Source organism: Mycobacterium sp. NGS61 (assembly GCF_059812325.1).
The window spans coordinates 1-57,671 of the sequence record NZ_JCALCL010000015.1; the positions used below are offsets into that span (position 1 = coordinate 1).

The 57,671-nt window shown below is 69.1% G+C and carries 44 protein-coding genes and 1 pseudogene (1 of these 45 running past the window's edge); 28 read left to right on the plus strand and 17 right to left on the minus strand.

Annotation, left to right across the window (positions count from 1 at the left end):
* The 11 genes from AC5Y3Z_RS23005 to AC5Y3Z_RS23055 all read left to right on the plus strand — a co-directional run.
* On the plus strand, nucleotides 1-797 hold a 797-nt coding region (locus AC5Y3Z_RS23005; protein ID WP_500001861.1), incomplete at its 5' end, for an MCE family protein.
* Entirely contained in the window at nucleotides 794-1,834 is a 1,041-nt protein-coding gene (locus tag AC5Y3Z_RS23010; RefSeq protein WP_463827952.1) for a virulence factor Mce family protein, read from the plus strand. The genes AC5Y3Z_RS23005 and AC5Y3Z_RS23010, both read left to right, overlap by 4 nt.
* Nucleotides 1,831-3,393 (plus strand): virulence factor Mce family protein, encoded by a 1,563-nt coding sequence (locus tag AC5Y3Z_RS23015; protein ID WP_463827953.1) that lies wholly within the window; start codon nucleotides 1,831-1,833, stop codon nucleotides 3,391-3,393. The genes AC5Y3Z_RS23010 and AC5Y3Z_RS23015 overlap by 4 nt, the downstream gene beginning before the upstream one ends.
* Complete coding sequence (locus AC5Y3Z_RS23020; RefSeq protein WP_473138884.1) at nucleotides 3,390-5,003, plus strand: virulence factor Mce family protein; 1,614 nt, start codon at nucleotides 3,390-3,392, stop codon at nucleotides 5,001-5,003. The genes AC5Y3Z_RS23015 and AC5Y3Z_RS23020 overlap by 4 nt, the downstream gene beginning before the upstream one ends.
* Complete coding sequence (locus AC5Y3Z_RS23025; protein ID WP_473138885.1) at nucleotides 5,000-6,172, plus strand: virulence factor Mce family protein; 1,173 nt, start codon at nucleotides 5,000-5,002, stop codon at nucleotides 6,170-6,172. Before AC5Y3Z_RS23020 ends, AC5Y3Z_RS23025 begins: the two co-directional genes overlap by 4 nt.
* The gene (locus AC5Y3Z_RS23030) at nucleotides 6,166-7,725 is read left to right on the plus strand and encodes an MCE family protein (RefSeq protein WP_473138886.1); all 1,560 of its coding nucleotides are present in this window, start codon (nucleotides 6,166-6,168) and stop codon (nucleotides 7,723-7,725) included. The genes AC5Y3Z_RS23025 and AC5Y3Z_RS23030 overlap by 7 nt, the downstream gene beginning before the upstream one ends.
* On the plus strand, nucleotides 7,695-8,414 hold the full coding sequence (locus AC5Y3Z_RS23035; RefSeq protein WP_473138887.1) for an Rv1363c family protein: 720 nt from the start codon (nucleotides 7,695-7,697) through the stop codon (nucleotides 8,412-8,414). The genes AC5Y3Z_RS23030 and AC5Y3Z_RS23035 overlap by 31 nt, the downstream gene beginning before the upstream one ends.
* Nucleotides 8,411-9,388, plus strand: coding sequence for an RDD family protein (locus tag AC5Y3Z_RS23040; RefSeq protein WP_463827958.1), 978 nt, complete (start codon nucleotides 8,411-8,413; stop codon nucleotides 9,386-9,388). Before AC5Y3Z_RS23035 ends, AC5Y3Z_RS23040 begins: the two co-directional genes overlap by 4 nt.
* A complete protein-coding gene (locus tag AC5Y3Z_RS23045; protein WP_463827959.1) occupies nucleotides 9,385-9,936 on the plus strand; it encodes an Rv1363c family protein in 552 nt (183 codons plus the stop codon). The genes AC5Y3Z_RS23040 and AC5Y3Z_RS23045 overlap by 4 nt, the downstream gene beginning before the upstream one ends.
* Complete coding sequence (locus tag AC5Y3Z_RS23050; protein ID WP_463827960.1) at nucleotides 9,903-10,634, plus strand: mammalian cell entry protein; 732 nt, start codon at nucleotides 9,903-9,905, stop codon at nucleotides 10,632-10,634. Before AC5Y3Z_RS23045 ends, AC5Y3Z_RS23050 begins: the two co-directional genes overlap by 34 nt.
* A gap of 9 nt (nucleotides 10,635-10,643) precedes the next feature.
* On the plus strand, nucleotides 10,644-11,327 hold the full coding sequence (locus AC5Y3Z_RS23055) for a YoaK family protein (protein WP_473138888.1): 684 nt from the start codon (nucleotides 10,644-10,646) through the stop codon (nucleotides 11,325-11,327).
* Here AC5Y3Z_RS23055 and AC5Y3Z_RS23060 read toward each other — a convergent pair.
* From AC5Y3Z_RS23060 to AC5Y3Z_RS23080, 5 genes and pseudogenes are all read right to left on the minus strand, one after another.
* Nucleotides 11,320-12,442: pseudogene (locus tag AC5Y3Z_RS23060) on the minus strand (phosphodiester glycosidase family protein). The gene AC5Y3Z_RS23055 and the pseudogene AC5Y3Z_RS23060 overlap by 8 nt on opposite strands.
* A gap of 71 nt (nucleotides 12,443-12,513) precedes the next feature.
* Nucleotides 12,514-13,923: a YhgE/Pip domain-containing protein gene (locus AC5Y3Z_RS23065; protein ID WP_473138889.1), complete on the minus strand. Its 1,410-nt coding sequence runs from the start codon at nucleotides 13,921-13,923 to the stop codon at nucleotides 12,514-12,516.
* Nucleotides 13,924-13,968: 45 nt separating this feature from the next.
* Nucleotides 13,969-14,694: a pirin family protein gene (locus tag AC5Y3Z_RS23070; RefSeq protein ID WP_473138890.1), complete on the minus strand. Its 726-nt coding sequence runs from the start codon at nucleotides 14,692-14,694 to the stop codon at nucleotides 13,969-13,971.
* A gap of 55 nt (nucleotides 14,695-14,749) precedes the next feature.
* Complete coding sequence (locus AC5Y3Z_RS23075; protein ID WP_473138891.1) at nucleotides 14,750-16,168, minus strand: alpha/beta hydrolase domain-containing protein; 1,419 nt, start codon at nucleotides 16,166-16,168, stop codon at nucleotides 14,750-14,752.
* Nucleotides 16,165-17,154, minus strand: a complete 990-nt coding sequence (locus AC5Y3Z_RS23080; RefSeq protein ID WP_473138892.1) for a sigma-70 family RNA polymerase sigma factor — start codon at nucleotides 17,152-17,154, stop codon at nucleotides 16,165-16,167. Before AC5Y3Z_RS23080 ends, AC5Y3Z_RS23075 begins: the two co-directional genes overlap by 4 nt.
* Before the next feature lie 72 nt (nucleotides 17,155-17,226).
* Between AC5Y3Z_RS23080 and AC5Y3Z_RS23085 the strand changes: the two genes are divergently transcribed.
* The 4 genes from AC5Y3Z_RS23085 to AC5Y3Z_RS23100 are packed head-to-tail and all read left to right on the plus strand — an operon-like array spanning nucleotide 17,227 to nucleotide 21,444.
* A complete protein-coding gene (locus tag AC5Y3Z_RS23085) occupies nucleotides 17,227-18,066 on the plus strand; it encodes an alpha/beta hydrolase (RefSeq protein ID WP_473138893.1) in 840 nt (279 codons plus the stop codon).
* Between the two features lie 32 nt (nucleotides 18,067-18,098).
* A complete protein-coding gene (locus AC5Y3Z_RS23090) occupies nucleotides 18,099-18,848 on the plus strand; it encodes a DUF2786 domain-containing protein (RefSeq protein ID WP_463827967.1) in 750 nt (249 codons plus the stop codon).
* Nucleotides 18,845-19,339, plus strand: coding sequence for a TIGR04338 family metallohydrolase (locus tag AC5Y3Z_RS23095; RefSeq protein ID WP_473138894.1), 495 nt, complete (start codon nucleotides 18,845-18,847; stop codon nucleotides 19,337-19,339). The genes AC5Y3Z_RS23090 and AC5Y3Z_RS23095 overlap by 4 nt, the downstream gene beginning before the upstream one ends.
* Nucleotides 19,336-21,444 (plus strand): glycoside hydrolase family 3 protein, encoded by a 2,109-nt coding sequence (locus AC5Y3Z_RS23100; protein WP_473138895.1) that lies wholly within the window; start codon nucleotides 19,336-19,338, stop codon nucleotides 21,442-21,444. Before AC5Y3Z_RS23095 ends, AC5Y3Z_RS23100 begins: the two co-directional genes overlap by 4 nt.
* Before the next feature lie 40 nt (nucleotides 21,445-21,484).
* Here AC5Y3Z_RS23100 and AC5Y3Z_RS23105 read toward each other — a convergent pair whose 3' ends face one another.
* Nucleotides 21,485-24,730: a PE family protein gene (locus AC5Y3Z_RS23105; RefSeq protein WP_473138896.1), complete on the minus strand. Its 3,246-nt coding sequence runs from the start codon at nucleotides 24,728-24,730 to the stop codon at nucleotides 21,485-21,487.
* Nucleotides 24,731-25,050: 320 nt separating this feature from the next.
* On the opposite strand from AC5Y3Z_RS23105, the gene AC5Y3Z_RS23110 reads away from it, so the two are divergent.
* A complete protein-coding gene (locus AC5Y3Z_RS23110; protein ID WP_473138897.1) occupies nucleotides 25,051-27,528 on the plus strand; it encodes a PE family protein in 2,478 nt (825 codons plus the stop codon).
* Between the two features lie 15 nt (nucleotides 27,529-27,543).
* Here AC5Y3Z_RS23110 and AC5Y3Z_RS23115 read toward each other — a convergent pair whose 3' ends face one another.
* The gene (locus tag AC5Y3Z_RS23115) at nucleotides 27,544-28,686 is read right to left on the minus strand and encodes an AI-2E family transporter (protein ID WP_473138898.1); all 1,143 of its coding nucleotides are present in this window, start codon (nucleotides 28,684-28,686) and stop codon (nucleotides 27,544-27,546) included.
* A gap of 47 nt (nucleotides 28,687-28,733) precedes the next feature.
* Nucleotides 28,734-29,711, minus strand: a complete 978-nt coding sequence (locus AC5Y3Z_RS23120) for a YihY/virulence factor BrkB family protein (protein ID WP_473138899.1) — start codon at nucleotides 29,709-29,711, stop codon at nucleotides 28,734-28,736.
* Nucleotides 29,712-29,944: 233 nt separating this feature from the next.
* Between AC5Y3Z_RS23120 and AC5Y3Z_RS23125 the strand changes: the two genes are divergently transcribed.
* On the plus strand, nucleotides 29,945-31,147 hold the full coding sequence (locus AC5Y3Z_RS23125; protein ID WP_473138900.1) for a lysylphosphatidylglycerol synthase transmembrane domain-containing protein: 1,203 nt from the start codon (nucleotides 29,945-29,947) through the stop codon (nucleotides 31,145-31,147).
* Here the strand turns inward: AC5Y3Z_RS23125 and AC5Y3Z_RS23130 are convergent, their stop codons facing one another.
* The gene (locus AC5Y3Z_RS23130) at nucleotides 31,148-31,651 is read right to left on the minus strand and encodes a hemophore (RefSeq protein ID WP_473138901.1); all 504 of its coding nucleotides are present in this window, start codon (nucleotides 31,649-31,651) and stop codon (nucleotides 31,148-31,150) included.
* Nucleotides 31,652-32,032: 381 nt separating this feature from the next.
* Here AC5Y3Z_RS23130 and AC5Y3Z_RS23135 point away from each other — a divergent pair, with 381 nt between their 5' ends.
* Nucleotides 32,033-35,008, plus strand: a complete 2,976-nt coding sequence (locus AC5Y3Z_RS23135) for an MMPL family transporter (protein ID WP_473138902.1) — start codon at nucleotides 32,033-32,035, stop codon at nucleotides 35,006-35,008.
* Entirely contained in the window at nucleotides 35,005-35,523 is a 519-nt protein-coding gene (locus tag AC5Y3Z_RS23140) for an XRE family transcriptional regulator (protein WP_500001863.1), read from the plus strand. The genes AC5Y3Z_RS23135 and AC5Y3Z_RS23140 overlap by 4 nt, the downstream gene beginning before the upstream one ends.
* Here the strand turns inward: AC5Y3Z_RS23140 and AC5Y3Z_RS23145 are convergent.
* Nucleotides 35,520-36,209, minus strand: coding sequence for a hypothetical protein (locus AC5Y3Z_RS23145; RefSeq protein WP_463827978.1), 690 nt, complete (start codon nucleotides 36,207-36,209; stop codon nucleotides 35,520-35,522). The genes AC5Y3Z_RS23140 and AC5Y3Z_RS23145 overlap by 4 nt on opposite strands.
* Complete coding sequence (locus AC5Y3Z_RS23150) at nucleotides 36,206-36,826, minus strand: hypothetical protein (protein ID WP_473138903.1); 621 nt, start codon at nucleotides 36,824-36,826, stop codon at nucleotides 36,206-36,208. The genes AC5Y3Z_RS23145 and AC5Y3Z_RS23150 overlap by 4 nt, the downstream gene beginning before the upstream one ends.
* Nucleotides 36,827-36,868: 42 nt before the next feature.
* On the opposite strand from AC5Y3Z_RS23150, the gene AC5Y3Z_RS23155 reads away from it, so the two are divergent.
* Nucleotides 36,869-38,854 carry a M13 family metallopeptidase gene (locus AC5Y3Z_RS23155; RefSeq protein ID WP_473138904.1) on the plus strand — a complete coding sequence of 662 codons (1,986 nt, stop codon included), beginning with the start codon at nucleotides 36,869-36,871 and terminating at the stop codon, nucleotides 38,852-38,854.
* Between the two features lie 124 nt (nucleotides 38,855-38,978).
* The gene (locus tag AC5Y3Z_RS23160; RefSeq protein ID WP_463827981.1) at nucleotides 38,979-39,551 is read left to right on the plus strand and encodes a serine acetyltransferase; all 573 of its coding nucleotides are present in this window, start codon (nucleotides 38,979-38,981) and stop codon (nucleotides 39,549-39,551) included.
* Nucleotides 39,552-39,560: 9 nt separating this feature from the next.
* Here AC5Y3Z_RS23160 and AC5Y3Z_RS23165 read toward each other — a convergent pair whose 3' ends face one another.
* The 3 genes from AC5Y3Z_RS23165 to ricR form a co-directional block, all read right to left on the minus strand.
* Nucleotides 39,561-40,571 (minus strand): L,D-transpeptidase, encoded by a 1,011-nt coding sequence (locus AC5Y3Z_RS23165; protein ID WP_463827982.1) that lies wholly within the window; start codon nucleotides 40,569-40,571, stop codon nucleotides 39,561-39,563.
* Nucleotides 40,572-40,689: 118 nt separating this feature from the next.
* A complete protein-coding gene (locus AC5Y3Z_RS23170) occupies nucleotides 40,690-41,952 on the minus strand; it encodes an MFS transporter (RefSeq protein ID WP_463827983.1) in 1,263 nt (420 codons plus the stop codon).
* 81 nt (nucleotides 41,953-42,033) lie between these two features.
* A complete protein-coding gene (gene ricR / locus AC5Y3Z_RS23175) occupies nucleotides 42,034-42,324 on the minus strand; it encodes a copper-sensing transcriptional repressor RicR (protein WP_463827984.1) in 291 nt (96 codons plus the stop codon).
* Nucleotides 42,325-42,424: 100 nt separating this feature from the next.
* Between ricR and ilvD the strand changes: the two genes are divergently transcribed.
* The 3 genes from ilvD (at nucleotide 42,425) to mymT (ending at nucleotide 47,840) form a co-directional block, all read left to right on the plus strand.
* The gene (ilvD, locus tag AC5Y3Z_RS23180; protein WP_463827985.1) at nucleotides 42,425-44,143 is read left to right on the plus strand and encodes a dihydroxy-acid dehydratase; all 1,719 of its coding nucleotides are present in this window, start codon (nucleotides 42,425-42,427) and stop codon (nucleotides 44,141-44,143) included.
* A 119-nt stretch (nucleotides 44,144-44,262) separates the two neighbouring features.
* Entirely contained in the window at nucleotides 44,263-47,574 is a 3,312-nt protein-coding gene (locus tag AC5Y3Z_RS23185) for a PE family protein (protein WP_473138905.1), read from the plus strand.
* 119 nt (nucleotides 47,575-47,693) lie between these two features.
* On the plus strand, nucleotides 47,694-47,840 hold the full coding sequence (mymT, locus tag AC5Y3Z_RS23190; protein WP_246398338.1) for a copper-binding metallothionein MymT: 147 nt from the start codon (nucleotides 47,694-47,696) through the stop codon (nucleotides 47,838-47,840).
* Between the two features lie 156 nt (nucleotides 47,841-47,996).
* Here the strand turns inward: mymT and mmpL3 are convergent, their stop codons facing one another.
* The 3 genes from mmpL3 to trmB form a co-directional block, all read right to left on the minus strand.
* Nucleotides 47,997-50,813 (minus strand): trehalose monomycolate exporter MmpL3, encoded by a 2,817-nt coding sequence (gene mmpL3, locus AC5Y3Z_RS23195; RefSeq protein WP_463827987.1) that lies wholly within the window; start codon nucleotides 50,811-50,813, stop codon nucleotides 47,997-47,999.
* 70 nt (nucleotides 50,814-50,883) lie between these two features.
* Nucleotides 50,884-51,627 carry an NYN domain-containing protein gene (locus AC5Y3Z_RS23200; protein WP_473138906.1) on the minus strand — a complete coding sequence of 248 codons (744 nt, stop codon included), beginning with the start codon at nucleotides 51,625-51,627 and terminating at the stop codon, nucleotides 50,884-50,886.
* The gene (gene trmB / locus AC5Y3Z_RS23205; RefSeq protein WP_463827989.1) at nucleotides 51,624-52,361 is read right to left on the minus strand and encodes a tRNA (guanosine(46)-N7)-methyltransferase TrmB; all 738 of its coding nucleotides are present in this window, start codon (nucleotides 52,359-52,361) and stop codon (nucleotides 51,624-51,626) included. The genes AC5Y3Z_RS23200 and trmB overlap by 4 nt, the downstream gene beginning before the upstream one ends.
* A gap of 98 nt (nucleotides 52,362-52,459) precedes the next feature.
* On the opposite strand from trmB, the gene AC5Y3Z_RS23210 reads away from it, so the two are divergent.
* From AC5Y3Z_RS23210 to AC5Y3Z_RS23225, 4 genes are all read left to right on the plus strand, one after another.
* Nucleotides 52,460-53,479: a hypothetical protein gene (locus tag AC5Y3Z_RS23210; protein WP_473138907.1), complete on the plus strand. Its 1,020-nt coding sequence runs from the start codon at nucleotides 52,460-52,462 to the stop codon at nucleotides 53,477-53,479.
* Nucleotides 53,476-55,008 carry a hypothetical protein gene (locus AC5Y3Z_RS23215; RefSeq protein ID WP_473138908.1) on the plus strand — a complete coding sequence of 511 codons (1,533 nt, stop codon included), beginning with the start codon at nucleotides 53,476-53,478 and terminating at the stop codon, nucleotides 55,006-55,008. Before AC5Y3Z_RS23210 ends, AC5Y3Z_RS23215 begins: the two co-directional genes overlap by 4 nt.
* 167 nt (nucleotides 55,009-55,175) lie before the next feature.
* Nucleotides 55,176-56,999, plus strand: coding sequence for a phosphoenolpyruvate carboxykinase (GTP) (locus tag AC5Y3Z_RS23220; protein ID WP_463827992.1), 1,824 nt, complete (start codon nucleotides 55,176-55,178; stop codon nucleotides 56,997-56,999).
* A gap of 372 nt (nucleotides 57,000-57,371) precedes the next feature.
* A protein-coding gene (locus AC5Y3Z_RS23225) for a calcium:cation antiporter family protein (RefSeq protein WP_473138909.1) crosses the window boundary here: on the plus strand, nucleotides 57,372-57,671 show its beginning. The gene runs 927 nt beyond the window's last position; 300 of the gene's 1,227 nt are visible here — the first part of the coding sequence; its start codon is at nucleotides 57,372-57,374; its stop codon lies beyond the right edge, outside the window.

Here is a 57,671-nt window from a genome sequence, read left to right on the forward strand (position 1 = left end):
TGACGCTGAGCGCGGCCGCGCAGGCGCTGACCGGGCTGGGCGACCGGTTCGGCCAGTCCATCGTCAACGGCAACGCGATCCTTGAAGACATCAACCCGCAGATGCCCCAGGCTCGCCGGGACATCCAGGGGCTGGCGGCTCTCGGTGACACCTACGCGAACGCCGCGCCCGACCTGCTGGACTTCCTCAACAACGCGGTGCCCACCGCGCGAACCATCAACGCGCAGCAGCGGGACCTGGACCAGGCGCTGCTGGCGGCGGCCGGATTCGGCAACACCGGCGCCGACGTCTTCGAGCGCGGCGGCCCGTACCTGGCCCGCGGCGCCCACGACCTGAAGCCCACGGCGGAGTTGCTGGACACCTACAGCCCCGAGCTGTACTGCACGTTGCGCAACTACCACGACGTGGAACCGACGGTCCGCAGCTTCCTGGGCGGCAACGGCTACTCGCTGAACACCCACTCGGAGATCCTCTCCGCTCTGGGTGCGCTGCTGAACCCCGTGTCGCTGGTGCCGCTGCTGCTCTCCCAGGTCGGCGGGCTGGCCGCGGGGCTGGTCGGTGGCGCACCGAACCCCTACATGTGGCCGGAGAACCTGCCGCGGGTGAACGCACACGGCGGCCCCGGCGGTGCCCCGGGTTGCTGGCAGCAGATCACCCGTCAGCTCTGGCCGGCACCGGAACTTGTGATGGACAGCGGAAACAGCATCGCGCCGTACAACCACCTGGAAACCGGTTCGCCCTATGTCCTTGAGTACGTCTGGGGCCGTCAAGTAGGGGACAACACGATCAACCCATGAAAATCACCGGTACTTTAGTCAAGCTCAGCATCTTCGCCTTCGTGCTGCTGATGTTCAGCGTCATGATCATCATCGTGTTCGGTCAGATCCGCTTTGACCGGACAAGTAGTTACTCCGCGGAGTTCAGCAACGTCAGCGGGCTGCGGTCGGGCCAGTTCGTGCGGGCCTCCGGAGTGGAGATCGGCAAGGTCAAGAACATTCAGCTGCTCGACGGCGGCCGGCGGGTGCGGGTGGACTTCGACGTCGACCGCGCCATACCTCTCTACCAGTCGACGACGGCCCAGATCCGCTACCTCGACCTGATCGGGAACCGCTACCTCGAGCTGCGGCGCGGGGAAGGGGACGGTGTCGACAAGGTCATGTCGGCGGGCGGGTTGATCCCGCTGTCGCGCACGTCGCCGGCCCTGGACCTGGACGCGTTGATCGGTGGTTTCAAGCCGGTGTTCCGGGCGCTGGACCCGGGCAAGGTGAACACCATCGCCAAAGAGCTGGTCATGGCGTTCCAGGGGCAGGGCGGCACGATCAACAACATCCTGACCCAGACCTCGCAGCTCACGTCCCAGCTGGCCGAGCGTGACCAGGCCATCGGTGAGGTGATCAACAACCTGAACAAGGTCCTGGACACCACCGTCCGGCACCGCAAGGACTTCGACCAGACCGTCAACAACCTCGAGGTGCTGATCACCGGGTTGAAGGATCACAGTGACGGACTGGCCGGCGGGACGGCGAACATCAGCAACGCTGCGGGGACGGTCGCCGATCTGCTGGCTGAGGACCGCGCGCTGTTGCACCGGACCGTCAACTACCTCGACGCGGTGCAGCAGCCGCTGATCGACCAGCGTCAGCAGCTCAACGACTTCCTGCACAGCGTGCCCAGTGCGTTGAACCACATCGGACGTGCGATCGGGTCCTACGGCGACTTCGTGAACTTCTATTCCTGCGACATCAGCCTCCGTATCAACGGTCTGCAGGCCGGTGGTCCGGTTCGTACCGTCCGGCTCTTCCACCAGCCGACAGGAAGGTGCGCGCCGCAATGAGAACGCTGGAGCCCCCCAATCGGCTGAAGATCGGGCTGATGGGCATCCTGGTGACGCTGTTGGTCATCGGGGTCGGCCAGAGCTTCACCAGTGTGCCGATGTTGATGGCCAAGCCCTACTACTACGGGCAGTTCACCGACACCGGCGGCATGAACAAGGGTGACAAGGTGCGCATCGCCGGCATGGACGCCGGCAAGATCGAGGCCATCAAGATCGACGGCGACCACATCGTGATGAAGTTCTCGATCGGTGTCGAGAAGATCGGCACCGAGAGCCGGCTGCAGATCCGCACCGACACACTGCTCGGCAAGAAGGTCCTCGAGATCGAGGCGCGCGGCAACCAGCCGCTGCGGCCCAACGGCGTCCTGCCGCTGGGACAGAGCACCACGCCCTACCAGATCTACGACGCCTTCCTGGACGTCACCAAAGCGGCCCGCGGCTGGGAGATCGACAGCGTGAAGCAGTCGCTGCACGTGCTCTCGGAAACCATCGATCAGACCTACCCGCAGCTGAGCCCGGCGCTGGAAGGGGTGTCCAAGTTCTCCGACACCCTCGGTAAGCGCGACGAGGAGCTCAAGCACCTGCTGGCCCAGGCCAACCAGGTGGCCAGCGTGCTCGGCGACCGCAGCCAGCAGGTGGACCGGTTGCTGGTCAACGCCAAGACGCTGCTGGCCGCCTTCAACGATCGCGGCCGCGCGATCGACAACCTGTTGGGCAACGTCGCCGCGTTCTCCACCCAGGTGCAGGGCCTGATCAACGACAACCCGAACCTCAACCACGTGCTGGAACAGTTGCGGATCGTCAGCGACACGCTGCGCGAGCGCAAGCAGGACGTGGCCGACGGCCTGCAGATGGTCGGTGGATTCCTCCCGTCGTTGAACGAGTCGATCGGATCGGGGCCGTTCTTCAAGGTCGTCATCCACAACCTGGTCCCGGGCCAGATCATTCAGCCGTTCATCGACGCCGCCTTCAAGAAGCGCGGCCTGGACCCGGAGAACTTCTGGCGCAGCGCCGGGCTCCCGGCCTACCGGTTCCCCGACCCCAACGGCACCCGGTTCCCCAATGGCGCGCCGCCGCCGGGACCGCTGGTGCTGGAAGGCACCCCGGAGCACCCGGGGCCGGCCGTGCCGCCCGGATCGCCGTGCTCGTACACGCCGCCGCCCGACGGCATCCCGACGCCGCAGAACCCGCTGCCCTGCATGGGGCTCAATGTCGGTCCGTTCGGCGGGATGGGCTTCCCGGCGCCGTTCGACGTACAGTCCTCGCCGCCCAACCCGAACGGGGTGCCGTACGTGCCGGGTCTGCCCATCGCCGGACGACCGGGTGAACCGGCGCCGGATGTGCCCGGGACGCCCGTGCCGATTCCGCCGAACAGCCCGCCGGGCTCGCGCACCGAACCGCTGGGGCCGGCGGGACCGGTCGGACCACCGTCGACGTTCGCACCCGGACTGCCACCCGGTCCGCCGGCGCAGCCCGGACCTGGGAACCAGTTGCCGGCGCCGTTCATCAATCCAGGCGGAGCCGGTGGCAGTGGCGCAGCGGGAGGTAGCCAGAATTGAGCACCATCTTTGACATCCGCAACATCCGGCTACCGAAGATGAACCGGGCGACGGTGATCATCGGTGCGTTGGCCGTGATCATTGCGCTCGTCCTGGCGGTCGTCGGCTGGAAGCTGTACCAGAAGTTGACCAACAACACGGTGACGGCCTACTTCAGCGCGGCGAACGCGCTGTATCCAGGTGACAAAGTCCAGATCATGGGCCTGAAGGTGGGCCGGATCGACAAGATCGAGCCGGCCGGTGACCAGATGAAGGTCACGTTCCACTATGAGAACCAGTACAAGGTGCCGGCCGACGCGCACGCCATGATCCTCAACCCCACCCTGGTGGCGTCGCGGGCGATCCAGCTGGAGCCGGCGTACAAGGGTGGACCGGTGCTGGCCAACAATGCGGTGATTCCGATGAGCCGCACGCAGGTGCCGGTGGAGTGGGACGACCTGCGCAACAGCATCACCGACATCATCTCGAAGCTGGGCCCCACCGAGGCGCAGCCGACCGGCCCGTTCGGCGAGGTGATCAACTCGTTCGCCAACGGTTTGTCGGGTAAGGGCCGCCAGCTCAACTCCACGCTGGACAACCTGTCCAAGGCGCTGACGGCGCTGAACGAGGGCCGCACCGACTTCTTCGCGGTGGTCAAGAGTTTGGCGCTGTTCGTCAACGCCCTGCATCAGGACGACAAGCAGTTCGTCGCGCTGAACCAGAACCTGGCGGACGTCACCGGCCGGCTGGCCAGCACCGACGGGGCACTGGCCGCGGCGGTCCGGCAGTTCGACGAGCTGCTGACCACGATCCGGCCGTTCCTGGACAAGAACCATGAGGTGTTGACCCACGACGTCAACAACCTGGCCGACGTAACCAACACCCTGCTGCAACCGGAATCGTTGAACGGTCTGGAGACCGCGCTGCACGTCCTGCCGACGGCCGCAGCAAATGTGAACCAGATCTATCACCCGTCACACGGTTCGGTGGTCTCCGTTCCGGAGATCACCAGCTTCGCCAACCCGATGCAGTTCATCTGCAGCTCGGTGCAGGCGGGTAGCCGGCTGGGATATCAGGAGTCCGCGGAACTGTGTGCGCAGTACCTGGCGCCGATCCTGGACTCGATCAAGTTCAACTACTTCCCGTTCGGGTTGAACACCTTCAACACCGCCGAGGTGTTGCCCAAGATGGTCGCCTACTCCGAAGAGCGGCTGCGGCCGCCGCCCGGGTACAAGGACACGACGGTGCCCGGTATCTGGGTGCCCGACACCCCGTTGTCACACCGCAACACCCAGCAGGGTTGGGTGGTGGCCCCGGGCATGCAGGGCGTGCAGGTGGGACCGATCACCGCGGGTCTGATGACCCCGGAGTCGCTGGCCGAGCTGATGGGCGGACCCGACATCGGGCCGATCCAGTCCACGCTGCAGACCCCGCCGGGACCGCCGAACGCCTATGACGAGTACCCGGTGGTGCCACCGGTGGCGTTGAACGCCCCGGTGCCGGTGCAGCCGCCACCACCCGGACCCAACGTGATCCCGGGACCGGTCGCACCGACTCCCGCGGCTCCCGGGCCCGCGTTGAATGCGCCGGTCGGCGCGCCGCTGCCGGCTGAAGCAGGAGGGGGCCAGTGACCGCGTCGGGGATATTGCCCAGGTTCCGACGCGGAACCTGGCGGGCAGCGGTGCTGCTGGTGGCGGCACTGATGCTGAGTTCGTGTGGTTGGAAGGGCATCTCCCAGGTCGCCCTGCCCGGTGCGCCGGGCAGCGGGGAAGGGGCGTTCACCGTCTATGCCCAGGTGCCGGACACCCTGGCGATCAACGGCAACAGCAAGGTGATGGTCGCCGACGTCGAGGTGGGTTCGATTCGCAAGATCGAGCTCAAGAACTGGATAGCCACGCTGACCCTCGGCCTGAACAAGGGCGTCAAGCTGCCGCGCAACGCCCAGCTCAAAATCGGCCAGACCAGCTTGTTGGGTTCGCAGCACGTGGAGTTGCTCGCCCCGGAGAACCCGTCCAAGGAACTGCTGAAAAACGGCGACCGGATCGATCTGAAGAACTCGTCGGTGTATCCCAACATCGAACAGACGCTGGCCGTGGTCTCCCTGATCCTGCGCGGTGGCGGCATTCCCAACCTCGAAGTGCTGCAGAACGAGGTCTACGCGATCCTCAAGGGCCGGGGCACCCAGATCAAGGAATTCTTCGGCAAACTCGACACCTTCACCCGCCAGCTCAACGAGCAGCGCAACGACATCACCCACGCCATCGATTCCACGAACCGGCTGCTCGGGTACGTGGGTAATCGCAACGACGTGCTGGAACGGGTGCTGACCGATTTCCCGCCGTTGCTCAAGCACTTCGCCGACACCAGGAACCTGCTGATCAACGCGGTGGACTCGGTCGGCAGGCTGAGTCGGGTCACCGACCAGTACCTGTCCGAGGCGCGCAGCGACCTGCACAGCGACCTGCAATCGCTGCAGTGCCCGCTGCGGGAACTGGGCAAGGGCTCGCCGTACCTGATCGGCGCGTTGAAGATCATCCTGACCCAGCCGTTCGACATCGACTCGGTGCCGGCAGTGTTCCGCGGCGACTACTTAAACGTCAACGCCACGCTGGATGTGACGCTGAGCTCGGTGGACAACGCGGTGCTCACCGGTACCGGGTTCTCCGGTCTGCTGCGTGCGATCGAGCAGTCGTTCGGGCGTGACCCGGAGTCGATGATCCCGGACGTTCGGTACACGTCGAACCCGAACGACGCGCCAGGCGGACCGCTGGTGGAAAGGGCGGAGCGAGGCCAATGCTGACTCCCTTTGTCAAACGCCAACTGATGATCTTCACGGCCCTGACCGTGGTGGCACTGTCGGTGCTGGGCATCTATTACCTGCAGATCCCCACCCTGGTGGGCATCGGGCGCTACGAACTCACCGCGGAGTTGCCGGCCTCCGGTGGTCTGTACCCGACGTCCAACGTGACGTACCGCGGCATCACGATCGGCAAAGTCGAAGACGTGGTGCCGACCGCGAAGGGCGCCGAGGCCAAGTTGAGCATCGACAGTCGCTACAAGATCCCGGTCGACGCCGTGGCCAACGTGCATTCCGTCTCCGCGGTCGGTGAGCAGTATCTGGACCTGGTGTCCGACGGCAACCCGGGGAAGTTCTTCGCGGCGGGCCAGACCATCACCAAGGGCACCGTGCCCAGCGAGATCGGACCGGCACTGGACACCGCCAACCGCGGGCTGGCGGTGTTGCCCAAGGAGAAGATCCCGCAGCTGCTCGACGAGACCGCACTGGCGGTAGGCGGGTTGGGTCCGGCGCTGCAGCGGTTGGTCGACGCCACTCAGGCGATCGTGGGCGACTTCCGCACCAACATCACCGACATCAACGACATCATCCAGCACTCGGGACCGGTCCTGGACAGTCAGGTGACCTCGGGTAGTGCGATCGAACGCTGGTCGCGCAACCTCAACGTGCTGGCCGCCCAGACCGCGGCGGAAGATCAGCATCTGCGCAGCGTGCTGACCCAGGCCGCGCCGACCGCCGACCAGGTGAACCAGGTGTTCACCGACGTGCGGGATTCGCTGCCGCAGACCCTGGCGAACCTCGAGGTGGTGTTCGACCTGCTCAAGCGCTACCACAAGGGTCTCGAACAGGTGGTGGTGTTCCTGCCGCAGGGCGCTTCGATCGCCCAGACAGTGGGGGCGCCGTTCCCGAACCAGGCCGCGCTGGACCTGGCGCTGGCGATCAACCAGCCGCCGCCGTGCCTGACCGGGTTCATCCCGGCGTCGCAGTGGCGGTCGTTCGCCGACACCAGTGACCAACCCTTGCCGGTCGGAACGTATTGCAAGATTCCGATGGACACGCCGGCGAACAGCGTGCGCGGATCGCGCAACATTCCGTGTGTCGACGTGCCCGGCAAGCGGGCCGCCACGCCGAGGGAGTGCCGCAGCACCAAGCCGTACGAGCCGGCGGGTACCAACCCCTGGTACGGCGACCCGAACCAGCTGCTGAGCTGCCCGGCGCCGGGAGCGCGGTGCGACCAGCCGGTCAAGCCCGGCCTGGTGGTGCCGGCGCCGTCGGTGAACAACGGCCTGAACCCGATGCCTGCGGACCGACTGCCGCCGGGAGGGTTGACGCCGCCGCCGAAGAGCGACCCGCTGACGCGACCCGGCACGGGCGCGGTCAACTGCAACGGGCAACAGCCCAACCCGTGCGTCTACACTCCGGGCGGGCCCCCGTCCGCTGTGTACAGCCCGCAGAGTGGTCAGCTGGTAGGGCCCGACGGGGTGACATACTCCGTCGAGAACTCAACCAAAACAGGAGACGACGGATGGAAGGAGATGCTGGCACCGGCCGGCTGAACCCCATCGACGAGGACGATTCGCCGGGTACCCAGGCAGAGACCACGGATGCGAAGGTATCCCTGGTCAAAGGCGACCCGACAGACTCTGAGGCGCAGACCGCGGATACAGACGTGTCGTCGGTCGACGAGTCGACCGACGGGAACGACGGATCCCGGGATGCGGCTGACGCGGCTCCCGAGCGGCGCCCGTCGCGGCTGAATCGCGGCTGGCTGATCGGCATCGCCGCGGTGTTGGTCATCCTCACCGGCGCCGTCGCGGCCGGCGGTTACGTCGCACTGCGCTATCACAAAGACTTCCAGGCCGACGCGCGCAACGACGCGACCGCACTGCGCATCGCCAAGGAATGCGTCGCTGCGACCCAGGCCCCCGACACCGACAGCATGGCCGCCAGCGAACAGAAGATCATCGACTGCGGAACCGACCAGTACCGCACCCAGGCGCTGCTGTACAGCAGCATGCTCGTCCAGGCGTACCAGGCCGCCAATGTGCACCTGAAGGTGGCCAATCTGCGGGCGGCCGTCGAGCGGCACAATCCGGACAGTTCGGTTGACGTCCTGGTCGCTCTGCAAGTCAAGGTGTCCAACGCGCAGGCGCAGGACCAACTGTCGGGCTACCGGTTGCGGGTGCGGATGGAACCGACTGACGGCACCTACAAGATCTCCAAACTCGAAGTGGTGACGAAGTGACGATGGTGGTCGAGGACATCCAGACCACGACGATCGCCCAGGACCTGCCCGAGAAAGCGTTGGCGCCCTGGCACCTTCGCGCCGCCGCATTCTCGGTGGATGTGCTGCCGGGTCTTGCGGCGGCGGTCTCGCTGGCGGTGGTGTCCTTCTCCTTGCCGGCCCGCGACGCCTGGTGGTGGGTCTGTATCGCCGCGCTGGGCGCGGTGGTGCTCGCGGTGTTGGTCAACCGACTGCTGCTGCCGACGCTCACCGGCTGGAGTCTGGGCCGGGCGTTGTTCGGTATCGCGGTGTCGCGGCGGGACGGCGCCGAACTGAGCCCGTGGTGGTTGCTGGTCCGCGAGGTGGCTCACCTGCTCGATACGGCGGCGCTGCTGCTCGGCTGGCTGTGGCCGTTGTGGGATTCCGAACGCCGCACATTCGCCGACATGCTCACCCGTACCGAGGTGCTGCGCGTGGTACCGCACGAGCATCACGAGAAGGTGCGGCAATGGACGGTCGTGGCACTGCTCGTCGCGGCCACGGTGTGTATGGATGCCGTCGGCGTGGGCTATGAGGCGAGCTATCAGCCGGCCCGCGCGATCGACCAGACCCGCGCCGAGATCTCCATCCAGGGGCCGAAGCTCGTCGCCCAGATGTTGACCTACGATCCGGCCACCCTGCGCGACGACTTCGCCCGCGCCCTCTCCTTGACCACGGACAGGTACCGTCCCGAATTGGCCGCTCAGCAGCAGTCGGTGGAGAAGGGCCATCCGGTCGTCAACGAGTACTGGGTGACGGCGAGCTCGGTGCTCTCGGCTGCCGGGGACCGCGCGACGATGCTGCTGTTCATGCAAGGCCGGCGCGGGTCGGGTCCGGAGACGCGCTACATCTCCGCCAGCGTGCGGGTGAAGTTCTTCAAGGGTCGCGACAATCGTTGGCGCGTCGACGATCTCACCGTGCTGGCCAAGCCGAAACCGCCGGGAGGCGGCAAATGAGCCCCCGCCGCAAGTTCGCGCCCGGCGAGCTGTCGCTGCTGGTCGCGCAGCCGGTGCCGCCGCGGCGCCGGGACCTGCGGATCGTCGCGACCGCCGCGACGTTGCTGATGGTCGCCGCGGTCACACTGTCCACCCTGATGCTGATCGACCACGTCCGCCGGGACCGCACCGCCGAACGGGAGACATCGGCGGTCAACTACGTCAAATGGTTCATGACCGGCTTCACGTCCATCGATCCGTTCCACGCCAACGACTACGTCGACCGGGTTCTGGCCCAGGCGACCGGCGACTTCCACAAGCAGTACGAAGAAAAGGCGAACGACATCCTGCTGCAGGTCGCGCGTGCCGAGCGCGCCACCGGGACGGTCCTGGAGGCGGGGGTGGAACGGTGGAACGACGACGGCAGCGTCACCGTCCTGGTGGCTACCGACGTGACGTCCAAGACGCCGGACGGCAAGCAGGTCCTGGAGAACACCAACCGTTGGTCGGCAACGGCGAAGCAGGAAGGGAATCAGTGGAAGATCAGCAACCTGCTGCAGGTGATCTGACCGTCGCGGCCGATGACGACACTCGCACGGCAGACGACACGGTAGCCACTGCCGCGCCGGACACGTCGGCTGAGGCTGAGGCTGAGGCTGACGCTGAGACTGAGCAGACCCCCGACACCGCGGAAGATGCGCAGGCGGGCAGCGCCGAGCCGGCGGCTCCGGAGAAAGCTGCCAAGAAGAAGCGGCCCGGCCGGTGGGTCGCGGCGGTGGTCGCACTGCTAGCTGCCGCCTTCGTGGGGTCGGCAGCGTTCGCCGGAGCCACCGTGCAGCCCTACCTCGCCGAGCGCGCTACGGTGGACATCAAGTTGAAAGTGGCTCGCGCGGCGGTGAACACGGTCACCACGCTGTGGAGCTACACCCCGGAGAACATGGACAGCCTGTCCGATCGCGCGTCCAACTACCTGACCGGTGATTTCCAGGCGCAGTACCGCAAGATGATCGATCAGATCTCCGCACCCAGCAAGCAAACCAAGATCACCAACTCCACCGAGGTCACCGGGGTGGCCGTGGAGTCGCTCAACGGCCCCAACGCCACGGTCATCGTGTACACCAACACCTCCACCACCAGCCCGAAGACCAAGAACATCCCGACCCTGCAGTATCTGGCGTACCTGCTCACCATGAAGCTCGTCGACGACCACTGGAAGGTGACCAGGATGAACACCGTCACCTCGCTGGATGTGAAACCCAACCTGTAGCGGTCGTCGTTGGCTGCCGCCGCGGTTGTCTCGTCCCCGGTCTCGCATCGGCTGACCGTCACGGCCCTGCTGCTGCTGACCTTCTCGACGGGGCTGGCCGATGCGATCAGTGTCCTGGTGCTCGGCCACGTGTTCGTGGCGAACATGACCGGCAACGTGATTTTCCTGGGTTTCTGGTTCGCCCCCGACGCCAACGTGGACCTGACCGCGGCCCTGGTTGCGTTCCCGTCCTTCGTCGCCGGGACCATTCTTGGGGGCAGGATGATGCGTTATTTCGGCGATCGGATCAGGACCTGGCTCACCACCGCGCTGGGCACCGAAGCGGCCCTGCTGGCGGCGTTGTCGATCGCCGCGGGCACCGGCGTCTGCGGCTACCACGACAACAGCAAGCTGTTTCTGATCGCCGGGTTGTCGATCGCCTACGGACTGCAGCATGCCACCGCCCGCCAGTTCGGCGTCCAGGAGCTCACCACCACGGTGCTGACGTCGACGATCGTCGGCCTCGGGGTGGACAGCCGGCTGGCCGGGGGCACCGGCAGTCGCGAAAAGCTCCGCTACAGCGTGGTTTTGACGATGTGCGCCGGGGCGGTGCTGGGTGCGACGCTGACGCGGTTGGTGGTCGCTCCGGTGCTCGCGCTGGCCGCAGGCATCACCGTGGTCAGCATGCTGATCTTCCGGTTCGGGCCTAGTTGAACGCGAGCCAGCTGGGCAGTGCCCGTTCGTGGGAGTCACACAGCACCTGACGGGTGTCGCAGGAGCCTTTGGGGCTCCCCGCACCGGCCCACATGCCGCCGGTGTCGCGGCGCAGCACGATCGCCGACGAGCCGCCACCGTCGAGCAACACCGCGGTGTCGCTGCCCAGGCCGCGGAACAGGTCCTGGATGTTGTCGGGGGTGTAGTTGCCACCCTCGAAGATGTACATCTCGTCCTTCTGCTTGTTGTAGGCCAGCGCAGTGCGCGCCGCACTGGGTCCACCGTCGTTGAGCTGGCCGGTGCTGCCGGGCGACAGCAGACCGATGCCGGCCACCGCCACGAACTTCGCGTTCTTGTTCAGCAGATCCTGGATCACTGGCGTGGCGAGGTCGTAGTCTTCTCTGCCCTTGGGCCGCAACACATATGGCGCTCCGCCGACCGGAATGATCATCGTCGTCAGCGACGTCCAGGACTCGTTGCCACCGGAGAGGCCCTGTTTACCCGGATAGGCGACGGTGCCGGTGACGGCCTGGTTGGCGCGGCCCTGCCCGTGGGTGTTGTCCACGAAGGCGCCCAGCGGCGAACTGCAGCCGGTGTCGCGCCACGACCCGCCCTTCTGGCCGCGCACGTCGAAGAAGTTCGCGTTGATCGCGACGGTCGGCTGTCCCATCCGGGCCCAGGCCTGCAGCGGGGCATAGGTCTCCGAGGCCTGCCAGAGGCCTTCACCGGTGCGCGCGCCGGGGTTGTTCTCGCACTTGGCCTGGTCGCCGGTGTGGCTGTCGACCAGCAGGTGCGGCTGCAGGCGCGACGACGCGCTCTTGATGATCACCAGATGCCCGCCGTTGTTCATCTCGTATGCGCGACCCGAGCCGTCGAGCAGTGGCATCGGGTGACCGCCGCCGAAGTTGTAGACCAGATAGGTTCCCTTGGTGGTGGCGATGGCCTGTTCCAGCAACTCGCGCGCATCGGCAGCGCGGGCCAGCGGTTGCCCGGCGGTGCTTGCGAGGCCGACGCACACCGCGAGGGTGGCGCAACTCGCCGTCAGCCTGCGCAACACGGCAGATGGCGTCAGCACGGGAAACCCTTTCGGCCCGGTTCGGGTGAACAGGAACCATCCCAGGATTAGTCACATCTGTCACACTGTCAACTTATGTCACAGGTGCGTGACGGTTCGGCCGCGCCGGAATTACGTTTGCTCGCTTGGGGTTTCGGCTTTCTCGTTCGGGTCGTCTTCGGTGGGGGGCGCGGCCTCGGCGTTGCGCGCCTTCTCGGTGCGCGCCTGGTGCTGTGCCTGATGTTCCGCGGCGATCGCGAGCTCGACCGCGCCCGGGATCCGGTGAAAACCCTTGCGGTCGTACAGGTGTGTGACGATGCCGCCCAGCAGCAGCCCGATCACCAGCCCGATGGCGGTCATCAGCAGCGCCTGGGACAGGCCGGTTTCCGGGTGGCCGTCGAGGTAGAGCAGCGAACGCACACCCAGAAAAACCTGGTGCATAGGTTCGAACTCGGCCAGCCAGCGGAACAACGGCGGCACGGCTTCCAGCGGCACCGTCGCCCCGGCCGAGGGCAGGCCCAGGATCACAAAGATCAGCATGCTGAACAACAGGCCCATCGAACCCAGCACGGCGATCAGCGAACTGGACGTGATGCCCACCGCGCAGATGGCGAACACGCCGTAGAGCCAGAGGTGCCAGACCGACGGGATGGGCATGCCGAGCTTGTGCGCGATGGCGATGTACACCCCCGACGTCAGCAACGCCAGCACCACCATCAGCATCCACTTGATCAGCAGGGTGCGGAACCGCGAGATGCGGACCTGTTCGGCGAAGCGGTAGACCGGGCCGAATTCGGCTGGCACGTAACCCAGCATCGAATCCACCAGGGTGCTGACCACGATGCTGCCGGTGAAACCGGCCAGCAACAGCAGCAGCGCATAGTAAAAGGCCGACAACCCGTTTCCGGTGCCATTGGGTAGCGGGTTGTACACGGCCGACTTGATCTCTATCGGACTCTGCACGGCGAGGATGGTCGCGCCGGCCAGCGGCGTACCCGCGGCCTGGGCCTGGACTTCGGCCGAAAGACGTTCGCCGATCTTGGCATTCGCCGTGGTCGCCACCTGGGTCAGCGCCTGACCGGCGATGCTCGACCCGAGGGTGCCGGCCCGCGGGTTGGTCGAGATTGTGATGGTCGCCCGTTGCCCGCGGCTGGGCGACAACGCACTCTCGCCGAGCTCATGCAGCGTCGACGAGAACGACACCGGGATGACCAGCTCGCCGTACACCTGGGCTCGGTCGAGCAACTGTCTGGCTTCGGCCTGAGTCACGACGCGGACGTCGAACTTGTCCTTGTCCGCGTTGGCCAGCAGACCGTCCACCACCTGTTTGCCATACGGCCCGGCGTCCTGGTTGACGACGGCGACCGGGAAATGCCGCAGGTTGGTGGTCGGATTCAGGATGCCGCCCAGATACAGCGCGGACAACGCGGACAGCAACGCCAACGTGATGACGATGGGCGCCGCCCAGAACCGCACCGTGCGAAGGGACTTGGTGTTCCGGTCGGGCTTGGGCAGCGCGTGCCGAGCCTGCTTCTGAGACATGGGGCTCCTGTCTGTCGTGCCCACTGTATCGGCTCGAACCGACCGTCAGCCGCCCAGTTTCGCGTGCATCTCCCACACCAGCACCTCGCAGTTCCGCAGCGCGGTCAACCGCCGGCCGCAGGTGTCGGTGAGCCGGGCGGCGTCACCGACCGCGAGTTCGCCGGCGTCCTCGAGTCGCACTTCGCCGCGTGTGACGAACGCGTGCAGATACGGTGCCGCGGGTAGCTCCACCGAGTCGCCGCTGCCCAGCCGCGCGACGTGCAGTGCGGCCGAGCGGTTGTGCAGTGTCAGGGCCCCGTCGTGTCCGGGGATGCCCGAGGCGATGGTGAGAAGACCGCCGCGGGACAGTTGGTCGTCGACATCGACCTGCTGGTGGCCGGGGGTGATGCCGGTCTGATCCGGCGCGATCCACATCTGGATGAAATGCACTGGCTTGAAAGAGGATTCGTTCTTCTCCGAATGGACAATGCCACTGCCGGCCGACATCCGTTGTGCCAGGCCGGGATAGATGACACCCTGGTTGCCGGCCGAATCCCGGTGAGTGAGTTCGCCGTCCAGTACCCAGGTGACGATCTCCATGTCCCGGTGTGGATGGCTGTCGAATCCGGTGGCCGGCTGCACGCGGTCGTCGTTGTTGACCAGCAGCAGTCCGTGGTGGGTGTTGTCGGGGTCGTAGTGATCGCCGAACGAGAAAGAATGCCGGGACTGCAGCCAATCTGTCCTGGTGACAGCGCGATCCACGGCTCGCCGGATGTCCACGGTGGCAGGCACGGGCGCTACCGTCGTGCGGTCGGCAGGGCTCGGGCGTGCGCGTCATCGAGCCCGGTCACGGTCGGGCGTCCTGATGGCCGGGGTACGTCGCGGCGGCCAGTTGCAGGATCTCGTCGCGATCGGCCGCCAGGATGAAACCGGACTGAATCGCCTCGTCCAGCGCGAGGGTGAACCCGGCCAGGTAATCCGGCGCGCCCCCCGGGTAGAGCCGGCGCAGGGTGTCCTCGTCGAATGGTTCGCCGGAACCGAAGATCGCCGACATGATGTTTGCGTCGTCGCTGACCCCCGACGTCCGGGCGATCGGAATGTCCACCCACGGGGTGCGCACGCCACCCGCGGCGATGCCATGGGCGTCCAGCACCGGCGCGGGCGGGTCGTCCTCATGCACCTCCAGCAATGGCGCGCTGGGCGGCGGCGCGCCGGTGCGCACCCAGTTGTGCAGTGCGGCAAGCGCAGCCTGCACCACGTAGTGGTGTTGCGGCCCGAAGTTGATGTAGTGGTCGAGCTGCTGGCCCATCAGGCTGCGGGTGGGGGTGTAGGCCGCCGCGAGGTCCTCGATGGACGCCGACCCGGAGTCGATGGCTGCGACCTGGATCGTGTAATTGTCGGCGTGCGCGGCGCCGGCGATCTCCCACACCCGCAGCAGCTCGTTGTCGGGTTGCCTGGCGAAGTAGTACCCCTGCGGCGTGGCGCCGAAGAGATCGGTTTCGGTGATGACCGTGACGAGCGGCACGCGCAGGTCCGGCCGGAACCTGACCGGCGTTGAGGGGGCGTTGAGCAGCTCGAAAATGGACCGGCTGTCCACCGGCGCGGCGGGGCCGAAGCGGGAGTGCACCAGAAAACCGTCGTACACCTCAGCCAGCGGATCCACGGCATTGATGTAGCTGGTCAAGAACATCGCGGACTGCGATTCACCGAGGGCGATGACGTGCTCGGCGGTCAGCCCGTCCAGGACGGCCGGGCCGGAGTCGGTGACCAGCCGGCCGGCCTGGGAGAAGATGTCGTAGGCGAACGCATCGCCGGGGTGCTCCAGGCTCGCATACCGTTGCGGGCTTTGACTTTTCAGCGACATATCCATGCCCAGCAGATTCATTCCGCCGTCGATGCCGACCTTCTGGACCGAGACCATGACGTAGGCGTAGCCCGCGCGGATCACCTCGCGGTGAGCCATCATCCAGACGGCCGGCGCATCGATGCCACCGCTGACATTGAGCCATTCGACCAGCACGGAGCCGTTGAACCTGGTGTGATCGGCAGGAGTCAGCACCACCATCCGGGTGATGTAATCCGCTGTCTGCGAAGGGATTACCGTCCACCGGCCGCCCGGGTCCAGCTCGCCTTCGGGGGTGTAGGACCGCGCGGTGCCGGAGATGAAGAACTCGTGCGCGACGTAGCCCACCTCGCCGATGTCGAAGGCGCCCAACAGCAGCAGCGGCTGACCTGGCACAGGTGTGGCGGTAGGCGAATCTGTCACAGCGACTCCGGCAGTCCGAATGTGGTGAACAACGACCCGTCCAGAAACGCGACGACATGCGACACACCGTCGCTGCGGATGTCCAGGACGTGCAGCTGGAACGGCACATGCCGCTCGCCCATCCGCAGGTACATCGCCGCCGCCGGCTGTCCGTTGGCCAGCAACGGGACCATTCGCATGTCACCCGGCAGCTCGGCGGGGCATTTCTGGTGAATGAGCGCGATGATGTCGCGCGCGCCCCGGTACCAGCCGGTGTAGGGCGGCATCTCCCAGATGGCCTCGGCGGTGAACACGTCGACCAGCTGGTCGATGTCGTAGGACTCGAACGCGGCGATGTAGCGGGCCAGCAGATCCTGGGCCTGGGCCGAGTCGGGGTCCGCGAGCCGGTCTTCCGTGCTGGGCCCGACAGCTTCCAACTGGGTGCGGGCCCGCTGCAGCAGACTGTTGACGGCGACGGTGGTGGTGCCGATGGCCTCGGCCACCTCGGCGGCCTTCCACTGCAACACATCCCGCAGCAGCAACACCGCCCGCTGCCGCGCCGACAGGTGCTGCAGGGCGGCCACGAACGCCAGCCGCACCGATTCGCGCCGGCCGACCACCTCCGCGGGATCGTGCGGGTCTGCCTGCGGCAGGGGCTCCAGCCAGGGCACCTCGGCCCGCTCGACGAGCTCCGCCGTCGGGTCCGAGCTGGAGGTACCCAGCCCGGTCGGCAGCGGCCGGCGCTGCTGACCCTCCAGGGCCGTCAGGCAGGTGTTGGTGGCGATGCGGTACAGCCAGGTGCGCACCGAGGATCTGCCCTCGAACCGGTCATAGGATTTCCAGGCCCGCAGCAGGGTCTCCTGCACCAGATCCTCGGCGTCGTGCAGGGAGCCGGTCATCCGGTAGCAGTGTGCGAGCAGTTCACGCCGATAAGGCTCGGCGTGGGCGGCGAAATCGGAGGCCGAAGCACCCTCGCCACCGGCCGTGTTTTCGGTGAGCACACTCACCCGGTCGAGACTACGCAGACGCTGTGACAACTCATAGGCAGGAGACGCCTTCCGTCGCCTAAGCTGCCCTCAATGACTACCACCCGCACGGAACGGACCTTCGACGGTGTCGGCGGAGTGCGCATCGTCTACGACGTGTGGTCGCCGGATGTCGCACCGCGCGCGGTAGTGGTCCTGGCCCACGGATTCGGCGAACACGCCCGCCGCTACGACCACGTCACGACGCGGTTGGGGGAGGCCGGGCTGGTCACCTACGCCCTGGACCATCGCGGCCACGGCCGTTCCGGCGGCAAACGGGTGCAGGTGAAGAACATCGCGGAGTACACCGCCGACCTGGACACCCTCGTCGGCATCGCCACCCGGGAATACCCGGGTCTCAAGCGCATCGTGCTGGGACACAGCATGGGCGGCGCGATCGTGTTCGCCTACGGCGTGGAACGTCCCGACAACTACGACCTGATGGTGCTCTCGGCCCCGGCGATAGCCGCGCAGGAGATGGTGCCCGCGGTGGTCGCGCTGGCCGCCAAGGTGCTGGGCGCGCTGGCCCCCGGCTTGCCGGTGCAGCCGCTGGACACCGACGCGATCTCGCGGGACCCCGAGGTGGTCAAGGCCTACTACGACGATCCCCTGGTGTACCACGGCAAGGTCCCGGCCGGGATCGGCCGCGCGTTGCTGGCGGTCGGCGAGACGATGTCCCAGCGGGCGCCGGCGGTGACGGCTCCGCTGCTGGTGCTGCATGGCACCGAGGACCGGCTGACCCCGATCCAGGGCAGCCGACAGGTCATCAGATGCGTGGGTTCCGGCGATGTCCAGCTCAAGGAGTACCCAGGGCTGTACCACGAGGTCTTCAACGAGCCCGAGCGGGATCAGGTGCTGGGCGACGTGGTGTCGTGGATCAACCTGCGGCTGTGAAGCGTGTCGGACCGCCGGATTAGTTTGGCCCCATGACCGACGACAAGATGCTGTCCCGTATCGCGGCACTGCTACGCCAGGCGGAGGGTACCGACAATACCCACGAAGCCGACGCGTTTCTGAGTGCCGCACAGCGGTTGGCGACGGCCGCGTCCATCGACCTGGCGGTGGCGCGTTCGCATTCCTCCAACCGATCCGCCGCGCAGATCCCCACCCAGCGCACCATTACCATCGGCAACGCGGGCACGCGCGGGTTGCGCACGTACGCACAGCTTTTCGTGCTGATCGCCGCGGCGAACGACGTGCGCTGCGACATCGCGTCCAACTCCACGTTCATCTACGCCTACGGGTTCGCCGAGGACATCGACGCCACCCACGCGTTGTACGCCAGCCTGGTGGTGCAGATGGTGCGCGCCTCGGATGCCTACCTGGCGTCCGGCGCGCACCGTCCCACGCCGACCATCACCGCCCGGCTCAACTTCCAGCTCGCGTTCGGGGCGCGGGTCGGTCAGCGGCTGGCCGAAGCGCGCGAGCAGGCCCGTCAGGAAGTGACCAGGGACCGCAGTCGCGCGCCGGGGACGGCGATCGCGTTGCGGGACAAAGAAGTCGAGCTGCGTGATCACTACCGGAGCGCATCGAGGGCGCGGGGCACCTGGCAGGCCAGCCGGGCCACGGCCGGGTACTCGTCGGCTGCCCGACGCGCGGGTGACCGGGCCGGTCGACGGGCCCGGCTGGGCAACAGTCCCGAGTTACCGGGCGCCCGGACCGCGCTGGGCCGGTGACGCGAGATACCCAGCGCGCCAAGGTCTATGGGGCCGAAGTCTTCGTCCGGGCGATGTTCGACCGCGCCCGGGAGCACGGGTTGCCGAGCGTGGAGTTCTTCGGTACGCAGCTGACGCTGCCGCCCGAGGCCCGGTTCGCGTCCGTCGAGTCGGTGCAGCGCTACGTCGACGACGTGTTGGCGCTGCCCGCCGTGCGGTTGCAGTGGCCGGCGGTGTCACCGCTGCGGGTCCGGGCGCGACGCGCGGCCAGCGCCGCGCACTACGAAAACCGCGGCGGCGCCGGCACTATCGCTGTTCCGGACCGGGTCAGCGCCGACTGGGCGATGCGTGAATTGGTGGTGCTGCACGAGGTGGCGCACCATCTGAGCCAGGTCGCCCCGGCACACGGGCCGGAGTTCGTGGCGACGATGTGCACGTTGACGGAGTTGGTGATGGGTCCCGAAGTAGGGCATGTGCTGCGGGTGGTGTACGCCAAAGAGGGAGTGCGATGAACGACCACGAAGCCGATGCGCGCGCACACGAAGTCGAAGCGCAGCTGACCGACGACGAGCGGTTCGCCCTGTTGGTGGGCGTCATGGGTGCCGGGGACATGTGGCCGCTGCGCGACGAGCGCATCCCGCCGGAGGTACCGATGAGCGCCGGATATGTGCCGGGCATCGCCCGCCTCGGCGTGCCGGCACTGCGGATGAGCGACGCCGGACTCGGGGTGACCAATCCCGGTTTCCGCCCGGGTGACACCGCCACCGCCCTGCCCGCCGGGCTGGCGCTGGCGGCCAGTTTCAACCCGGAGCTGGCCCGCGCCGCGGGATCGGTGATCGGCGCGGAGGCACGCGGCCGCGGACTGAACGTACAACTGGCCGGTGCGATGAACCTGGCCCGCGACCCGCGCAACGGCCGCAACTTCGAATACTTCTCCGAAGATCCGCTGCTGAGTGGGGTGCTGGCCGCCGAACAGATCCTCGGCATCCAGCAGCACGGTGTCATCAGCACGGTGAAGCATTTCGCGCTGAACTGCAACGAGACCAATCGGCACTGGCTCGACGCGGTCATCGACCCCGACGCACACCGCGAATCCGACCTGCTGGCTTTCCAGATTGCGATCGAGCGGGGCCGCCCCGGGGCGGTGATGGCTGCCTACAACAAGGTCAACGGCGCCTACTGCGCGGCCAACGCAGTCCTGCTCACCGAGATACTCAAAGGCGGGTGGGGATACCGCGGCTGGGTCATGTCGGACTGGGGCGGCACACCGGGTTGGGAGTGTGCGCTGGCCGGGCTCGACCAGGAATGCGGCGCGCAGATCGATGCGTTGCTCTGGCAGGCAGAGACCTTCGGCGAGCCGCTGCGCGCGGCGTACGCCGATGGACGGTTGCCCGCCGAGCGGCTGTCCGACATGGTGCGCCGCATCCTGCGGTCCATCTTCGCCGTCGGGGCGGACCGATGGGGGCCGGTGCCGGAGCCGGATATGCACGCGCACAACGCTATTGCGACCGAAGTCGCGCGTCAGGGCATCGTGCTGCTGCACAACCGGGGAGTCCTTCCGGTGACGTCCGCAGCCCGGATCGCGGTGATCGGCGGCCACGCTCAGCTCGGTGTGCCGGCCGGATACGGCTCCAGCACCGTGCTGCCGCCCGGCGGCTATGCGGGTGTAATCCCGATCGGGGGCGCCGGGCTGGAAGCCGGGATGCGCAATCTGTATCTACTGCCGTCGAGCCCGCTCGAGGAACTCAGAAAGCAATTCCCGCACGCCGAAATCTACTTCGACCCCGGCATCAACCCCGCCGAGGCGGTCCCGGTGGCCCGCCGGGCTGACGTCGCGATCGTGTTCGCAACCCGGGCCGAAGGGGAGGGATTCGACGGCGCGGACCTGTCGCTGCCGTGGGGCCAGGATGCGCTGATCGCCGCAGTCGCGGCGGTCAACCCGAACACGGTGGTGGTGCTCGAGACCGGCAACCCGGTGGCGATGCCGTGGCGCGCTGCGGTGAACGCAATCCTGCAGGCCTGGTATCCCGGGCAGCGGGGCGGTCAGGCCATCGCGGAAGTCCTTGCCGGACAGGTCAATCCGTCGGGACGGCTGCCGGTCACCTTTCCGGCGGATCTCGGCCAGACGCCGCGCCCGCAACTGCCCGAGGTCGCGGGGCTGGGGACGCCGAGCACGATCCACTACACCGAGGGCGCCGAGGTCGGTTACCGGTGGTTCGCGTCCACCGAGCAGGAACCGTTGTTCGCGTTCGGCCACGGGTTGTCCTACACCAGCTTCGAGTACCGCGATCTCGAGGCGTCCGGCGGCGAAACGGTGGCCGTCACCTGCACCGTGGTCAACACCGGCGAGCGGACCGGCACCGAAGTGCCGCAGCTGTATCTGACCGCAGCGCCCGACGGAAAGCGGTTGCGGCTGTTGGGTTTCGACAGGGTGGAACTGCTGCCCGGGGAGTCCCGCCGGGTACACATCCACGCCGAGCCGCGGCTGCTGGCCCGCTTCGAGGCGGGGAGCTGGCGGATCGCGGCGGGCCGGCACGCGGTGGCCGTCGGCGCGTCGGCGGTGGACCTGAGGCTGACCGGCGAGGTCGAGTTAACCGGCCGCACGTTCGGGTGCTGAGGGACGCCCCGAACGTACGACCCGCGGGCACCGGGGTGACTCAGCCGGTTCCGCCGTCCAATCCATCCAGTCCGGGGTCGCCGGCGGAGCCGTCGACACCACCAGGCGGGGTGCCGTGGCCACCGGCGCCACCGGTGCCGCCGGTTCCGCCGGTGCCTCCCGGCGCAGCCTCGCCGTCGCCACCGGCGCCGCCCGGACCGCCGTCGCCGCCGTCGCCGCCGTCGGCACCCTTCCCGCCGCCGGTGGGGACCCCGCCGCCTCCTCCGCCGCCGCCTTTGCCGCCGTGCCCGCCGTGTGCGCCGGCCTGGCCGGAAGTCGTTGCGTCGCCGCCATTTCCGCCCGTGCCGCCGATGCCACCGATACCGCCCGCACCCGCGTCACCGCCACCGGCTGCCGGCCCGCCGCCGCCACCGATACCGCCGTTACCGCCGGTTCCACCGGCCTGGCCCGGCAGGCCGGGTGCTCCGGAACCGCCCTGACCGCCTGCACCTCCCACGCCGCCGACCGCGCCGTCATAGCCGCTGCCGCCCACGCCACCGGTACCGCCGATGCCGCCGGTACCCGCTCCGCCGACCGCACCGGACTTACCGGTCCCCGACCCGGGTTGTCCGCCACCGCCACCGTCGCCGCCGAGTCCGCCCGTACCGCCGACGCCCGCCGGCAACGGCGAGGTGTTGTCCCCGTTGCCGCCGAGGCCGCCGTCGCCACCCTGGCCGCCCGTGCCGCCGAGGCCACCGTTGCCGTTGGTGCCACCCAGTCCGGCCGAGCCGCCGAGGCCGCCCTGTCCGCCCTGTCCGCCGATTCCGCCTTGGTATCCCTGCTGGTTGGGTCCGCCGACGGCGCCCTCGCCACCCTGGCCGCCCAATCCGCCCTCGCCACCGTTGCCGGCGGTGCCACCGGGGCCGGGAAGCCCGCCGGTGCCACCCATGCCGCCGTTGCCACCGGCATAGCCCGGTCGTCCGACACCTCCGTCGCCGTCACCGCCCCAGCCGCCTTGTCCGCCGTCGCCACCGTTCCCGGCGGTGCCGCCGGTCCCCGGGTTGCCGCCGTTGCCGCCGGTGCCCCCGGTGGCACCGGGCAGACCTGCCGCGTTGCTGCCGGCGCCGCCCCAGCCGCCCTCGCCACCGGCGCCCCCGTTGCCGCCTCTGCCGCCGGTCGCGGCGGCGCCACCTGTTCCCGGATCGCCGCCGTCGCCGCCATTGCCACCGGTGCCGCCGATCAGGCCGGGCTGGCCGGTGGTGCCGTCCCCGCCGCCGTCGCCGCCTTCCCCGCCCTCTCCACCGTCGCCGCCGGTGCCCGCGGTGCCGCCGGTGCCGCTGTTACCGCCGAGTCCGCCGTGACCGCCGTGTCCGCCCTCTGGTCCGGCCTGCCCGAGTGCGGCGTTGCCGCCGTTGCCGCCGTTGCCGCCGTCGCCGCCGGTGCCGGCGGCACCCCAGCTGTTGCGCGTTCCGTCCCCGTGGAGTCCGCCGGCGGCCGAGTCGCCGCCCTTGCCGCCGTTGCCACCGTCGCCGCCGGCACCGATTTCACCGCCGCCGCCGGATCCGCCGTATCCGCCGAAACCGCCATAGCCGCCATAGCCGCCGTAACGCTGGGAACCTGCCGTCGCGTCGCCACCGACAGCGCCTCCCCCTCCGGTGCCGCCGTCGCCACCGGCGGCGGCCTTGCCGACGGCGCCGTCACCGTGGCCGTCGGCACCGCCGACGCCGCCGTTACCGCCATTGCCGCCGTTGCCGCCGTTCTGGCCGCCGCTGCCGCTGTCGGCGGCACCACTGCCACCGACACCGCCGTTGCCCCCGCGGCCGCCCACGCCGCCGTCGCCATTGGTACCGCCGGCCGGACTGTTTCCGCCATTGCCGCCGTCGCCGGCGTGGCCGCCGTGGCCGCCCAGGTGCCCGGATCCCGCCAGGCCGGCCGCCCCTTGGCCACCGTTGCCCCCGGTACCGCCCCTACCGGCGGTACCACCAGTTCCGCCGCTGCCGCCGGTACCGGCGATGCCGCTGGTTCCGCCGGTGCCGCCGTCGCCGCCGCTGCCACCGTCACCAGCGCCGCTGCCGGTGTCGGCGGCGCCGTCCGCACCGTCGGCACCGACGCCTCCAACGCCGCCGTCACCGCCATCTCCGTTGCGACCACCGGCGCCGCTGTCGCCGCCGGATCCGCCCTGCCCACCTGGACCGCCCTTGCCGCCGTTGGGACTGCCGGTCGTTGTCGCGTGCGTGCCGGCTCCGCCTTCGCCACCGGTGCCACCCTTACCGCCGTCGCCGTAAGCGCCCGAGGATCCGCCGCTGCCGCCGGTCCCGGCGGCACCGCCGGCGCCGGCATTCCCGCCATCGCCGCCGACACCTCCGGCACTGCCGCCGAAGGCATCTGAGGAGTCAGGAGCCCCGAGACCGCCGATTCCACCAGTCCCGCCGTGGCCGCCGCGCCCGCCGCTGCCATTGGTGCCGAACGGGCCCGCATTGCCACCGGCTCCGGCATCGCCGCCGGTACCGGCTTGGCCGCCGTTGCCGCCGTCGGAATAGTTCGCGCTGCCGGTCACTCCCTTGCCGCCGGCGCCACCGTCGCCGCCCCGACCACCGTCGCCACCGGTACCCCCGGCGCCGAACAGGCCGGCGGTGCCACCGACTCCGCCGCGGCCGCCACTCCCACCGTCGCCGCCCTGCTGGCCACCCGGGCCGGTGGTCCCGGCCAGTCCGGCCCCACCTGTGCCCCCTGCGCCACCGTTGCCGAGCAGCCATCCGCCGCTGCCGCCTGCGCCGCCGGTCCCGCCCGCGCCACCCAGGCCGCCGGCACCGCCGTTGCCGATGAGTCCGGCGGCCCCGCCGGCTCCACCGGTCGCCCCGGCTTTGGTGCTGGTGCCGCCCCTGCCGCCGTTGCCGTACAGGATCCCGCCTGCGCCGCCGGCGGTGCCGACGCCGTCGACGGTGGCACCGTTGGCGCCGTTGCCGATCAGCGGCCGGCCGAGCAGAACGTTGCTGGGACCGTTCAGCAGCCCGAGCAGGCCGGTGTTCGCCGCCTCATTCGACAGGTAGCTGTCCGCGCCGGACAGCAGGTTGCCGACGAACTGGCTGTGGAACGCCGAGGCATCGGCGGCCAGCCTCTGGTAGTTGGCGGCGTGCTGGGAGAAAAGCTCAGCGACGGCGAGGGATATCTCGTCGGCGGCCGCGCTGCCCACCTGGGTCGTGACGGTGGCCGCAGCGGCGTTGCCAGCCGCGACACCGGTGCCGATTCGGCGTAGGTCGGCAGCCGCGGAGGCCACCACATCGGGCGATAAACGCAGAAACGACACGGCGATACCTCAGTGGTGTGTGGGCAAGCGGGAAGGTTGATCCGGCACGACGCCGGACACCGCGGGCGACATTAGTTGAAGTTTCTGATCGCCGACGGGTAATGAAGTTTATTTGAAAAACATAGGTGTACAACAACGCTGAGCGCAGCAACCAGAATGCACTTGTGAATGGGAATGCATCTGTGTATGCGATATCCGGAAAGCGGTACCGGCGTGCTGATCAGCATAAATCTACGTAAAAACCAGTTCATACCGAACTGTTCCGGACTACGCTCCCGAGGCGAAAATTCAATCGGTCTCAGGAAAGGCACACCGGCCCGATGACGCACGTAATTGCGGTACCAGAAACAATGATTTCCGCTTCGCAGCAACTCGCTGGAATCCAGTCATCGGTGACGCAAGCCAATTCAGCGGCCGCACGTTCCACTACAGCTGTCCTCAGCGCCGCCAGCGATGAAGTATCCCTGGCTATTGCCGAACTTTTCGGTAATTACGCCCGTGAGTATCAGGCGCTGAGTGGCCGAGCGGCGCAGTTCCATGCACAGTTCGTCCAGGCCACGGCCACCGCAGCCGGCGCCTATGTCGCCGCCGATGCCGCCAGTGCCTCCCCCTTGGTGCTTCTCGAGCACCTCGTTCTGGATGTCATCAACGCGCCGACCAATCTGCTGCTCGGGCGCCCGTTGATCGGCAACGGTGTCAACGGTGCCCCGGGAACCGGACAAGCGGGCGGAGCTGGCGGTCTGCTGTGGGGTAACGGTGGCGACGGCGGGTCCGGGGCACCCGGACAGACCGGCGGCCGGGGTGGCGACGCCGGCCTCATCGGACACGGGGGCGCCGGCGGTACCGGCGGAACCGGTGTCACAGGATCGATCGGCGCCCAGGGCGCAGTCGGCGGTAGCGGCGGTGCCGGCGGTACGGGCGGCGCCGGCGGCACCGGAGGTCTGCTCTGGGGCAATGGCGGCCCGGGCGGAGCCGGTGGCGTCGGCGGAACAGGCGGTACCGGAGGCACCGGCATCAATGGCATTGCTGGCGGCGGCCCGGGCGGCATCGGCGAGCAGGGCGGTCAGGGCGGTCAAGGTGGCATCGGTGGTAATGGCGCTGGGGGAGGCGCTGGCGGGCGAGCCCCGGGTCTGTTCGGTGGAACGCAGGGTGCCCATGGCGGGGGCGGTGCCGGCGGAGTTGGTGGCACTGGCGGAATGGGCGGTCAGGGCGGCGAAGGACTGGCCGACACCGGTTCCGGGGCCACCAACGGCGGTCAGGGTGGCACCGGCGGAACTGCCGGCATCGGCGGAGCCGGCGCTGACGGCGCAGCACCCGGGGCTATCGGCACCGGGGGCAAAGGCGGCACCGGCGGCACCGGGGGTGCGGGCATGCAAGGGATCGCGGGCGTCGGCCTCCTCGGCGAAGGTGGCAATGGCACGTCCGGCGCCCAGGGCGGCACCGGAGGTACCGGCGGCGCGGGCAACGGTGGCATCAACGGCAACGGCGGGACCGGCGGTACCGGCGGTGAAGGCGGCCAGGGTGGCAACGGGTCCGCAAAGGACGGCGACGGTGGCAACGGCGGCACCGGAGGTGCCGGAGGCACGCCGGGCACCGGCGGTACCGGTGGCAGCACGGGCCCCGGCGGCACCGGAGGACGAGGCGGCGACGGCAGCGACGGCGGCGACGGGGGAGCCGGAGGTACCGCCACCACCGCGGGCGACGACAACGTGTTCGGTGGGACCGGCGGCGCCGGCGGCACCGGAACTGCCGACGACACCGGTGTCGGCGGACGCGGCGGTGACGGTGGCGTTGCGACAAGCACCGGCAACGGAACCGCCCACGGAGGCGCCGGTGGTTCCGGCGGCGAGGGACCGTGGGGCGGCACCGGAGGGAACGGCGGTGCGGCGGTGAGCGGCGGCACGGCGAACGCGATCTCCGGGAACGGCGGCACAGGCGGTACCGGGACCACTCATCTCGGCGGCACCGGCGGTGGCGGTGGTTTCGCGACGCTGAACAATGGTCCGGGAAACGTCACCGGTGGTCAGGGTGGTGACGGCGGTGCCGGCGCGGCCGGCGGCGGCGATGGAGGAGGCGGGGGCACGGCCATCGCCGGCGGCACCGGGAATGCCACCGGGGGCGCCGGCGGGGCCGGTGCCGACGGTGGGACCGCCGTGGCCGGTGGCAACGGCGGCCGCGGCGGGAACGCCTACTCCGTCGGCGGGCAAGCTTCGGTCGCCGGCGCCGGCGGGCAGGGCGGCACCGGCACCACCGGCGGAAAGGGCGGTGATGGTGGAATCACGCGTGGCAACGTCACCGACATACTGACCGCCGGCACCGGAGGTGCGGGCGGCAATGGCACCGCCGGCGCGGGTGGCGCGGGCGGGAACGGCGGTGCGGCGGTGAACTCCGGCACCTCGTTGACGGACGCGGTCGGCGGCGCCGGCGGGGCCGGCGGCGCAGCGACCGGTGGTCACGCCGGAATCGGGGGACGCGGTGGTGACGCGAGTGTCACTGAGCCAGGTTCCGCAGCGGATGCTGTTGGGGGGCGCGGCGGGGCGGGCGGCGCGGGCATCGCCGGCGACGGCGGAAACGGCGGTCGGGGCGGCGACGGAACCAACGCGGGAACCGGCAATAGTCTGGGCGGTCGCGGCGGGGACGGCGGCAACGCAGCCAGCCCACTCACCGACGGGGGCGACGGCGGAGACGGCGGAAACGCGGTGGGTGGTGCGCATGCTCAAGGAGGTCTCGGCGGAGCCGCCGGGGCCGGCGGTCCCGGCGGTCAGCCCGGTGCCCCCGGCACCAATGGCTCTCCGTAACGGGCCGGTCGGCTACTACGGGTCGCTGTCGTCCGGCTGGTCCGGCCGAGCCGACACGATCGCGCCCGTCTCGCCTTCGGCCTGTTCCTCGGCCTCCACCTCGGGATCCTTGGCCAGCAACACCTGCATGGCGTTGTTCAGGAACGCCACCGTCGGCACCGCCAGCAACGCGCCGACGATCCCGGCCAATACCCCACCGGTGGAGATGGCCAGCACCACCGCCAACGGATGGATCGAGACCGCGCGTCCCATCACCACGGGCTGCAGCACGTGCGCTTCGAGCTGGTTCACCACGATCAGCAGGCCGAGGGTGAGCAGCGCGTAGACCATGCCCTTGGCCAGCAGCGCCACCACCACCGCCAGCAGGCCAGAGACCAGTGCGCCGATCAGCGGTATGAAGGCGCCCAGAAACACGATGGAGGCCAGCGGCAACGCCAGCGGTACGCCCATGATCGCCAGACCGGCGCCCACCCCGGCCGCATCGGTCAGCGCGACCAGGAACGTGGCGCGGATGTAGCCGGTCAGGGCGCCGTATCCGGCCTTGCCGGCCTCGTGGACGCGGTCGCGGACATGGGTCGGGAAGATCTGCTGAACGTACTGCCAGATGTTGCGGCCACCGTAGAGGAAGAAGATCAGGGTGAACAGCACCAACACCGCGGCGGTAGCCAGCTCGGTGATGGTGGCCGCGGTAGACAGCGCCCCGCTGGTCAGCTTCGCTTGGTTGTTCCGCAGCGCTTCGATCGCGGAGTTGCCGGCGTTGTCGATCTGTTCGCGGCGCACGTGCGCCGGCCCCTCGATGAGCCAGCGGCGCAGGGAGTCGATGCTGTGCTCGACCTGGGTGACGAGGTCCGGGACGCCGACGATGAACTGGGTGACCACGAACGTCAGAATGCCGCCGAGGATCGCGAATCCGGCCAGCAGCACCAGCGCCACCGCGAAGCCGCGCGGCAGACCCCGCATGTCCAGCCAGTCCACCAGCGGCATCAGCAGCGCGCTGAACATCAGGGCCAGCAGCACCGGCACCACGATGACTTCGAGTTTCTCGACCACCCACAGCAGCGCCACCGCGGCCACCACGATGACCACCAGCCGCCACGACCATGCGGCGGTCTTGCGGACCAGCGGGCTTACCGCATCGTCATCGATAGTTGCTGACATCGGATCAGCGTAGCTGGACGCCGGTGCGGTGGGTCGCACGCGCTTCCTCACGACACGTCGGTGGTCGTGGAATCGGCATCGTCGAACCGGACACTGACCCGCTGAAAGCGTTTGACCCGTTCGGCTTTCGCCCGCCTGGTGTAGGTCTTGCGGTCAGCGGGGGTCAGGTCCACGTCGTCAGTGAACGGCGTCAGCAGGGCACGCGGGTGGAGTTGCTCCACCAGCACCACGTTGATCTCGGCGCACAACACCAACGTCGACGACACCAGGAACAGGAACGCGAGCATGCCCAGCACCAGCGCGAACACGCTGTTGGTCGCGCTGGCCGATTTCACGACGTGGCCGACGTAACCGGCGCCGAACCACTGCAGGACCTGCCAGATGAACGCCGCGGCCAGGGCCCCCGGCAGCACCTGGCGATAGCTGAGGTCGCGCGCGGTGGTGAGGCGGAAGGCCACCAGGCAGATCGACGCATTGATGCCGATGGCGACCAGCGCGATGCCGATTTTCCCGAACACGCCGAGCGATCCCGTCGCGTGCCCGACGCCGGACAGCAGGGTCGACGCGATGGCCGCCGAACCCAGCACGAACAGCAGCAGCAGGCTGAATGCCCGGGAACGGAACGGGTCGCGGCGCTGGTCCCGCGGCACCGCCCACACCGAATCCATCGCGTTCTGCACCGCCTGGCCCACACCCAGGCCCCCGTAGAGCGCGCCCAGTATGCCGACCACCACAGCGACCGTCCCGCCGCTGAGTCCCTCCGGCTGCTGCAGCTGGCTACCGATCACCGGGAACTGACTCAGGGTGCTCTGCAGCACCTTCGCCTTGAGATCCGGCCGGTCGGCGAGCAACACTCCCAGGCCGGTGGTCAACAGCAACAGCATGGGAAACAGCGACACGAACGCGTAGTAGGTGATCAGGGCGGCCAGGTAACTGCCTTGGTCGTCGAGGTACTTGTAGATGACGGCGACGGCCACCCCGACGCCGCGGTTACGCCGTTGCAGCCTGTCCAACCAGCCGACCATCGCCGATCACTTCATTCCCACGCCGAGATATCACGCCGACCCGACCCCCTGCCCGCAGGGTTGCGCCCGGTCATACCCCGATTTGCCGGTGGTCAATCGCGCCGGTCATCGGTGTCATTCCCCCAAAACCGCCGACGCGGGCCGCCACGGTTCGGTTACGACCCTGGAACGACCCCGACACGCTCGGCGACGTGCAGGTATGGTGTCGCCACCTGCGCGGTTACCCTAGTTCGATGTCACCGGACGCCGCTGCCCGCAAACCGGTGGGCGGGTGGTTGGAGACGCTCTCCCGCCCAGCAGACGCGCCCCCGCGCGGCAAGTACTGGTGGCTGCGGTGGGTGGGACTGTCCCTCGTGGTGCTCGTGCTCGGCGTCGAGATCGTGTTGGTGCGCGATCAACTGGCCAAGGCCTGGATGAGCTTGTTCGACGCCAAGTGGTGGTGGTTGGTCGCGGCGATGATCGCCGCGGCGGCGTCGATGCACAGTTTCGCTCAGATCCAGCGCACCCTGCTGGCGTCGGCCGGTGTACAGGTGAAGCAACTGCGTTCGGAAGCAGCGTTCTACGCCGCGAACTCGTTGAGTACCACGCTGCCCGGCGGGCCGGTGATCTCGGCGACGTTCCTGCTGCGCCAGCAGCGCCTGTGGGGCGCATCCACGGTGGTGGCGTCGTGGCAGCTGGTCATGTCGGGCGCGCTGCAGGCGGTCGGGCTGGCGGTGCTGGGTTTGGGTGGGGCGTTTCTGCTGGGCGCGAAGAACAACCCGTTTTCGCTGCTGTTCACGCTGGGCGGGTTCGTCGCGTTGTTGTTGCTGGCGCAGGCGGTGGCGTCGCGGCCGGAGTTGATCGAAGGCATCGGCATCAAGGTGCTGTCCTGGGTGAACTCCATTCGCGGCAAACCCGCCGAGACCGGTGTGGAGAAGTGGCGCGAGATCTTGATGCAGCTCGAGTCGGTGAGCCTGAGCCGACGCGACCTGGGGGCGGCGTTCAGCTGGTCACTGTTCAACTGGGTCGCCGACGTCGCGTGCCTGGCCTTTGCGGCCTACGCCGCGGGAGATCATGCCTCACTGGCAGGGTTGACGGTCGCCTACGCCGCGGCGCGCGCGGTGGGGACGATCCCGCTGATGCCGGGTGGTCTGCTGGTGGTGGAGGCAGTGCTGGTCCCCGGTCTGGTGTCCAGCGGAATGTCGTTGCCCAACGCCATCTCGGCGATGCTGATCTACCGGCTGATCAGCTGGCTGTTCATCGCCGCGGTCGGCTGGGTGGTGTTCTTCTTCATGTTCCGCCGGGTCACCGACAGCGACTCCGACGACCCGCCCACCGATCCAGGTGTCCGCGGCCGCGGGCTGAACGCTGTTGTCGATCCGTCCGACAGCGCGCTGCAGGGTCCGTTGCCGCCGCCGGAGCATGAGCCGGCGGCCGACGCCAACCAGCGAGGCTGATCAGCCGGCGGCGCGTGCCGGACCGGGACGGGGACCGGGCCCGGGGCCCGCGAGCGGGGCCGGCTGGCCGCCCACCGCGGCGGCGCCCGGCAGGCCCGGCAGCGCGCCGCCCGCGCCTTGGGCCGCCTGGAACAGGCTCAGTGCCTGCGGCAACGTGATCGGCAGTCTGCACTGGGTGCCCAGCTTGTTCAGCGGGTTGGCGAGGCCTTGCAGATCCAGCGCGACCTTCGGGTGGGTCTCGAAGTAGCTCTTGAGCGTGGTGGCCGACTGCGGGCCCGCGGGTTCCTGCAAGGCCGACGTCAGGGCCTGGTTGGTGTCCGGATGCGAATCCAGGTAATCACCGGTCTGCTTTGCGACGGTGCCCACGGTGCGGGCCACTTCGCTGGCCGCGCACGGGTCCGTCGAACCTGTTGCTGCGGGTGCCGCGACAGATGCGCTGCCGGCGCCGGTCAGACCGGCTGCGATCACTACTGCGAAAAGCCCGCGACGCGTGCTTGCTTGCATGGGTAACTCCTCGGTGGTTCGCCTCGCGATGTCTGCCGACCCGCGGGCCTCGACCATCCTGCCATCGGCGGCCGATACGTCGCCAACGCAACCTGAACGATTGCGCGGTGGCTGCGACGGCGCTGCGACTCCGCGTCCCGGTAACCCGCTGCGATCGCGGCTACGAGGGGATCCGCAAGCATTGCGGATCACAGACCGAACCGTTGTTCTGACGCTGTGGTCGGCAGATGACCGTCACGACTTAACAACGATCCCGGGGAACCGCTGTCACCGCAGCTCAGGAACCGATAAGCAAACTTCGGGCACAACGTCCTCCGGTAGGCTCGCGGGCGCGCTGCGTACGAAATCACGGAATACGGGGAGTGGGAAATCCAGCAGTTCATGATGCGGCTGAGCCGCAACCTGCGCCGATTTCGCTGGCTCGTCTTCGCCGGCTGGTTGCTCGCGCTGGTTCCGGCGGTGTATCTGGCGATGTCGCAGTCGGGGAATCTGACCGGCGGCGGATTCGAGGTCGCCGGCTCCCAGTCGCTCAACGTGCACGACCAACTCGTCGCGCAGTACCCCGAACTCGGCGCCTCCCCGCTGGCGCTGGTGGCCGCCCCCCGCGCCGACGCCACCTACCAGGACATCAACGACGCCGTCGCGCAACTGAAGAAGATCGCCGCCGACCTGCCCGGCGTCACCGTCGCACCCAATCCCACCCAGCGCCCACCGCAACCCGACCGGCCCTACGTCGTGACCCTGCACCTGGACGCCCGCAATCCCGGCACCAGCGACGTCGCCAAGAAACTGCGCCAACGGATCGGCGTGGAAGACGATCGCTCCGGGGAGACCGCCAACGGCCACGTGCGCCTCTACGTCATCGGTCAGGGCGCCCTGTCCGCCGCCGCGGCAGCCAACACCAAGCACGACATCGCCAAAGCCGAAGAGTGGAACCTGCCGATCATCCTGATCGTGCTGCTGGCGGTGTTCGGATCGCTGGCGGCCGCGGCGATCCCGCTGGCACTGGGCGTGTGCACGGTCGTGGTGACCATGGGACTGGTCTATCTGCTGTCCATGCACACCACCATGTCGGTATTCGTGACGTCGACGGTGTCGATGTTCGGCATTGCGCTGGCCGTGGACTATTCGCTGTTCATCCTGATGCGCTTCCGCGAGGAACTGCGCACCGGACGGCAGCCGCAGGAGGCGGTGGACGCCGCCATGGCCACGTCCGGGCTCGCGGTGGTGCTGTCCGGCATGACGGTCATCGCCTCGCTCACCGGTATCTACCTGATCAACACCCCGGCGCTGCAGTCGATGGCCACCGGCGCGATCCTGGCGGTCGCGGTCGCGATGCTCACCTCCGCCACGCTGACGCCGGCGCTGCTGGCCACCTTCTCCCGCGCAGCGGCCAAACGGTCGGTGCTGCTGCACTGGTCCAGGCGACCGGAGAGCACCGTCTCGCGGTTCTGGACGCGCTGGGTCGGCTGGGTGATGCGCCGGCCCTGGATTTCGGCGCTGGCGGCGTCGGCGGTGCTGCTGCTGATGGCGGCGCCGGCGACGGCGATGGTGCTGGGCAACAGCCTGCTGCGGCAGTTCGACTCGTCGCACGAGATCCGCGCCGGGGTGGCCGCGGCATCGCAGGCCCTCGGCCCGGGCTCGATGGGTCCGGTCCAGGTGCTGGTCACCTTCCCCGACTGGCCGGAGGGACCGGACGCCCCGCCCGCGCACGCCCAGATCATGGCGGCGCTGCGCGAGCAGATGGCCAAGGCGCCCGACGTCGCGTCGGTGCCACCCCCGGTCTACAGCGAAGACAAGAAGAGCGCGCTGCTCAGTGCGGTGTTGTCGGTCGACCCCGAAGACATGCGGGCCCGGCACACGGTGGACTGGATGCGCAGCCAGCTGCCGCGAACCGCCGGGGACGCGAAGGTGGCGGTCGGCGGGTCGACGGCGCTGATCAAGGACTTCGACGATCGGGTCGCCGAAACCCAGCCGCTGGTGCTGGGCTTCGTGGCGCTGATCGCCTTCCTGATGCTGCTGCTCTCGGTCCACTCGGTGCTGCTGGCGCTCAAGGGCGTGCTGATGACGTTGCTGTCGGTGGCGGCCGCCTACGGATCGCTGGTGATGGTCTTCCAGTGGGGGTGGGCCGCACCGCTCGGCTTCCCGCACCTGACCTCGATCGACAGCACCGTGCCCCCGTTGGTCCTGGCGATGACGTTCGGGTTGTCCATGGACTACGAGATCTTCCTGCTCACCCGGATCCGGGAGCGTTTCCTGCAGACCGGGCACACCCGCGACGCCGTCGCCTACGGGGTGAGCACCAGCGCCCGCACCATCACCAGCGCCGCGCTGATCATGATCGCGGTGTTCTGCGGGTTCGCGTTTGCCGGTATGCCGCTGGTCGCCGAGATCGGGGTGGCATGTGCGGTCGCGATCGCCGTCGACGCCAGCATCGTCCGGCTGGTCCTGGTGCCCGCCTTGATGGCGGTGTTCGCCAAGTGGAATTGGTGGATACCGGGTTGGCTGGGCCGGGTCCTGCCATCGGTGGACTTCGACCGTCCGCTGCCCGACGTCGACCTGGGCGGCGTCGTCGTGATCCCTGAGGACATCACCGCCGCGATCGCGCCCAGCGCCGATCTGCGCATGGTGATCAAGTCGGCCGCTAAGCTCAAAACCCTTGCCCCCGATGCCATTTGCGTGACCGACCCGCTGGCTTTCACCGGCTGCGGGCGCACCGAGCCGGACCGGGACCCGGCGACGGCCGAAGACACCGACTCGGTGACGCTGACGCTCGCCACCGGCCCGGTGGGGCAGGCCACCGCACGCAAAGTCGGGCTGTCCTACCGCTCCAGCATCGCCCGGGCCATGCCGTGGACCGACCGGCCGGTGCACCCCGTCACCCTGTGGCGCGGACGGTTGGCCGTTGCCCTCGACGCCCTGCAGAGCCGGGAGCCCAGGTCGGCACGGCCCCGGTACCGGCGGCAGAGCCCGGTGGAGACCACGAATGTCCAGCTGCCCACCGGCGATCGCCTGCAGGTGCCCACCGGCGCCGAAACGCTGCGGCTCAAGGGCTACCTGATCATGAGCCGTAACAGCAGCCGCGATTATGCCGACTTTGCTGACATGGTGGAGGTGATGGAACCGGAGACCGCAGCGGTGGTGCTGTCCGGGATGGATAGGTATTACTGTTGTCAGCCTCCCGGCTCGTCTCCCCGGCGGTACTGGGTCGCCAGCCAGCTGGTCCGCCGGCTGGCCGATCCCGATCCGTGCGACCTCGACGACGTGTCGACAGATTCCGGTGTCAAGGCAAACTGGGAGGAGGTCCGGCAGCGCTGTCTGTCGGTGGCCGTCGCGATGTTGGAGGAGGCGAGGTGACGTTGGCAGCCGACCAGCGCAGACCGGCGCCTGCCCGCGGCGCCAGGTCCAGGCCCGAGGCGGCCGGGCCCCCCGACCCGGATCAGCCGGTCGAATTCTGGTCCACCGCCGCTATCCGCTCGTCGTTGGAGGGTGGCGACATCGCCACCTGGAAGCGCATTGCCAGCGCGCTCAAACGGGACCCGTACGGCCGCACCGCCCGTCAGGTCGAGGAGATCCTCGGCGGTGCGCGCCCGGCCGGCATCGCCAAGGCGCTGTGGGAGGTGCTGGAGCGGGCTCGTGCGCACCTGGAGGCCAATGAGCGCGCCGAGGTCGCCCGCCACGTGAAGCTGCTGATGGACCGCTCCGGCCTGGTGCAGCAGGAGTTCGCCTCGCGTATCGGCGTCACCGCCGAAGACCTGGCCGACTACCTGGACGGTCGCGTCAGCCCGTCGGCTTCCCTGATGATCCGGATGCGCCGGTTGTCCGACCGGTTCGTGCGGGTCAAGAACGAACGCTCGCCGCACGCCAACTAGCGGGCACTGATCGGCGCGATGTCCTGTACCAGCCAGTCGTTGCCGCGCTTGGTCAACGTCACCCGCACCGCCGGGGCCGCCTGACTGGTGGGCTGGCCGGGCGAGTTCTGCGTCACCCGCATGATCACCGCAACGCTGGCCGCCGACGGCCCGATGGCCTCGACCCCGGCCGCCAAGGTCGACGCCTGCGCCGTCACCTTGCGCTGCAACAGGTCCGCGCTGGTCCTGGTGTACTCCTCTTTGAACTTGCCGGCCTGCTCCGGCACCATCAGCGAGGCAGCACGGTCGATATTCACCCCCGGAGCCGTCGGCGAGAACGACGCCACCGCCTCGGCGGCGCCGGTGGCGACCTGCACCACCGTCACCGAGTCCCGCTTGAACTGGTCGTCGTTGGCGGTCCAATGCGTGTAGCCGGTCAGCACCGCCGCGCAGACGGCCGCCGTGGCCAGAAATGCCACCGCGAGCCGCAGCCGGGGCGCGTCGTCGTCGGTGCCGAGGGTGACCGCATCGCGGCGCATCAACCAGAAGTTGACGGCTACGCCCTCGACGATCAGCAGCACCAGCGCGGTGCCGACCGCCACCCACCACCGCGGCCAGGCCAGCACCACGCCGATCGCCGCCAGCGCGGCGATCGCCACCAGCGGCGCCAGGATGTCGAACGCCGCGAACCGCCAGGCGTTCCTCATTTGATCAGCTCCAGCTTGGAGATCATCAGCTTGCCGTCGATCTGCGAGACGTCCAACCGCAGGCTCCAGCGCACCACCTGCGGTTGTCCGCCGGACTTCTCGGCCACCGAAGCGGCCACCAGCATCACCGAGTCGGTTCGGGTGGCGAAGGCGGGCAGCTTGGTGGGTACCACCTGTCGCGGCGATCCGGGGACGGTATCGAGGTCGCGGTGCATGGTGTCGATGGCCACCGACTCCACCCGGCCGACGCTCTGTGCCTGTAGCTTCGCGGCCACCTGCCGGTAGCCCTGCATGGTGGCCTCGAAGTCGGTGTTGAGTTCGCCGACCGTCCCGTCGTGCAGCCGTTGCAGGCTGGCGTCGATGTTGCTGCTGTTCATGTTGATCAGCACGTTGGACCACTCGTAGGCCGTTTGCATGACCTTGGACAGGTAGATGCGCTCGCCGGAGTCGTCTTTGTGGTTGGTCCAGATGAGCACGCCGAGCACCACCGCCGCGACGCAGACCAGGCCCAGCACCGCCGACGCGATGCCGTAGGGGGAGAACACCCCGCTGCCGTACTCGGCGTCGTCGGCGTCTGCGGTCTCGCTGTCCGCCTCAGTTTTCTCCTGGTCAGGCATGGCCCGATCGTTGCACCCGAAACCAGATGGAAGGATGGCGGGGTGACAGTAGAGGCCATCCGCTCGGGTATCGATCTGAGCTACGTCGACCCAGCCGCCCGACCGCAGGACGACCTTTTCGGTCATGTGAACGGCCGCTGGCTGACCGAGTACGACATTCCCGCCGACCGCGCCACCGACGGCGCCTTCCGCACCCTGTTCGACCGCGCCGAGGAGCAGGTGCGCGACCTGATCGTGGAGGCGAGCCGCAGCCAGGCCGCGCACGGGACCGACGAGCAGCGCATCGGCGACCTCTACGCCAGCTTCCTCGACGAGGAGACCGTGCAGCGCCGGGGGCTGCAACCGTTGCACGACGAACTGCAGGTCATCGACAGCGCCGCCGATCGTGCTGCGCTGGCCGCAGCGGTCGGGGCCCTGCAGCGCACCGGGGTGGGCGGCGGTGTCGGGTTCTACGTGGACACCGACTCCAAGAACTCCACCCGCTACCTGGTGCACTTCAGCCAGTCCGGGATCGGCCTGCCCGACGAGTCCTACTACCGCGACGAGCAGCACGCCGCCGTGCTCGCGGCCTACCCGGGCCACATCGCGACGATGTTCGGGCTGGTCTTTGGCGGCCCCGCCGACGAGCACGCCGACACCGCGGCCCGCATCGTGGCGCTGGAGCGCAAACTCGCCGCCGCGCACTGGGACGTGGTCAAGCGCCGCGACGCCGACCTCACCTACAACCTGCGCAGTTTCGCCGACCTGCAGACCGAGGGCGGCGGCTTCGACTGGGCCGGATGGACGGCAGGGCTGGGCACCACGCCGGAACGTGTCGCGGAAGTCGTTGTCCGGCAACCGGATTACCTCACCACCTTCGCCGAGCTGTGGAGCAGTGCGGATTTCGAGGACTGGAAGAGCTGGGCGCGCTGGCGGTTGATTCGTGCCCGATCCCCGTGGCTGACCAGTGAATTGGTGGACGCGGACTTCGATTTCTACGGCCGCCGGCTCACCGGCACCGAGCAGATCCGGGACCGCTGGAAGCGGGCGGTTTCGCTGGTGGAGACCCTGATGGGCGACGCCGTCGGGAAACTGTATGTGCAGCAACACTTTCCGCCGGGCGCCAAGGACCGCATCGACGCGCTGGTGGAAAATCTGCAGGAGGCCTACCGGATCAGCATCAGCGACCTGGACTGGATGACGCCGCAGACCCGCGAGCGTGCGCTGACCAAGCTGGCCAAGTTCACCGCCAAGGTCGGCTATCCGGTCAGCTGGCGGGACTACTCGGCGCTGGTGATCCGCCGCGACGACCTGTACGGCAACTACCAGCGCGGCTACGCCGTCAACCACGATCGGGAACTGGCCAAGCTGGGTGGCCCGGTGGACCGGGACGAATGGTTCATGACACCGCAGACCGTCAACGCCTACTACAACCCCGGGATGAACGAAATCGTCTTTCCCGCCGCCATTCTGCAGCCGCCGTTCTTCGACGCCGACGCCGACGACGCCGCCAACTACGGTGGCATCGGTGCGGTGATCGGCCACGAGATCGGGCACGGTTTCGACGACCAGGGCGCCAAGTACGACGGTGACGGCAACCTGGTGGACTGGTGGACCGACGACGACCGCACCGAGTTCGGCGCCCGCACCAAGGCCCTGATCGAGCAGTACGAGGCGTATGTCCCGCGCGACCTGGACGGTGGGCACCACGTCAACGGCGCATTCACCGTCGGCGAGAACATCGGCGACCTCGGCGGACTGTCGATCGCGCTGCTGGCGTATCAGTTGTCGCTGAACGGCCGGCCGGCGCCGGTGATCGACGGTCTCACCGGCGTGCAGCGCGTCTTCTTCGGCTGGGCTCAGGTGTGGCGCACCAAATCCCGTGCCGCCGAAGCGATCCGGCGCCTGGCGGTGGACCCGCACTCGCCGCCGGAGTTTCGCTGCAACGGCGTGATCCGCAACGTGGATGCGTTCTACGAGGCGTTCGACGTGTCCGAGGAGGACCAACTGTTCCTCGACCCGGGCAGCCGCGTCCGCATCTGGAACTAGGCGCACCCCCGGGCCCGCACCAAACCATAAGGTGACTCACTAGTAACTTTTCAGTACCTCAAGTATGGTTTAACCTAAGTTGTCGTGGTCAACAGACACTGAAAACCACGACACGGGGGTACACGTGATCGAATCTCGGGACGACTTGACGTTCTATCTGGCGGCGGACCTCAAGGCCCAGGGGCTGGAACGCTGGCGGCTGCGGTACCGGCTGACGCAGCGCCCGACACATTTCCAGCGGCTGCTGCGCAAATCGGAATACTGGACCAACACCGCGCGCACGCCGGTAGGACGCCTCATCGCCGGTTATTTCCAGCTACGGACCAAGCTGCTCGGCGAGCGACTCGGCTTCGTCGTCTCGCGCAACGTCTTCGGCCCGGGGTTGTCGATCGCCCACGTGGGCCCGCTGCACGTGCACTACCGGGCGAAGATCGGCGCCAATTGCCGTATCCACCAAGGGGTTTCAATCGGAGAGGGGCTCCCCGGCCAGTATCCCGTCATCGGCGACGACGTGTTCATCTCTCCTGGCGCCATCATCCTCGGCGTCGACGTCGGCAATCGCGCGAGCATTCGTGCCGGAGCGGTGGTGACCAAGCCGGTTCCCGACGATGTCGAGGTCGCCGGCGTGCCCGCCCGGATCATCTACGACCGGCGCCAACCCGCCGTACCGTCGCTGCTCAGCCGTTCGGCTTCGTAACCGCCGGGGCTACAACTGCCAGTCGTTGGAGCCGTCATTCTTCGGCACACCGACGGAGTTCTTGACGATGATCGGGTCTCCGCTGCCGAAGTTGTCGAAGAACCACTTGGCGTTGGACGGGCTCAGATTGATGCAGCCGTGGCTGACGTCCCGCTTGCCCTGATCGCCCACCGACCACGGTGCGCTGTGTACGAAGTTGCCGCTGTTGTCGAACCGGACGGCGTCGGACACGGTCACCTTGTAGCCGTTGGCCGAGTTGACCGGGACCCCGTAGGTCGAGGAGTCCATCACCACGGTCGGCATCTTCTCCAGCACGTAATAGGTGCCGTTGGCGGTCTGATGACCGCCGGAGGCCATACCCATCGACATCGGGAACGTCTGGACGACGGTCCCGTTGCGGGTGATCGTCATCTGGTGCGTGGCGTCGTCGGCGGTGGCGATCAGCGAGTCGCCGGTACGGAAGCTCGACTTGGTGCCGGCCGCATCGATGTTCACCGCGGTGTTGGGCGGCCAGAACGCCAGCGGCCGCCAGCGCACCTGCGACGGGGTCAGCCAGTAGAACTTGCCCGGCACCGGCGGGACCGACGAGATGTGGATGGCGCGCTCGGCCATCGCCTGGTCGGCGATCGGTACCTGGAAGTTGATGATGATCGGTTTTGCCACGCCCACCATCGCGCCGTTCACCGGATTGAAGGCCGGCGGCCGGAACGGCGGTTCGCCGATGAACGGGGTGTTGTCCTGACCGGCCGGCGCGGGTCCGCTGGCCACCGGCGCCGCGCCCGGGATGCCCGGAATCGGTGCCAGCGGGTCGGGCAGCGGCGGCAGGGCTATCGGATCCGGCAGCACGGGGTCACCCGGCGCGACCACGACGGGGCCGGGGTCGCCGGGCGGCTCGTCCGGGTCAGCCACTGCCGGACCGGCACCCAGCGCCAGCACTGCGACCACCCCGAAAACGTTCAGAGCGGCAGCGACAAAGGCCCAGAGACGTCCCCTCGAAAAGTCTCTCGTCCTGCGCGACATATCGATCCCTCCGGTCAAATTCTCCGACCCAGTGTGGCACAGCAGCACCACCGGTTAGCCAATCGGCGAGCTCCGGCCAACCGTTACCGACCCCAGTTCAGGCCGCTGACCTGCGGTGTTAATCGTCCTGTGAAATTGCCGTCCCGGCCCCCTGGGCAGGGTCCGCCGGCAGCGCTTCGATCACCCGCCCGAGCGCCGACATCGCCAGCAACGCCAGGCCCATCAGGATCGCCGACGCGGTCAGCATCATCGCCACACTGCGCTCCAACAGCAGCCCGCCGGCCAGCGAGCCTGCCATGATGCCCACCTGAAACGCCGTCACATACAGACTGGAGGCACCGTCGGGGTCGTCCGCCCCGGCGCGCATAGCGGCGGCCTGCAGCATCGGCGACACCGCGGTGGCCATCGCCCCCCACAGCACGATCGCGGCGGTCCCCACGATCAGCGCCGTGCGGGCGGAGTCGTGCCAGCGGTAGGCCAGCACACTCAACAACACCAGGGCGGTCGTCAGCCCGGCGATGCAGATGATGACGGCACCGCGGGGGCGGCGGTCCAGCGGCCGGCCCACCAACGCGACCGCGAGCACCCCGGCGATGCCGTAGGCGGCCAACAGCCAGGCCTGGTTGGGGCCCCGGACCCCGACGACCTCCGCGAGAATCCGCACGATGTAGGTGTAGGAGACGAAGTGGCCGGTGACCCCGATCATGGTGATCAGGCTGACGATGACCAACGCCCGGTTGCGGTGGTGGCGCGAGCGGCGGCCCACGAACTGCAGCTGGTCTTGCGTCAACGTCATTTCCGGCAGCACCACTCGCGCGGCCACGGTGATGACGGCGGCGACCACCGTGATGCACTCGGCTGCCACCCGCCAACCCCACATCAGGCTCAGCGCAGCGGTGAGTGGACTCCCGATCACCAGCGCCAGGCTGGTGCCGATGTAGGTCGACATGGTGGCCCGCCCGGCATGGCTGGGCGGTACCAGCCGGGTGGCGATCGGGGCGATCACCGACCACAGCAGCCCGTGGGTGACCGCGCACAACACCCGCCCGGCGGCCAGCACCGCGAAACTGGGTGCCACCGCCGAGATGAGCTGCGAGACGGTCAGACAGGCCAGGCTGAGCAGCAGCGTCGAGCGGCGCGGCCAGTGCGCCGTCCAGCGCACCAGCGGAACTGTCATCACCGCTGCCACCAGCGCATACCAGGAGACCAGCGCCCCGACCCAGAAGACGCTCACGTGCAGGTCCCGCGAGATGGCGGACAGGGCACCCACCGGCAGCAGTTCGGCGGTGACATAGATGAAGGCCGCCGCGGCCAATACCGACAGTTGAACCGCGATCCGTGGTGTCCACGTTCGGGCGGCACTGGCGGCTTGAGCAGTCATGGTGTGAAGTGCAAAACCGCCGGGGCAGCTACGGTAGCTGGCCGGCGCGGTTTCGCACCTTTACCGTACGCAACGCAGCACTCAGGACCGAACCAGGCGCGCGATGGCTGCGGACGCTTCGGCCAGCTTGTCGTCGACATCGGGGCCGCCCTCGGTCACCGCCCGGGTGACGCAGTGATTGAGATGCTCGTCGAGCAATCCCAGCGCCACCGACCGCAGGGCACTGTTGACGGCGCTGATCTGGGTCAGCACGTCGATGCAGTACTTGTCCTCTTCGATCATGCGCGCAATGCCGCGCACCTGGCCCTCGATGCGCCGCAACCGTTTGCCGTAGTTGTCCTTCTGCTGCGCGTATCCGTGCGGTGCGCTCATCTACTCTCCCGACGAACTGGTCACTATATACCCCGCTAGGGTATCAGACCGGAGCGGTCATTGATTTTGGCGCGATGGCCCCGCACCGCATACTTGCAGGATGGCCCCAGTTCCCGAGCAAGCCCCTGGTCAAGTCGACATCAAGCCCCGCAGCCGCGACGTCACCGACGGTCTGGAGAAGGCCGCCGCCCGCGGCATGCTGCGCGCGGTGGGCATGGTGGACGAGGACTTCGCCAAGGCGCAGATCGGGGTCGCCTCGTCCTGGAACGAGATCACGCCGTGCAACCTGTCGCTGGACCGACTGGCCAAGGCGGTCAAGGAGGGCGTTTTCCAGGCGGGCGGCTACCCGCTGGAGTTCGGCACCATCTCGGTGTCCGACGGCATCTCGATGGGTCACGAAGGCATGCACTTCTCCCTGGTGTCGCGCGAGGTGATCGCGGACAGCGTCGAGACCGTCATGCAGGCCGAGCGCCTGGACGGCTCGGTGCTGCTGGCCGGCTGCGACAAGTCGCTCCCGGGCATGCTGATGGCCGCCGCGCGGCTGGACCTGGCCTCGGTGTTCCTCTACGCCGGTTCGATCCTGCCGGGGGTGGCCAAGCTGTCCGACGGCAGCGAGCGCGAAGTCACCATCATCGACGCCTTCGAGGCCGTCGGCGCCTGCTCGCGCGGATTGATGAGCCGCGCCGACGTCGACGCCATCGAACGCGCCATCTGCCCCGGCGAGGGTGCCTGCGGCGGCATGTACACCGCCAACACCATGGCCAGCGCGGCCGAGGCACTGGGCATGTCGCTGCCGGGCAGCGCGGCACCCCCGGCGACCGACCGCCGCCGCGACGGGTTCGCCCGCCGCAGCGGCCAGGCGGTCGTCGAATTGTTGCGGCACGGCATCACCGCGCGCGACATCCTGACCAGGGAGGCCTTCGAGAACGCGATCGCGGTGGTGATGGCGTTCGGCGGGTCGACCAACGCGGTGCTGCACCTGCTGGCCATCGCGCACGAGGCGGAAGTCGAGTTGTCGTTGGACGACTTCAGCCGGATCGGCTCCAAGGTGCCGCACCTGGCCGACGTCAAGCCGTTCGGCCGGCACGTGATGTCGCATGTGGACCACATCGGCGGGGTGCCGGTGGTGATGAAAGCGCTGCTGGACGCCGGCCTGCTGCACGGGGGCTGCCTGACGGTGACCGGCAAGACCGTCGCCGAGAACCTGGCCGACATCGCCCCACCCGACCCGGACGGCAAGGTGCTGCGCGCGCTGGACAACCCGATCCACCCCAGTGGCGGCATCACCATCCTGCACGGGTCGCTGGCGCCGGAGGGTGCGGTGGTCAAGTCGGCCGGCTTCGATTCTGACGTGTTCGAAGGCACCGCAAGGGTTTTCGACGGCGAGCGGGCGGCCCTCGATGCGCTCGAGGACGGCACCATCACCACGGGCGACGCAGTGGTGATCCGCTACGAAGGGCCCAAGGGCGGTCCCGGGATGCGCGAAATGCTCGCCATCACCGGCGCCATCAAAGGCGCCGGGCTCGGTAAGGACGTGCTGTTGCTGACCGACGGCAGGTTCTCCGGCGGGACGACGGGCCTGTGCGTGGGCCACATCGCACCCGAAGCGGTGGACGCGGGTCCCGTCGCGTTCCTGCGCGACGGCGATCGGATCCGCCTCGACGTGGCCAGCCACACGCTGGACGTGCTGGTCGATCCCGACGAGTTCGCGGCCCGCCGGGCGGGGTTCACGCCCCCGGCGCCGCGCTACCGGACCGGGGTGCTGGCCAAGTACGTCAAGCTGGTCAATTCGGCCGCAACCGGGGCGGTCTGCGGCTAGCACCGGCGACCGGTTGAATTCCCGCTATTTTGGCCGCAACCGGCAATCTCCGACGCTAACATCGGGCGCGTCCAGCGATGCTGTGTCGTCAGCAGCGCGTTACCACAGCGAGGTGCCCGTTGACGTACGCACTGGTTTCACCCCAGCTCCTCACCTCGGTGGCAGCCGAATTGGAGGGCCTCGGCGCCCTGCTCGCCAGTGGTAACGCGACCGCTGCGGCGACCACGACCGCCGTGGCCAGCGCGGCGGCCGACGAGGTGTCCGAGGCCGTCGCGGCGCTGTTCTCCCAGCACGCGGTGGGCTACCAGGAGCTGGCCCGGCAGATGGGCGCGTTCCATGATCAGTTCACCGCCACCCTGTACGCCACCTCGAACGCGTACCTGTCCGCCGAAAACGCCAACAGAGGACTGCTCGGCCTGATCAACGCCCCCACCAACGCGGTGCTGGGTCGCCCGTTGATCGGTAACGGCGCCGACGGGATGACCGTCAACGGGGTGGGCACCGCCGGCGGTCCCGGCGGCATCATCTACGGCAGCGGCGGCAACGGCGGGAACAGCACGAATGTGGGCGCCGTCGGCGGTGCCGGCGGGTCGGCAGGCCTGCTCGGCAATGGGGGCTTCGGCGGGTTCGGCGGACCGGGCGGCGCCGGCGGCGCCGGCGGCAATGGCGGCTCGCTGGGCGGCAACGGCGGGGCCGGTGGCATGGGCGGGACGGGCGTCGCGGGCCTGGCCGGCGCCGTCGGCGGTGCGGGCGGCAACGGGGGCGCCGGCGGCAATGCCGGCATGCAGGGTCACGCCGGGGCCGGCGGTGCCGGTGGCGACGGCGGCCAAGGCGGCGCGGGCGCGACCGGGCAGCAGGGTGGCGCGGGCGGGGCCGCGGGTGCCGGTGGGAACGGCGGCACCGCCGGACACTTCGGCCACAACGGCGCCGGTGGTGATGGCGGCATCGGGGGCGCCGGCGGCAAGGGGGGTACCGGCCTCACCGGCCAGCAGGGCGCAGCCGGCGGTGCCGGCGGCCTGGGCGGTGACGGCGGCAATGCCGGATCGGGCGCAGCGAACGGTGACGGCGGGCGCGGCGGTGACGGCGGAATGGGTGGCTCCGGTGGACAGGGTGCGGCAGACACCGGCAGCGGCGCCACCGTCGGCGGCAAAGGCGGCGACGGTGGCAATGCCGCCGCAGGTGGAGCCGCCGGAACCGGTGGCAGCGGCGGGACGGTAGGCGTCTACGGCACGGGCGGGCAGGGTGGCACCGGCGGACAGGGTGGGGCCGGCCTCAGCGCGGCTGCCGGTTCGGGCGGTACGGGTACCAACGGCGCGGCCGGCGGGTGGGGTGGAACCGGCGGCAACAGTGGCGCCGGTGGCACGAACGGCAGCGGTGGCACCGGTGGCGTCGGCGGCGACGGCGGCGACGGCGGCAGCGGCGCGGCCGACACCGGCAGCGGCCCCGGAGCCGGCGGCAACGGTGGTGACGGCGGGACCGGTGGCCAGAACGGCCTGGCCGGCAAGGGCGGCACCGGCGGCAGCGTGGGGACCGGCGGCGTGGGCGGTGTAGGTGGCGCCGGCGGCGGTGGTGCCGCGGGGGCGGACGGCACCGGCCGCGCGGGCGGCGAAGGCGGCATGGGTGGTGACGGCGGCCGGGGTGGCGGCGCCACCCTCGGCGGGGTCAACGGCGACGGTGGCCGCGGCGGTGTCGGCGGTGACGGTGGCAAAGGCGGCTCCGGAACCGCCGACACCGGCTCCGGCGGCGGTCAGGGCGGGTACGGCGGTGACGCCGGCCAGGGTGGCAGCGGCGGCTGGAGCGGTGGAGGCCCCGGCAGCAGCGCCAACGCCGGAATCGGAGGGGACGGCGGAGTCGGTGGGGACGGCGGCGTCGGCGGCGACGCGATCGCCGGGTCCAGCAATTACGGCGGCTACGGCGGTGACGGCGGGTACGGCGGTGACGGCGGATACGGCGGCAACAGCGAACACACCACCGGCGGTAAGGGCGGCAACGGCGGCAACGGCGGAAACGCCGCGGCCGGCGGTACCTCCGGGGACGGCAGCCAGATGGCCTGGGGCTCCGGTGGCACCGGCGGTGAGGGCGGTCAGGGCGGCTTCGGCGGCGCCGGCAAGATCAATCAACCCGGCGGTACCGGCGGTGAGGGTGGCAACGGTGGCGACGGCGGCAACAGTGGCACCGGTGGCACGGCCGGCACTGGTGGCGCCGGCGGTACCGGCGGTGGCGGCGGCTATGGCGGACCCGGCGATTACCAGCAGAACGGCTCGGCGGGTGGCGCCGGCGGCACCGGCGGCACCGGCGGTGACCCGGGCACCGGTGGTACCGCGGCGCTGGGCGGAGACGGCGGCACCGGTGGCGTCGGCGGCGGTGGCGGTTACGGCGGTACGGGTAAGGAATCCGTCGGCGCCCAGGGCGGCATGGGCGGCACCGGGGGCACCGGCGGCAACCCGGGTGCCGGTGCCCTCGGCGGGAACGGTGGTGACGGCGGCATCGGAGGTCAGGGCGGCTACGGAGATACCGGTGACTCGACGGATGGTTGGGCGGGTGGTGTCGGTGGCACCGGTGGCACCGGCGGCACGCCGGGACCGGGTGGTGCCGCTGCCGGTAACGGGGGTCAGGGCGGCCTCGGAGGTGTGGGCGGCTACGGCGGCAGCGGCGGCAGCGACCAAACCGGATTCGCCGGTGGTGCCGGTGGCCTGGGCGGTTCCGGCGGCGAGGGCGGTGCCGCGCCCGTCGGCGCCGCCAACGGCAACGGCGGCAGCGGCGGTCAGGGCGGCCGGGGCGGTGTCGGTGGCTACGGCGGTTACAACGACGGCAGCGACTCGGGTAAGACCGGCGGTGTCGGCGGCCAGGGCGGCGACGGCGGTGGTTTCGGGCAACCCGGCTCGGGTTCGGGCACCGCGGGCCAACAGGGTGGTGGAGGCGCTGGCGGGCTGGGCGGCACCGGCGGCATCGGCGGGCCGGGGTACTTCAACGCCGATGCCGGCCAGGGCGGTCCGGGCGGTCACGGCGGCGCCGGGGCGACCGGCGGAGCGGGCCAGGCGGGCGGCAAGGGTGGACCGGGCGGCACCGGCGGACTCGGTGGTGGCGCAACCGGCAATGGCGATGGCGGCGTAGGCGGTCTCGGCGGCAATGGTGGCGACGGCGGCGACGGCGGCGACGGAGTCGTGAACGGCCAGGGCGGCGGCAACGGCGGTGGCGGCGGCGTGGGTGGCAGCGGCGGCGCGGGCGGGCATTCCGCCGGCACCGGCAACGGCGGCAATGGCGGCCCCGGCGGGCTGGGCGGCGACGGTGGCGACGGCGGCACCGGGGACGGTGCGGCAGGCGGTCTCGGCGGCGGGGGCGGCATCGGCGGCTACGGCGGCGTCGGCACCGACCCGGGTGGTCTCGGCGGCGCGAGCGGCCTCGGCGGCGCTAGCGGCCAGAACGGCTGATCCGCGAAGTTCGCCTTACCGGGGCAGTCAACGTCCTTTACCGGATACCCCTATGGGGTATACACTGACGGGGCGGAGGTTCCCCCTCCGTTTATGTCCCGAAGATGAGGTGATATCGAATGACAACTCACGAAGCTGGAACCGAGCTGACCTGCGGCCACGAGGGTTGCGGTTGTCGCGTTCGCGTCGAGGTCCCGTGCCACTGCTCCGGGGCCACCGAGCCGTATCGCTGCACGTGCGGCGAAGCGCTGGTGCCGGTGCAGTAGTCACCACTTCCGGGCGTGCGTTCGGGTCGCCCCTGCGCACCCGAACGTGCGCCCGGTCAACACGTGTAAGGCGCCGAGCGTCCTCACAGGTGCGTCAAAACGCCGGTGTGAGCGGCATTCTGCGGACGCTCGGCGAACGACCGGAGAATCGAACGGCTAGATCCGGCGGCCTTCGCGGCGCAGCAGATCCTGGGCCGACAATCCGCCCCCGCCGCCGCGGCGACGCTGGCGCCCGTCCACCGCATCGTCGTCCTGGATGCCGCGGGCGTTGAGCTTCTCGGTGGCCGTCTCGGCGTCGGCGTCGGGCCGCTGTGCGGGTATGGCAGCGGTCTTGTCCGAATCCTCCGGCGCGTCGGGCCGGCTACCCGCGATGGGCATCTTGTTGGTCGCACCGGTCGACGGGGTCGGCGGTTTCGGCGCGGCATTCTTCGGCGCCGCGTTCTTGGGTGCCGGCCCCCGGGGGGTCGGGGCGGGGCCGTTCCGCGTGTTCTGCGGCTGGCCTGCGGTCTGCCCGGACCGGACCGGGACCTGCGGACTGCTCGTGGAGGCCGGCCCGTCGGACGTCAGCTCCGGACGCGCGGGCCGGGGCAACGGCGCCGGATGGGTGGGGTCGTGCGGGGCCCGCGGCGTCGCAGCCACCAGGCCGGCCGTCACCGGCGGCCGTGGGCCGCGACCGGCGTTAGGGGGTCGCTTGCGCTCGTCGGGCAGCTGGATCTCACCCAAACCGATGCGGGTCTGCAGGCGGCGCATCCAGCGCGGCGCCCACCAGCAGTCGTCGCCGAGCAGCTTCATCACCGAGGGCACCAGGAACATCCGGACCACGGTCGCGTCCAACAACAACGCCGCCATCAACCCGAACGCCAGGTACTTCATCATCACCAGGTCGGAGAACACGAACGACCCGGCCACCACGGCGAGAACCAACGCGGCCGCGGTGATCAACCGCCCGGTGGTGGCGGTGCCGATCCGGATCGACTCCTGGGTGGACATGCCGTTCTCCCGGGCCTCGACCATGCGGGACACCAGGAACACCTCATAGTCGGTGGCCAGGCCGTAACCGACAGCGACCACCAGCGCGATGATCACCACCATCAGCGGGGTGGGCGTGAAATTGAGCAGACCGGCGCCGTGCCCGTCGATGAAGATCCAAGTCAGGATGCCCATGGTGGAACCGAGCGTCAGCACGCTCATCACCGCGGCCTTGATCGGCAGCACCACCGAACCGAACGCCAGGAACATCAACAGCATGGTGGTGGTGATCAGCACGATCACCATCAGCGGCGCCCGGTCCACCAGGCTGTGGATCGAATCCTGCTCCAGCGCGGGTGTGCCGCCGACGTAGATGTCGATGCCCTTGGGTGGGGTGATCGACCGCAGCTCGCCCAGCTTCCGGGCCGAATCGGCCGGATTGGTCAGGGCGTTCTGCAGCACCCGCACCGACGGGTCCTTGGTGCCGCCCGGCGCCTGCGGGCGTTCCTGCCACATGTTGGCCGGGTTGTTGTCCTGCTCGATGAAACCGCTGATCGACATGGCCTTGGCGCGGATGTCGGCGACCTGCTGGTCGGTGACCGGCTGATGGTTCTCCGACTGGATCACCAACGTCAGCGGGTTGGTGCGGTAGCCGGGGAAGAGTTGGTCGAAGTGCTCCTGGGCCTGGCGCGCCGCGTTGTTCGGCGGCAGGTACTTCTCGCTCATGCCGCCCAGTGACATATTGCCCAGCGGGATGATCAGCAGGATCATCCCGACCACGATCGGGATGGCGAAGGCCAGCGGGCGTTTCATCACGAAGTTCGTCAGCTTGCCCCAGAAGCCGGCCTCGACCTCCTCACGCGTCTTGGTCTTCTGCAGCCGGTCGGCCAGCCAGTTCAGGTAGGCCCGCGACACCTTCCAGTTGCGCAGGAACGGCACCCGGAACGCGGTCCGCACCCCCAGGGCGTCGACGTGCTTGCCCAGCACACCCAGGCAGGCCGGCAGCAGCGTGATGGACAGGATCGCGGCCAGGGTGACCGCCGTGATCAGGGCATAGGTCAGCGACTTCACGAAGCCCTGCGGCAACAACAGCAGGCTGGCGCCTGAGGCGGCGATGAGCACCGCCGAGAACACCACTGTCCGCCCGGCCGTCATCACGGTGCGGCGCACCGCGGTCTCGGTGTCGTAGCCCTCGGCGATCTCCTCGCGGAAGCGGCTCACCACGAACAGCCCGTAGTCCACTGCGATACCCAGACCGATCAGCGAGACCACCGGTTGGGCGAAGAAGTGCACCGGCCCGAACATCGCGATCAACCGCAGGATGCCCAGCGAGCCGGCGATGCTCAGACCGCCGACCATCACCGGCAGGCACGCCGCGACGGCGCCACCGAACACCAGGAACAACACCACCGCGACCAGGGGTAGCGCCAGCACTTCCATGCGCCGCTGGTCGGTGGCGATGGTGCCGGTCAGGGCGCTGGCGATCGGTTGCAGGCCGGCCAACTGGACGGTGCCGCCGTCGAGTTTCTGCAGCGCGGGTTCGATGGTCTTGTAATTGGTCAGGATGGTGTCGTCGTCGTCGCCGTTCAGCGGGATCGACACGAAGGTGTAGTGCTTGTCGTCGGTGGCCATGCCCTTGATGACCGGGCTGGTGTTGTCCGGGGAGCGCAGATACCCGGCCCAGCCGAACACCTCTTTGGGATGGTCGGCGACGAACTTGTTCAGCTCGTCGGTGATCTTCTTCGACCAGGCCGGGTCGTTGACCGTCTTGCCGTCCGGAGCCTTGAAGATCGCGACGATGTGTCCGGTCCGGTCGCGGCCGTAGACCTTGTCACCAAGGATCGACGCCTTGACCGACTGGCTGCCGTCGTCGTAGAAACCACTCTGCGTGACGTGCTTGCCGAGGCTGAGCCCGAAAATGCCGCCGCCCAGGCACAACGCGACCGTGACCCCGATTACGATGTAGCGCAATCGGTACACAGTTCGACCCCACCAGGCGAACACTTAAGCTCCTTACTGGATCTGTAGCGACCCGCGCATTGCTGTGCACTGCTCTTTTATTGTCAGACCCTCATCACGTCACACGCGAGGTCAACAGCGAGGACAGCGGCCGGAACGGCTGCAACCATGCTCCCTGCTCGGGTAGCGAATCCAGGCCGATCCGCGGCAGTGGCTCCCGGAACACACCTGCGATGTCCTCCAGGTCGACGAACTCCAAGCTATCCGACGCTAGCGCCCAACTAGCGTGTTCACGAAATCCAAGCACGTGAACAGGGGTTCCGCCGCGCGCCACCTCCTCGAGCGGTAACCGAAAGGCCTGGCCGTCGGCGGAGGCCACCATCAGCGCCGCGAGTCCTTCGCGGTAGCGCAGCTCGATGTGCTCCAGCATGTCGCGGTCGACGTCGCTGTCTTCGTCGATCTTGGGTTTGGCGAAGACGGCGAATCCGACGTTGCGCAGCGCGTCCACCCAGGGCCGGACCACCTCGGCGCTGCCGGGTGCGATGTTGGTGAACACGGTCGCCTCGGGGACGACCCGGACATCGGGTGTCTGCGCCGAGACGTCGGCGGTGCGGGCCAGCAGCCAGCGGCCCAGCGCGTCGAACCGGGGCCGTTCCACCCCGGTCGGCCGACGGCCCAGGATGGAACCCAGACCCATGTCGAGGTTGGGCGCGTCCCACACCAGCAGCACCCGCTGGACCCGCTGTGGGGTGGGGTCGGTGAAGCCGGCCAACCCTTCCTGCGCCAGATCTCCCGCCGCCAGCATCGGGCGGTCCAGGGTTTCCGACGCGGCGGTGCCGACGTCTTCGCTGAGGCTCATCTGATTTCGGGCTTCTTCCATACGAACTCGCAGACGCTGCTGCCCGCTTCCTGGGCCTTCGTCTCGTACTTGGTCATGGGCCGAACCACGGAGATCGGCAGGTATTCGGAGCCGGGGTCGACGCGGACGAGGTGCGGTGCGGGAGCGAGGGCGGCGATGTGCTCGGCGTAGCCAGGGTGATCCGTCGCGACATGCAGGACACCACCGGGGAGTAACCGGTCCGCGATCAGAGCAACCGTGCCCGGCTGAAGCAGGCGCCGCTTGTGGTGGCGGGCCTTGGGCCACGGGTCCGGGAAAAAGACCCGCACGCCGGTCAGCGATGCCGGGGCGATCAGGTCTTTGAGCACGTCGACGCCGTTTCCGCGGATCAGCCGGATGTTCTCGACGCCGGCATCGTCGATCGCGCACAGCAGCTGGGCCAGGCCGCGGCGATAGATCTCCACCGCGATCACGTCGATGTCGGGCTCGGCTTGCGCCATCGCCAGCGTCGATGTCCCGCTGCCGCACCCGATTTCGAGCACCAGCGGCGCGTCCCGGCCGAACCAGGAGCGGATGTCCAGCGGCTCGTCGGCCTGCCGGCCCAACTCCGGCCAGCGCCGCTCCCAGGTTTCGCGCTGGGCGTGGGACAGGGCCGACCGCCGCGACCGGAAACTCGTGGGCGGGAGATAGCCCCAGGGCGTGTCGGGCCGTAGCCCCACCCTGGGTTGCGCGTGCATTTGTCCATGGTGGCTCATGATCGATAGGTGTAGCCGCCTCTGGTCCAGATTGATACCCAACAGTTGCCTTCGGCTGGTAACAGCGGGGACACCTGGCTCGCGGGCCGGCGACGGGGATGCCACCATTCGGTGGGATCGCGAGGAGCGGGAAAAGCAGGGGACAGGAGCCGCACATTTTCGTCGACGAGCTGACGCGGTACGCGCGGCAGGCCACTGACCAGCGGATCAGGGCGCTCGCCGAGCAGGCCGGCGCGCCGTTGCGGGTAGCCGTCCGCGGCCGCCCGGGTGTCGGGGCCCGCACGGTGGCACGTGCGCTGGACCGGGCGTCGGGCATCTCGGTGGTAGCGGCCGGACGCAGCGCGGACCTGGTGGTTCAGGTGATCGCCGACGTCGTCAAACCCGAGGACCGAACGAGCCCGGCGCTGGTGGTGCTGACCAAGGCCGACGTGCTGCGCCTGGCCGGGGACGCCCGGGTGGAAGCGCGTTGCGACCGGCTGGCCGACCACGTCGGAGTGCCGGTGTTGCCGATGTGCGGGCTGCTCGCCGTCGCGGCGCTGGACGACCTGGACACCCGGTGCTGGGCGGCGTTACGGACGCTGGCCGCCCATCCCGGTGGCCTCAGCTGCCTGGACGGGTCCTTCGACGGGTTCCTGGGAGCACAGCTGCCCGTGCCGGTCGCGGTGCGAACGCAGTTGCTGCGGGTGTTGGACCTGTTCGGGATCGCGCTGGGCGTGGCGGCGCTGCGGCAGGGCGCCGGTGCGGCGCAGGTGCGGGCGCTGTGGCGCCGGGTCAGCGGAGTGGACGCGGTGCTCGAGCGGCTGCTGAGCGCCGGCGCCGCGGTGCGGTACCGGCGGGTGCTGGACGCGGTCACCGAACTGGAGGCGCTGGCCGTTTCCGACCCGGCCGTGGGGGACTTTCTGACCCGCGACGAGACGGTGATCGCCCGGATGGCGGCCGCCCTGGACGTTGTCACCGCCGCCGGCCAGGCTGCCGGCCCGGAGGCGCCGCTGGCGCGGGCGGTGCACTGGCAACGGCACCGCGCTGGGCCGCACGGTGCGTGCGCGGCGGACATCGCCAGAGGCTCGCTTCGGCTGTGGTCGCGCAGCGGCGGCGCGGTGCCCCGGGAGTCGCGATGACCGGCGCGGCACGCGACGATCCGGTCGCCGACGTCGACGCCCTGGTGACGTCCATCGGGTCGAATCTGGATGCACCGGTGGTCAACCGTCGCGACGTGGTGCTGGTGACCGGTCCCTGGCTGGCCGGGGTGACCGGGGTGGCCACCGCACTACGCGAGCGGCTGCCCGAGCACACCTTCGTCGAATCCGCGGAGCTGGCGCCCGGCGCCGCGCCCAGGGCGGTGGTCTTCGTGGTGTCGGCGGCGGCCCCGGTGACCGAGTCCGACTGCACGCTGCTCGATGCCGCCGCCGAGAACACCGACGTGGTGGTGGCGGTGGTCACCAAGATCGACGTGCACTATGCGTGGCGCGACGTGCTGGCCGCGAACGCGAAGAAGCTGACCCGGCACGCGCGGCGCTATGCCCGGGTGCCCTGGATAGGGGTGGCCGCGGTGCCCGATGTGGGCGAGCCGCACGTCGACGAACTGATCGCGACGGTCCGCGCGCAGCTGGCTGATCCCGACGTTACCCGCCGAAATCGGTTGCGGGCGTGGGAGTCCCGGTTGCAGAAGGCTGCCCAGCGCTTCGACCGGGACGCCGACGGCGCCGGGCGCCGGGCCCGCGTCGATTCGTTGCGCGACGAGCGCAGCGCGGTGTTGCGGCAACGCCGGGAAACGAAATCCGAGCGGATGATCACGCTGCGCGGTCAGCTGCAGCAGGCCCGCGTGCAGCTGTCGTATCTGGCCCGCGCCCGCAGTTCGTCGGTGCGCACCGAGTTGCAGGAGGACATCGCGGGCCTGCCGCGCCGGGCGATGACCGGTGTCGAGGAGGACGCGCGGCACCGCTTCGAGGACGTGGTCGCCGAGGTCGGCGCGGCCGTCGACGCCGATCTCGCCGAGATCGCGCGGACGGCGGGCCTGCCGCTGGAGTTAATGCCCCTCGAGCTGCCGCCGGTCCCGATTCCGCCTGCGCAACGCAAAGCGCGACAGCTGGAGACCCGGCTGATGATGGTGTTCGGCGTGGTGTTCGGCCTCGGCGTGGCGCTGACGCTGAGCCGGCTGGTGACCGGTCTGGCCCCGCGGCTGCACCCGGCCTATCTGGCCGGCGGCGTCGCGGCGTGCGTCGCGCTCGGATTGGCGATGACCGTCTGGGTGGTGCACATCCGGGCGTTGCTGGGCGATCGCAACGCGCTGGACCGCTGGGCGGGGGAGGCGGCGTCGTCGCTGCGGTCGGTGCTGGAGCAGCTGGTGTCCAGTCGGGTGCTGGTCGGCGAATCGCTGCTGACCAGTGCTGCCGCCGCCCGCGACGAAGTCGAGAATGCCCGGGTGAACGAACAGGTCAGCGTGATCGACGGCGAGTTGCGGGAACACGCGCTGGCCGCGGCCCGGGCCGCCGCGGCGCGTGACCGGGAGAAACCGACCGTGCAGGCGGCGCTGGACGCGGTGCGGACCGAACTGGGCGAATCGGTGGCGCCGCGCAATGGCTCGCGTCCCCGCGTGCCCGGCCCAGCGGGCCCGTCGCGGCCGAAGCCGGATAGTAACTCCGACTGACCGGGCCGGTATCTTCTGAATCGGTCTTGTGAGCAGGCTTATACCCTCCTGGGACTTACCCGACAAGTGATGCGCGTTAATCTGTATAAGAAAGCGTTAAGTGTGCGTGTCGAGCGCGCACTCTCTGGAACCGACGAATACCGAACCGCAGAATTCAGGAGAGTTCGATGACCTCAGCGACCATCCCCGGCCTGGACACCGCACCCACCAACCATCAAGGGCTGCTGTCCTGGGTCGAGGAGGTCGCCGAGCTGACCCAGCCCGATCGGGTGGTGTTCACCGACGGGTCCGACGAGGAGTTCAAGCGGCTGTCCGACCAGCTGGTCGAGGCGGGCACGTTCACCCGGCTCAACCCGGACAAGCACCCGAACTCGTTCCTGGCGCTGTCGGACCCGTCCGACGTCGCCCGGGTGGAGTCCCGGACCTTCATCTGTTCGGAGCGCGAAGTCGACGCCGGCCCCACCAACAACTGGAAAGACCCGGCCGAAATGCGGTCGCTGATGAAGGACCTGTACCGCGGTTCGATGCGCGGCCGCACCATGTACGTGGTCCCGTTCTGCATGGGTCCGCTCGGCGCCGAGGACCCCAAGCTGGGTGTGGAGATCACCGACTCCGAGTACGTCGTCGTCTCCATGCGCACCATGACCCGGATGGGCACCGCCGCGCTGGAGAAGATCGGCGACGACGGCTTCTTCGTCAAGGCGCTGCACTCGGTGGGTGCGCCGCTGGAAGACGGCGCCAAGGACGTCCCGTGGCCGTGCAACGAGACGAAGTACATCACCCACTTCCCGGAGACCCGCGAGATCTGGAGCTACGGCTCGGGCTACGGCGGCAACGCGCTGCTGGGCAAGAAGTGCTACTCGCTGCGGATCGCGTCGGCGATGGCCCACGACGAGGGCTGGCTGGCCGAGCACATGCTGATCCTCAAGCTGATCTCCCCGGAGAACAAGGCGTACTACTTCGCCGCGGCGTTCCCGTCGGCGTGCGGCAAGACCAACCTGGCCATGCTGCAGCCGACCATCCCGGGTTGGCGCGCCGAGACCCTGGGTGACGACATCGCCTGGATGCGGTTCGGCAAGGACGGCCGGCTGTATGCCGTCAACCCCGAGTTCGGTTTCTTCGGCGTGGCGCCGGGCACCAACTGGAACTCCAACCCGAACGCCATGCGCACCATCGAAGGCGGCAACACGGTGTTCACCAACGTCGCGCTGACCGACGACGGCGACGTGTGGTGGGAGGGCCTGGAAGGCGACCCGCAGCACCTGATCGACTGGAAGGGCCGCGACTGGACGCCGGGCAACGGCGAGAAGGCCGCGCACCCCAACTCCCGGTACTGCACCCCGATGTCGCAGTGCCCGATCCTGGCGCCAGAGTGGGACGACCCGCAGGGCGTGCCGATCTCCGGCATCCTGTTCGGCGGCCGCCGCAAGACGACGGTGCCGCTGGTCACCGAAGCCCGCGACTGGCAGCACGGCGTGTTCATCGGCGCCACCCTGGGCAGCGAGCAAACCGCCGCCGCCGAGGGCAAGGTCGGCAACGTGCGCCGCGACCCGATGGCCATGCTGCCGTTCCTGGGCTACAACGTGGGCGACTACTTCCAGCACTGGATCGATCTGGGCAAGAACGCCGACGAATCCAAGCTGCCGAAGATCTTCTTCGTCAACTGGTTCCGCCGCGGCGACGACGGCCGCTTCCTGTGGCCGGGCTTCGGCGAGAACAGCCGGGTGCTGAAGTGGATCGTGGACCGGATCGAGCACACGGCGGGTGGCAAGACCACCCCGATCGGCACGGTCCCGGCTGCTGAGGACTTGGACCTGGACGGTCTGGACGTCGACGCCGGTGACGTGGCGGCTGCCCTGGCGGTCAACGCCGACGAGTGGCGCGAGGAACTGCCGCTGATCGAAGAGTGGCTGGAGTTCGTCGGCGAGAAGCTGCCGACGGGCGTCAAGGACGAGTTCGACGCCCTGAAGGAGCGTTTGTCGCAGGCCTGATCGCTTGAAGGCACGAAGCCCCGTCGCACCCCTGTGGCGGGGCTTTTGCTTTCTTGCTTCCATGGTGGTTTGCCATATTTATTGTTTCGGGCGGCCGAACTAATCGATATGGCGGCTTGATCAGCAGATATAAGGCGACCCTTTGTTCGAAAATCGTAGCCTCGCTAAGTTGCCATGTGCTGAGAACCGGGTTACCGTCTAAGACATCGAAGGGGAGTAGTTCCAGTTCGTCGGCCTCGGCCGGCGGCGGCGGATGGTCGACATACTGGCGATTTCAGCTTTCAGGGGCGCCCGGTCATCCACCGGAGAGTTTTCCGGCGAACGAGACCTTCGGCCAGGCCATCCAACCGCCGAACCGAAGGAACCACCCGCATGACCCTGCTGGCCGAACGCCGCAAGACCCGGACACCCGCGGACACGCTGCTGCGTTCGCTGCTCCTCACCCTGGCGTTCATCGCCCCGGCGCTGGTGGTCCGCTTCGTCGGACTGCACCCGACCCCGGTCATCGCGTTGGTGATCTACGGCGCGGCGGTGGTCGCGGCGAGCTTTCTGCTCGCCTGGGCAGCCGAAGCCGCGCAGGTCGATGTCTCCGGCGGGCTGGCCGTCGCCGTCCTCGCCCTGATCGCGGTGTTGCCGGAATACGCCGTCGACCTCTACTACGCGTACCGGTCC

Excerpts from the sequence above, each read along its gene's own strand:
- AC5Y3Z_RS23215 (WP_473138908.1), top strand. The coding sequence starts at position 53,476 with ATGACCGGCGCGGCACGCGACGATCCGGTCGCCGACGTCGACGCCCTG.
- mymT (WP_246398338.1), top strand. The coding sequence starts at position 47,694 with ATGACAACTCACGAAGCTGGAACCGAGCTGACCTGCGGCCACGAGGGT.
- AC5Y3Z_RS23210 (WP_473138907.1), top strand. The coding sequence starts at position 52,460 with ATGCCACCATTCGGTGGGATCGCGAGGAGCGGGAAAAGCAGGGGACAG.
- AC5Y3Z_RS23165 (WP_463827982.1), bottom strand. The coding sequence starts at position 40,571 with ATGTCGCGCAGGACGAGAGACTTTTCGAGGGGACGTCTCTGGGCCTTT.
- trmB (WP_463827989.1), bottom strand. The coding sequence starts at position 52,361 with ATGAGCCACCATGGACAAATGCACGCGCAACCCAGGGTGGGGCTACGG.
- AC5Y3Z_RS23015 (WP_463827953.1), top strand. The coding sequence starts at position 1,831 with ATGAGAACGCTGGAGCCCCCCAATCGGCTGAAGATCGGGCTGATGGGC.
- AC5Y3Z_RS23145 (WP_463827978.1), bottom strand. The coding sequence starts at position 36,209 with ATGAGGAACGCCTGGCGGTTCGCGGCGTTCGACATCCTGGCGCCGCTG.
- AC5Y3Z_RS23170 (WP_463827983.1), bottom strand. The coding sequence starts at position 41,952 with ATGACTGCTCAAGCCGCCAGTGCCGCCCGAACGTGGACACCACGGATC.
- AC5Y3Z_RS23065 (WP_473138889.1), bottom strand. The coding sequence starts at position 13,923 with ATGTCTCAGAAGCAGGCTCGGCACGCGCTGCCCAAGCCCGACCGGAAC.
- AC5Y3Z_RS23090 (WP_463827967.1), top strand. The coding sequence starts at position 18,099 with ATGACCGACGACAAGATGCTGTCCCGTATCGCGGCACTGCTACGCCAG.
- AC5Y3Z_RS23150 (WP_473138903.1), bottom strand. The coding sequence starts at position 36,826 with ATGCCTGACCAGGAGAAAACTGAGGCGGACAGCGAGACCGCAGACGCC.
- AC5Y3Z_RS23135 (WP_473138902.1), top strand. The coding sequence starts at position 32,033 with ATGATGCGGCTGAGCCGCAACCTGCGCCGATTTCGCTGGCTCGTCTTC.
- AC5Y3Z_RS23200 (WP_473138906.1), bottom strand. The coding sequence starts at position 51,627 with ATGAGCCTCAGCGAAGACGTCGGCACCGCCGCGTCGGAAACCCTGGAC.
- AC5Y3Z_RS23125 (WP_473138900.1), top strand. The coding sequence starts at position 29,945 with ATGTCACCGGACGCCGCTGCCCGCAAACCGGTGGGCGGGTGGTTGGAG.
- AC5Y3Z_RS23085 (WP_473138893.1), top strand. The coding sequence starts at position 17,227 with ATGACTACCACCCGCACGGAACGGACCTTCGACGGTGTCGGCGGAGTG.
- AC5Y3Z_RS23100 (WP_473138895.1), top strand. The coding sequence starts at position 19,336 with ATGAACGACCACGAAGCCGATGCGCGCGCACACGAAGTCGAAGCGCAG.
- AC5Y3Z_RS23130 (WP_473138901.1), bottom strand. The coding sequence starts at position 31,651 with ATGCAAGCAAGCACGCGTCGCGGGCTTTTCGCAGTAGTGATCGCAGCC.
- AC5Y3Z_RS23045 (WP_463827959.1), top strand. The coding sequence starts at position 9,385 with ATGAGCCCCCGCCGCAAGTTCGCGCCCGGCGAGCTGTCGCTGCTGGTC.
- ilvD (WP_463827985.1), top strand. The coding sequence starts at position 42,425 with ATGGCCCCAGTTCCCGAGCAAGCCCCTGGTCAAGTCGACATCAAGCCC.
- AC5Y3Z_RS23030 (WP_473138886.1), top strand. The coding sequence starts at position 6,166 with ATGCTGACTCCCTTTGTCAAACGCCAACTGATGATCTTCACGGCCCTG.
- AC5Y3Z_RS23120 (WP_473138899.1), bottom strand. The coding sequence starts at position 29,711 with ATGGTCGGCTGGTTGGACAGGCTGCAACGGCGTAACCGCGGCGTCGGG.
- AC5Y3Z_RS23010 (WP_463827952.1), top strand. The coding sequence starts at position 794 with ATGAAAATCACCGGTACTTTAGTCAAGCTCAGCATCTTCGCCTTCGTG.
- AC5Y3Z_RS23220 (WP_463827992.1), top strand. The coding sequence starts at position 55,176 with ATGACCTCAGCGACCATCCCCGGCCTGGACACCGCACCCACCAACCAT.
- AC5Y3Z_RS23110 (WP_473138897.1), top strand. The coding sequence starts at position 25,051 with ATGACGCACGTAATTGCGGTACCAGAAACAATGATTTCCGCTTCGCAG.
- AC5Y3Z_RS23035 (WP_473138887.1), top strand. The coding sequence starts at position 7,695 with ATGGAAGGAGATGCTGGCACCGGCCGGCTGAACCCCATCGACGAGGAC.
- ricR (WP_463827984.1), bottom strand. The coding sequence starts at position 42,324 with ATGAGCGCACCGCACGGATACGCGCAGCAGAAGGACAACTACGGCAAA.
- AC5Y3Z_RS23115 (WP_473138898.1), bottom strand. The coding sequence starts at position 28,686 with ATGTCAGCAACTATCGATGACGATGCGGTAAGCCCGCTGGTCCGCAAG.